37 protein-coding genes and 1 pseudogene are annotated in these 57,671 nt (G+C 65.1%); 17 read left to right on the forward strand and 21 right to left on the reverse strand.

The features are described from left to right. Positions 1–218: 218 nt before the first annotated feature. Together D3260_RS07200 and D3260_RS07205 are read left to right on the forward strand one after the other, a co-directional pair. Positions 219–1,691: a mannitol dehydrogenase family protein gene (locus D3260_RS07200; RefSeq protein WP_120097915.1), complete on the forward strand. Its 1,473-nt coding sequence runs from the start codon at positions 219–221 to the stop codon at positions 1,689–1,691. A 136-nt stretch (positions 1,692–1,827) separates the two neighbouring features. Continuing rightward, positions 1,828–4,113 carry a TonB-dependent siderophore receptor gene (locus tag D3260_RS07205; protein ID WP_233543999.1) on the forward strand — a complete coding sequence of 762 codons (2,286 nt, stop codon included), beginning with the start codon at positions 1,828–1,830 and terminating at the stop codon, positions 4,111–4,113. A 509-nt stretch (positions 4,114–4,622) separates the two neighbouring features. Here the strand turns inward: D3260_RS07205 and D3260_RS07220 are convergent. Both D3260_RS07220 and D3260_RS07225 read right to left on the reverse strand, forming a co-directional pair. After that, entirely contained in the window at positions 4,623–5,669 is a 1,047-nt protein-coding gene (locus D3260_RS07220) for a 3-oxoacyl-ACP synthase III family protein (RefSeq protein ID WP_120097919.1), read from the reverse strand. A 198-nt stretch (positions 5,670–5,867) separates the two neighbouring features. After that, positions 5,868–6,248 carry a rhodanese-like domain-containing protein gene (locus D3260_RS07225; RefSeq protein ID WP_120097920.1) on the reverse strand — a complete coding sequence of 127 codons (381 nt, stop codon included), beginning with the start codon at positions 6,246–6,248 and terminating at the stop codon, positions 5,868–5,870. Between the two features lie 217 nt (positions 6,249–6,465). Between D3260_RS07225 and D3260_RS07230 the strand changes: the two genes are divergently transcribed. Genes D3260_RS07230 through fhuB form a run of 3 tightly spaced genes read left to right on the forward strand, consistent with a single transcriptional unit; the run spans position 6,466 to position 10,174 of the window. Then, entirely contained in the window at positions 6,466–7,233 is a 768-nt protein-coding gene (locus tag D3260_RS07230; protein ID WP_120097921.1) for an ABC transporter ATP-binding protein, read from the forward strand. Then, on the forward strand, positions 7,230–8,198 hold the full coding sequence (locus tag D3260_RS07235; RefSeq protein ID WP_120097922.1) for an iron-siderophore ABC transporter substrate-binding protein: 969 nt from the start codon (positions 7,230–7,232) through the stop codon (positions 8,196–8,198). The genes D3260_RS07230 and D3260_RS07235 overlap by 4 nt, the downstream gene beginning before the upstream one ends. Beyond that, on the forward strand, positions 8,195–10,174 hold the full coding sequence (fhuB, locus tag D3260_RS07240) for a Fe(3+)-hydroxamate ABC transporter permease FhuB (RefSeq protein WP_120098065.1): 1,980 nt from the start codon (positions 8,195–8,197) through the stop codon (positions 10,172–10,174). Before D3260_RS07235 ends, fhuB begins: the two co-directional genes overlap by 4 nt. Here fhuB and D3260_RS18065 read toward each other — a convergent pair. The 5 genes and pseudogenes from D3260_RS18065 to fhuF form a co-directional block, all read right to left on the reverse strand. After that, a pseudogene (locus tag D3260_RS18065) lies at positions 10,149–11,221 on the reverse strand (multicopper oxidase domain-containing protein). The gene fhuB and the pseudogene D3260_RS18065 overlap by 26 nt on opposite strands. Then, positions 11,133–11,393, reverse strand: a complete 261-nt coding sequence (locus tag D3260_RS17235) for a hypothetical protein (RefSeq protein WP_147418125.1) — start codon at positions 11,391–11,393, stop codon at positions 11,133–11,135. The pseudogene D3260_RS18065 and the gene D3260_RS17235 overlap by 89 nt, the downstream one beginning before the upstream one ends. A 948-nt stretch (positions 11,394–12,341) precedes the next feature. Further along, positions 12,342–14,624: a TonB-dependent siderophore receptor gene (locus tag D3260_RS07250; RefSeq protein WP_158583430.1), complete on the reverse strand. Its 2,283-nt coding sequence runs from the start codon at positions 14,622–14,624 to the stop codon at positions 12,342–12,344. Positions 14,625–14,839: 215 nt separating this feature from the next. After that, positions 14,840–16,489: a multidrug ABC transporter permease/ATP-binding protein gene (locus tag D3260_RS07255; RefSeq protein WP_120097924.1), complete on the reverse strand. Its 1,650-nt coding sequence runs from the start codon at positions 16,487–16,489 to the stop codon at positions 14,840–14,842. A 51-nt stretch (positions 16,490–16,540) separates the two neighbouring features. Beyond that, complete coding sequence (gene fhuF, locus D3260_RS07260) at positions 16,541–17,293, reverse strand: siderophore-iron reductase FhuF (RefSeq protein WP_120097925.1); 753 nt, start codon at positions 17,291–17,293, stop codon at positions 16,541–16,543. Positions 17,294–17,473: 180 nt separating this feature from the next. On the opposite strand from fhuF, the gene D3260_RS07265 reads away from it, so the two are divergent. Further along, on the forward strand, positions 17,474–19,033 hold the full coding sequence (locus D3260_RS07265) for an NAD(P)/FAD-dependent oxidoreductase (RefSeq protein ID WP_120098066.1): 1,560 nt from the start codon (positions 17,474–17,476) through the stop codon (positions 19,031–19,033). Between the two features lie 55 nt (positions 19,034–19,088). On the opposite strand, the gene D3260_RS07270 is transcribed toward D3260_RS07265, so the two are convergent. After that, entirely contained in the window at positions 19,089–21,617 is a 2,529-nt protein-coding gene (locus D3260_RS07270; RefSeq protein WP_120097926.1) for an ABC transporter permease, read from the reverse strand. After that, the gene (locus D3260_RS07275) at positions 21,610–22,299 is read right to left on the reverse strand and encodes an ABC transporter ATP-binding protein (RefSeq protein WP_120097927.1); all 690 of its coding nucleotides are present in this window, start codon (positions 22,297–22,299) and stop codon (positions 21,610–21,612) included. Before D3260_RS07275 ends, D3260_RS07270 begins: the two co-directional genes overlap by 8 nt. Before the next feature lie 2 nt (positions 22,300–22,301). Here D3260_RS07275 and D3260_RS07280 point away from each other — a divergent pair, with 2 nt between their 5' ends. Next, complete coding sequence (locus D3260_RS07280; RefSeq protein WP_120097928.1) at positions 22,302–22,985, forward strand: arylesterase; 684 nt, start codon at positions 22,302–22,304, stop codon at positions 22,983–22,985. Here the strand turns inward: D3260_RS07280 and D3260_RS07285 are convergent. Both D3260_RS07285 and D3260_RS07290 read right to left on the reverse strand, forming a co-directional pair. Beyond that, the gene (locus tag D3260_RS07285; protein WP_120097929.1) at positions 22,976–24,445 is read right to left on the reverse strand and encodes an amidase; all 1,470 of its coding nucleotides are present in this window, start codon (positions 24,443–24,445) and stop codon (positions 22,976–22,978) included. The two genes, D3260_RS07280 and D3260_RS07285, sit on opposite strands and share 10 nt — an antisense overlap. A 46-nt stretch (positions 24,446–24,491) precedes the next feature. Further along, positions 24,492–25,547 (reverse strand): alpha/beta fold hydrolase, encoded by a 1,056-nt coding sequence (locus tag D3260_RS07290; protein ID WP_233544000.1) that lies wholly within the window; start codon positions 25,545–25,547, stop codon positions 24,492–24,494. A gap of 189 nt (positions 25,548–25,736) precedes the next feature. On the opposite strand from D3260_RS07290, the gene D3260_RS07295 reads away from it, so the two are divergent. Genes D3260_RS07295 through D3260_RS07305 form a run of 3 tightly spaced genes read left to right on the forward strand, consistent with a single transcriptional unit; the run spans position 25,737 to position 31,218 of the window. After that, the gene (locus D3260_RS07295) at positions 25,737–26,915 is read left to right on the forward strand and encodes an efflux RND transporter periplasmic adaptor subunit (protein WP_158583431.1); all 1,179 of its coding nucleotides are present in this window, start codon (positions 25,737–25,739) and stop codon (positions 26,913–26,915) included. A gap of 2 nt (positions 26,916–26,917) precedes the next feature. Next, positions 26,918–30,076 carry an efflux RND transporter permease subunit gene (locus D3260_RS07300; RefSeq protein WP_120097931.1) on the forward strand — a complete coding sequence of 1,053 codons (3,159 nt, stop codon included), beginning with the start codon at positions 26,918–26,920 and terminating at the stop codon, positions 30,074–30,076. A gap of 56 nt (positions 30,077–30,132) precedes the next feature. Next, entirely contained in the window at positions 30,133–31,218 is a 1,086-nt protein-coding gene (locus tag D3260_RS07305; protein WP_120097932.1) for an NADH:flavin oxidoreductase/NADH oxidase, read from the forward strand. Positions 31,219–31,631: 413 nt separating this feature from the next. Here the strand turns inward: D3260_RS07305 and D3260_RS07310 are convergent, their stop codons facing one another. Genes D3260_RS07310 through D3260_RS07330 form a run of 5 tightly spaced genes read right to left on the reverse strand, consistent with a single transcriptional unit; the run spans position 31,632 to position 38,021 of the window. Then, complete coding sequence (locus tag D3260_RS07310; RefSeq protein WP_120097933.1) at positions 31,632–33,770, reverse strand: beta-galactosidase; 2,139 nt, start codon at positions 33,768–33,770, stop codon at positions 31,632–31,634. Beyond that, on the reverse strand, positions 33,767–34,927 hold the full coding sequence (locus D3260_RS07315) for an ABC transporter ATP-binding protein (protein ID WP_120097934.1): 1,161 nt from the start codon (positions 34,925–34,927) through the stop codon (positions 33,767–33,769). The genes D3260_RS07310 and D3260_RS07315 overlap by 4 nt, the downstream gene beginning before the upstream one ends. A 46-nt stretch (positions 34,928–34,973) precedes the next feature. Further along, positions 34,974–35,825: a carbohydrate ABC transporter permease gene (locus D3260_RS07320; protein WP_120097935.1), complete on the reverse strand. Its 852-nt coding sequence runs from the start codon at positions 35,823–35,825 to the stop codon at positions 34,974–34,976. Continuing rightward, entirely contained in the window at positions 35,825–36,709 is an 885-nt protein-coding gene (locus D3260_RS07325; RefSeq protein ID WP_120097936.1) for a carbohydrate ABC transporter permease, read from the reverse strand. Before D3260_RS07325 ends, D3260_RS07320 begins: the two co-directional genes overlap by 1 nt. A gap of 52 nt (positions 36,710–36,761) precedes the next feature. Then, a complete protein-coding gene (locus D3260_RS07330) occupies positions 36,762–38,021 on the reverse strand; it encodes an ABC transporter substrate-binding protein (protein ID WP_120098068.1) in 1,260 nt (419 codons plus the stop codon). Between the two features lie 107 nt (positions 38,022–38,128). Here D3260_RS07330 and D3260_RS07335 point away from each other — a divergent pair, with 107 nt between their 5' ends. Further along, positions 38,129–39,286 (forward strand): ROK family transcriptional regulator, encoded by a 1,158-nt coding sequence (locus D3260_RS07335; RefSeq protein ID WP_158583432.1) that lies wholly within the window; start codon positions 38,129–38,131, stop codon positions 39,284–39,286. Between the two features lie 153 nt (positions 39,287–39,439). On the opposite strand, the gene D3260_RS07340 is transcribed toward D3260_RS07335, so the two are convergent. From D3260_RS07340 to D3260_RS07350, 3 genes are all read right to left on the reverse strand, one after another. Continuing rightward, complete coding sequence (locus D3260_RS07340) at positions 39,440–41,095, reverse strand: alpha/beta hydrolase fold domain-containing protein (RefSeq protein WP_147418126.1); 1,656 nt, start codon at positions 41,093–41,095, stop codon at positions 39,440–39,442. A 208-nt stretch (positions 41,096–41,303) separates the two neighbouring features. Then, positions 41,304–43,304 (reverse strand): S9 family peptidase, encoded by a 2,001-nt coding sequence (locus D3260_RS07345; protein WP_158583433.1) that lies wholly within the window; start codon positions 43,302–43,304, stop codon positions 41,304–41,306. Between the two features lie 431 nt (positions 43,305–43,735). Beyond that, positions 43,736–45,955 carry a TonB-dependent siderophore receptor gene (locus D3260_RS07350; RefSeq protein ID WP_158583434.1) on the reverse strand — a complete coding sequence of 740 codons (2,220 nt, stop codon included), beginning with the start codon at positions 45,953–45,955 and terminating at the stop codon, positions 43,736–43,738. A 280-nt stretch (positions 45,956–46,235) separates the two neighbouring features. Between D3260_RS07350 and D3260_RS07355 the strand changes: the two genes are divergently transcribed. After that, complete coding sequence (locus tag D3260_RS07355; RefSeq protein WP_199671404.1) at positions 46,236–47,543, forward strand: aminotransferase class I/II-fold pyridoxal phosphate-dependent enzyme; 1,308 nt, start codon at positions 46,236–46,238, stop codon at positions 47,541–47,543. Between the two features lie 228 nt (positions 47,544–47,771). Further along, positions 47,772–48,989 carry an MFS transporter gene (locus D3260_RS07360; RefSeq protein ID WP_120097941.1) on the forward strand — a complete coding sequence of 406 codons (1,218 nt, stop codon included), beginning with the start codon at positions 47,772–47,774 and terminating at the stop codon, positions 48,987–48,989. On the opposite strand, the gene D3260_RS07365 is transcribed toward D3260_RS07360, so the two are convergent. Beyond that, positions 48,986–49,903 (reverse strand): metallophosphoesterase, encoded by a 918-nt coding sequence (locus D3260_RS07365; protein ID WP_158583435.1) that lies wholly within the window; start codon positions 49,901–49,903, stop codon positions 48,986–48,988. The genes D3260_RS07360 and D3260_RS07365 overlap by 4 nt on opposite strands. 144 nt (positions 49,904–50,047) lie before the next feature. Between D3260_RS07365 and D3260_RS07370 the strand changes: the two genes are divergently transcribed. The 4 genes from D3260_RS07370 to D3260_RS07390 all read left to right on the forward strand — a co-directional run bounded on the left by D3260_RS07370 (position 50,048) and on the right by D3260_RS07390 (position 55,871). After that, complete coding sequence (locus D3260_RS07370; RefSeq protein WP_158583436.1) at positions 50,048–52,210, forward strand: TonB-dependent receptor; 2,163 nt, start codon at positions 50,048–50,050, stop codon at positions 52,208–52,210. A 253-nt stretch (positions 52,211–52,463) separates the two neighbouring features. Continuing rightward, on the forward strand, positions 52,464–53,738 hold the full coding sequence (locus tag D3260_RS07375) for an ATP-binding protein (protein WP_120097944.1): 1,275 nt from the start codon (positions 52,464–52,466) through the stop codon (positions 53,736–53,738). Next, the gene (locus tag D3260_RS07380; RefSeq protein WP_120097945.1) at positions 53,735–54,304 is read left to right on the forward strand and encodes a response regulator transcription factor; all 570 of its coding nucleotides are present in this window, start codon (positions 53,735–53,737) and stop codon (positions 54,302–54,304) included. The genes D3260_RS07375 and D3260_RS07380 overlap by 4 nt, the downstream gene beginning before the upstream one ends. Positions 54,305–54,644: 340 nt before the next feature. Next, positions 54,645–55,871, forward strand: a complete 1,227-nt coding sequence (locus tag D3260_RS07390; RefSeq protein WP_120097947.1) for a TraB/GumN family protein — start codon at positions 54,645–54,647, stop codon at positions 55,869–55,871. A 573-nt stretch (positions 55,872–56,444) separates the two neighbouring features. On the opposite strand, the gene D3260_RS07395 is transcribed toward D3260_RS07390, so the two are convergent. After that, a complete protein-coding gene (locus tag D3260_RS07395; RefSeq protein ID WP_120097948.1) occupies positions 56,445–57,437 on the reverse strand; it encodes a sugar-binding transcriptional regulator in 993 nt (330 codons plus the stop codon). Between the last annotated feature and the right edge of the window lie 234 nt (positions 57,438–57,671).

Genomic DNA, 57,671 nt, shown 5'->3' on the forward strand with positions numbered 1-57,671 from the left:
GCCCAGATCGCGCCGCACCAGTCGGTGGCGATGGGTGAGAGCGTCACGCTGGGCTGCGCGGCCGACAAGCTCTATCTGTTCGATACGAACGACGAGAAGGCGCTGGTCGGCATCGATATCGCGGCTGCCGATCGCGGCGCTGCCTGAACCGCTGATGATTTTGCGACGGCGGTGGCGCCCGGCGTGCCGTCGTTGTCTTTCGCACGAGAGAGTCCGCCATGCCTGCACTGAATGACAAGACCCTGCATACCCTCGACGAGCGCGTAGCCACGCCGGACTACGACCGAAGCCAGGTCACGACCGGCATCGTGCATTTCGGTGTCGGAGGATTCCATCGCGCCCATCAGGCCATGTATCTCGATGCGCTGATGAACGACGGCAAGGCTCTGGACTGGGGGATCTGCGGCGTCGGCGTCATGCCGAGCGACAAGCGCATGGCCGATGTCATGGCCGCCCAGGACGGACTGTATACGCTGGTTCTCAAGCATGCCGACGGGACCTACGAGCCGCGTGTGGTCGGCTCGATCGTCGATTACAAGTTCGCGCCGGATGATGTCGAGGACGTGCTCGAGACGATGGCGGCCGAAACCACGCGCATCGTCTCGCTCACGATCACCGAGGGCGGCTATAACTTCCATCACGTCACCGGCGAATTCGATTTCGACAACGCCGACGTGGCCCACGATCTGGCCGATGGCGCGGCGCCGAAGACTACCTTCGGTCTGGTCACGGAGGCGCTGCGGCGGCGACGGGACCGGGGCGTCCCCCCGTTCACGCTGATGTCCTGCGATAACATCCAGGGCAACGGTGATGTCGCCAGGAAGATGTTCACGGCCTTTGCCGAGGCCAAGGACGCCGAGCTCGGGGCCTGGATCGTCGACAACGTCCACTTCCCGAATTCCATGGTTGATCGCATCACCCCGGTGACCACCGATGGGGACCGGGCCGAGGTACGCGAGCGGTTCGCCATCGATGACGCCTGGCCGGTGGTCTGCGAGCCGTTCACCCAGTGGGTACTGGAAGATCACTTCAATCTCGGTCGGCCGCCGTATGAAGAGGTCGGCGTCCAGATCGTCGATGACGTCATGCCCTATGAGCTGATGAAGCTGCGCCTGCTCAACGCGAGTCATCAGGCATTGACCTATTTCGGTTATCTGGCCGGCTATCGCTATGCCCACGAAGTCTGCCAGGACAAGCTGTTCGCCGACTTTTTGATGGCCTACATGACACACGAGGGCCAGCCCACGCTGTCACCGGTGCCGGGCGTGGATCTCGAGGATTACAAGAAGACCCTGATCGCGCGCTTCTCCAACCCGGAGATTCGCGACACCCTGGCACGGTTGTGTGCCGAATCTTCCGATCGCATCCCGAAATGGTTGTTGCCGGTCATCCGCGAACAGCTGGCGGCCGGCGGTGAGATCAAGCGCAGTGCGGCGGTCGTGGCGAGCTGGGCACGCTATGCCGAAGGCACTGATGAAGCCGGCGAGCCGATCGAAATCGTCGACCGCCTCGCCGACGATCTGAAGACGATCGCGGCGCGCAACCGCGAAAACCCGACGGCGTTCATTGAGAACCGTGAGGTGTTCGGCGATCTCGTCGACGAGCCGCGTTTCGTGGCGGCCTACAAGGAAACACTGGCGCGACTGCACGAGCAGGGCGCGCGCGCGGCCATCGAGGTGCTCGTCCGGTAAAGAGCTCAGGGATGCTGCCTGTCGCATGCGCGTATTGCAAATGAGAAGTATTTGCAATAAAGTTCTGTCTCGATTTTGACGCGCTGCAGGTCAGCGCGTGGCGCCTTCCTGCGCCGATACGAGGGGACGAGGCATGATGGGACAGGTAGGGGCGCATACCAGCTTGCGTTGCGGGTCGGTGAGCCTGTCGAAGGTTATCGCGATTGTCTTGTGCTTGCCTGTTACAAGTGCGTGGGCCCAGGACAATACCGCGCCGGTACCGGCACCGGACGTTGCGCGCGCGGACGGGGCGGTCGCTGCGCCCGAATCAAGCGATACGGATACTGATCGCGGCACCGCTGATGCCACCACGCTCGGCACCATTGATGTCGTCGGCGAGGCTGTCGGTGGGAACACCGTTCCGCCCGCGTATGCCGGTGGCCAGGTGGCGACCGGCGGGCGCATTGGTGCGCTTGGCGAGAAAGACGCGGCAAATGTGCCGTTTTCCGTGATCAGCTATACCGATCAGCTGATCAAGAACCAGCAGGCCTCGACGGTTGGCGATGTCCTTCTGAACAACGCTTCTGTGCAGCAGGCGTTCGGCTTCGGCAATTTTGCCCAGATTTTTCTTGTGCGCGGGTTTCGCTTGGCCGGCGACGATCTGTCTTTTGGTGGCCTTTACGGGGTCTTGCCGCGCCAGATCGTGCAAACCAATTTCGTCAATCGTGTCGAACTGTTTCTCGGCGCCAACGCGTTCACCAATGGGGTATCGCCGACGGGTAGTGGTGTCGGTGGCCAGGTCAATCTCGAGCCCAAGCGTGCTGAAGATCAGCCGACGCGGCAGTTCACGCTGGGCTATGCATCCGATGCCCGCTTCATCCAGTCGTTTGATCTGGGCCAGCGGTTCGGTGACGACAAACAATTCGGCGCCCGACTCAACGTACGGCACGAGAAAGGCGATACCGCGATCGATGGCGCAAATCTCGGGGATACATCCGTTGGCCTGGGGCTCGATTATCGAGGCGAGCGAGCTCGTCTGTCGTTCGACTTCGGGTATCAGCGCCAGCACATCAAGCACGGTCGTTCGGTGGTCTACACGAGCGGGTTGACGGGCAATGAAATTCCAGCGCCGCCCGACGCCTCGACGAACTATGCACCGTCGTTCAACTCCTCTGAACTGGAAAACGAATTCGGCATGCTGCGGGGCGAATTCGATATCACGAATCACTGGACCGCGTATGCGGCAGTGGGCGCCAACCACGGCAAGGAAGACGGGCAGTATGGCTCGCCAACCGTCACCAATCTGAATGGAGATGCCACGGTATCCCGCCTTGGCGTACCGTACGAGACCCATGCCTTTACCGGGCAGGCGGGGCTTCGCGGCGCTTTCGATACCGGGGCGATCAGTCATCGGATTGCTCTCGGCTACTCGGGCTATTATCAGCGCTCCGATACGGCCTACACGCTGTCGGACACGGTCGATACCAATATCTACGAGCCGCGGAACATCGGTTATCTGCCGACGCTTTTTGAAGGCGGGGATCTGGATGACCCGAACGTGCGCAATCGGGTGCGTTCGAGCGGTTGGTCGTTCTCCGACACGCTCGGCTTTTTCGGCGATCGTGTATTGGTGACTGCCGGCGCGCGTTATCAGGCGAATCACGTCTTCAATTACACCTATGAGGGCGAGCCGTCGGGCGGGGCCATACGCGGACACGACGTCTCGCCGGCCTACGGTATCGTTTACAAGCCGACCTCGTGGGCCTCCTTGTACGCCAACCACATCGAAGGACTTCAACCAGGTGACGCGGCGCCGTCGGGGGCTGCCAACGTCGGTGAAGTGGTTGGCTTGGTCGACTCCTCCCAGTACGAGGTCGGCGGCAAGCTCGATTTCGGGACCATGGGCGGCAGTCTGTCCCTGTATCAGATCCGCCAGCCTCAGGGGTATATCAACGACAACGGCATCTACGGTTACTTTGGCGACCAACGCAATCGCGGTGTCGAGCTCAACGTTTACGGCAAGCCGACCGAGCTTTTGACCATCAATGCCAGCGCCACGTATATCGACGCCGATCAAGTCGATACCAACAATCCGGCCACCGATGGGCGCACTGCCGTCGGGGTTCCCGATTATCGGCTTGTGCTGGGCGGTGACTACCAGCTACCGGGGGCGCCGCGGTGGCATCTCAACGGCCGTGTCATCCGGTCGGGTAAGCAATATGCCGATGCAACCAACGATCTGAAGGTCGATGGCTGGACCCGGGTGGATCTCGGCGTGCGGTACAGGATGCCCTTGGGGCCGAACGATGCCCGCAATATCGTATGGCGAGCCAACGTCGACAACGTTGCCGATTCGGACTACTGGGCATCGGCGCAGGGCGGGTATCTGTCCCAGGGCGAGCCGCGAACGTTCAAACTCTCCGCCACGGTCAATTTCGACTAGGGCCGGTTAATATGTCCCGCGTGCGCGGCGCCGGCGCTCATTTTTTTGCAAGACAAGACTACGGACGTGTACGGCCGTCACTCTGGCGTCGCGAACGACAACGCCGGATTGCGCAAGAAATGACCGCCGTCCCGTCGGGTCGCGCCCGAAATCGCGCCCTGCGCGCCTTGCCGGATCATGATTTTGGGCAGCAACCCGACCCGCGCGGATCGGGTTGAAAGGGCCTGGGACAGCTTGAGATCTCGCACGCGTGTCCGATGTCCGGCGCGAGCCGTCGGATCGTGGCGTGTCTCGATGAAGGCTCGCCGTGCCGGCATCGATCTGCGATCGATCGGCCCTCGTTGGACCGGTCGCTGCGGGACAGGTCGCCACGGCACCGCCGCCGCGAATCTTCGAGTCGGCGGACAAGCGGCAGCCGGCCCGCGTAATCGACTGCCGGTGTCCTTCGATCGGTATTGGCCTGTCGTTGTTCGACCGCGTATGCGGCCTGTTTTTTTAAGCGATGTGGCTCAGTCCTGCGGACTCATCAGAAAATCGGCGGGCAGGCGCACGAGCGTGGCACCCCAGGACAGCCCGACGCCGAAGCCGACCAGCAGGACCAGTGCGCCCGGCTTGATCTGGCCGGACAGCACGGCGCGCTTGAGCGCGATCGGCACGCTGCAGGAGACGGTGTTGCCGATATCCTCCATGCAGACCACGAATTTTTCTTCGGGCAGTTTGAGTCGCTCGCGAATACCGTCGAGCACCATGGCGCTGGCCTGGTGCGGTACGACGGCATCGACATCGTCGAGCGTGATGCCGGCTTTCTCGCAGGTCTCATGCACGGCGCGGGGCACTTCGCGCAGCGTGAATTCGACCACGGCCCGACCGTTCATGAAGATGTTGTTGTCCGAGCGGACGTTGCCGTGGCGATCGGTGTATTCCTCGGCCTCGGCCCGGGCACTGCGCCTGCGCATGCCCGAGGTCGGCACGATGAGATCTTGCGCGCCCCGGCCGTCGGTGCCGTAGACGAACGGGCCGATCCGCGGCTCGCCGTCGGCTTCGCGATCGGTCAGCAGGGTCGCTGCGGCTGCATCGCCGAACAGGGCGCGCACGCTCTTGTCGCCGGGGTGGACGAACTTCGAGTAGGTATCGGCGGTGATGAGCAATAGACGCTTGGCCTGGCCGGACTCGATCAACGCCTTGGCCACGCCGAGTGCATAGATATAGCCGGAACAGCCCAGGTTGATGTCCAGCGCACCGATATGGGTGGGCAGCCCCAGCCGTTGCTGGACCAGGCAGGCCGTGGTCGGGGCCAGGTAATCCGGCGTCTGGGTGGTGAAGATCAGGTAATCGATCTCCTCGCGGGCCACGCCGGCCTTTTCGATCAGCCGTTCGGCAGCGATGACGCCGAAGTCCGAGGCGCACTCGTCGTCCGAGGCGACATGGCGCGCGCGGATGCCGGTTTTTTCAGCGATGCGCTCAAGTGGCCAGTTCGGAAAGCGCGCGGCGATCTCTTCGATCGATTCGGTGCGCGCCGGCAGCATGTATTCGACGGCGTCAATGACAGCAGGCATCGGACCTCTATCCGGCTGATCGGGTGATGCGATCGGGCATCGCACGTGCCCGGTCGGTTTGTTTCGTCGACGCCCTGAGCTCGACGCCGGCGCGGCGACGCGCACAATATCCGCGTCGTGGTCGATAACGTCAACGCATGCGCACGCCCCGGCGTCTCGACATTACCGAATATGGCGCCGGGGGGCCACAGGCGGGGTCTATTCGACCGGGTAGCCGGCCGCGGCCCAGTCGGCATAGCCGCCGCCCATGGCACGGACGTCTTCATACCCGCAGGCCCGCAGGATCTCGGCCGCGCGCTCGGCCCGTGCGCCGACCTTGCAATAGGTGACGATCGGTTGATCCAGCGGCAGATCGATCTCGGGGTCGCTGGCCAGCAGCGGCAGCGAGATATGACGCGCCGCGGCAATATGGCCGGCCTGCCATTCATCGACCTCGCGCACGTCGATGAGGACGGCGCCGTCAGTCTGTGCGGTACGAGCAGCGTGATGATCGATCATGGGGGTGTCTTCGGACAGGTAGGGGGCACGGGGATCGTCTCGGTCGCTCGCGCCGATGAATTGGCGGATGCGCTCGAACATGACGGGCTCCGTCTGATATAGGTGGAAGGTGCAATGATCGACAGGTTACGCGACCTGACACGCGCTGTCCGCTGTCCGCTGTGCTTTCGCGGTGTCGCCCGTCGGCAACGGGCGACGGTGCGGGGATATCGCGATTCGCTCTCATTGATACTCATTCGTATCTGGCTTATTCTCGGTCCGTCATACACGGTGCGCGGCTAGCGCATCCGGAGCCGTCATGTTCGAAGTCAATGCCTGCCGTTTCGAAGTGCAGGGGCGCTGCCTGCTCGAGGCATCCGACCTGCGCTTCAGTGAAGGCAAGGTCTACGGGCTGATCGGACACAACGGGTCGGGCAAGTCCACGTTGTTGAAGCTGCTGGCGCGTCAGCAGTGCGCCAGCTGCGGCGAAGTCTGTCTCAACGGCCGTGCCGTGGATACGTGGGGGCATCGCGAGTTCGCGCGCAACGTGGCCTATCTGCCCCAGCATCTGCCCAGCGCGGCCAGTCTGACGGTGCGCGAGCTCGTCGCCTTCGGGCGCTATCCCTGGCATGGCCTGCTCGGACGCATGTCCAAGAAGGACAAGGCCGAAGTGGGTCGCGCGCTGGAGCGCACCCAGACCGAGCAGTTCGCCGACCGGATGGTCGATACGCTGTCCGGCGGTGAACGCCAGCGGGTCTGGCTGGCCATGCTGCTGGCCCAGGGCAGCCGGTTCCTGTTGCTCGATGAGCCGCTCTCGGCGCTGGATATCGCGCATCAGGTGGATACGTTGTCCCTCATTCGCCGGCTGTGCAGCGATCTCGGCGTGGGCGTGATCATCGTGCTGCACGACGTGAACATGGTGTCGCGCTACTGCGACGAGCTCGTGGCACTACGCGACGGTCGGCTGCTGGCCCAGGGCACCCCGCGTGAGCTCATGCAGGACGCCACCCTCGAATCCATCTACGGCATCCGCATGAGCGTGATGGCGCATCCGACGGATCAGCATCCTATCGCTGTCGTACAGTGACGTACGCCCCGGTTGCAGGCCTGTGCCGGCGCGGGCCCGGCATCGTCGCGCTCGTCGGTCTGGTACTGGCCCTGTTCGGTCTGGCGGCCCAGGCGTCGGCAGCGTCGCGTGACACGACCGATGACGCGAGTCCCCCGACCCCGAGACTGGCCACGCTGGATTGGGGAATCGCTCAGAATCTGGTCGCCATGGGCGTGTCGCCGATCGCCGTGGGCCAGACGGCCGGCTATGCCACCTGGGTAGCGGATCCGCCGCTGCCGAAGGGCACGTGCAATCTGGGCAATCGGGCACAGCCGAATCTGGAGTTGCTCGATCAGCTCGACCCCGACCGGATTCTGATCACCCGGTTTTATGCGCCGGCGGGCCCGCGGCTGAAGCAGATTGCGCCGGTGACCAGCGTCGATACCTACGGCCAGCCGGGCGATGTCTGGACCAACACCGTCGATGCCGTGAAACGGCTTGGCCAGATCGCCCATCGGTCGGCTGCGGCACAGGCATTGATCGCCCGCGTCGAGTCTGATGTGCGCAAGGCTGCCGATCAGCTGCCGTCGTCGACCAAGCCGTTGCTGGTCCTCCAGTTTTCTGGCCCGCAGCACGTGCGGGTCTACGGCCAGGGCAGCCTGATCCAGGCCACGATGCAACGCATGGGCCTGACCAGTGCCTGGCAGGGCGAAACGACACCCTGGGGATTTTCCTACGTGCCGATCTCGCGACTGGCCGAGATCAAGACCGGCCAGATGGTCGTGGTCGGGCCGATACCGGTCGGGATCGCGGAACAGATCAAGAACAGCCGCGTCTGGCAGAGTCTGCCGATCGTCAAGGATGCACCGGTGCTCTACATACCGCAGGTCTGGAGCTTTGGCGGACTGCCGTCGGCCACGCGCTTTGCGCGTCTGATCAGCCATGCGCTGCGTGAAGCGCCGGCCAGTGGCCCGGGATGGCCTGTGAAGGCGGCCGGGGCATGAATCGCCGACCTCGTATCACGCCCGCCCGCCTGTGCGGGTTTCTGGGGCTGCCGGTCGTGGTGTTGGCGGTCGCGGCGCTGCGGGCGACCACCGAGGGCAACCTGCAGGCGATCTGGGCCGGGCCGGGCGCCGACGACATCACATCGGTTCTGGTCTATTTCAGCTGGTTGCCGCGACTGGTCGTAGCGCTCATCGCCGGCGCCGGGCTGGCGCTGGCCGGTGTTTTGATGCAGCAGACGCTGCGTAATCCGCTGGCCTCGCCGACGACACTCGGCGTGGCGACCGGTGCCCAGGCCCTGCTGCTGGTGGCGACTCTATTCGCCCCCGGCCTGTTGATCTACGGGCGCGGTCTGATCGCCTTCATTGGCGGCGCGCTCGCGGTGGCATTGGTGTTCGCGCTGGCCTGGCGACGGGGATTGGCGCCCACGGTCCTGGTGTTGGCCGGGCTGGTGGTCAATCTTTATCTCGGGGCGGTATCGCTGGCGCTGATCCTGTTCAATCAGGAAAGCCTGCATGGCCTGATGATCTGGGGCGCCGGCTCCCTGGCACAGCAGAACTGGTCGGACGTGGTGCATCTGGCCCCGTGTCTCGTCATCGTCGCGCTCGGCGCCGGTATTCTGTCGCGATCGCTGGCCTTGCTGGATCTGGACGAGGTCAACGCCCGCAATCTGGGCGTGTCGATGCTCTGGCTGCGGACGGTCAGCCTGGGGCTGGCCGTGTTCGTCACGGCCAGTATCGTCTCGCGGCTCGGATTGATCGGCTTCATCGGCCTGGCCTCGCCGGCGATCGTGCGTCTGGCCGGTGCGCGTACGCTCAAGGCCCGGCTGATCTGGTCGCCGCTGTTCGGGGCGTTGCTGCTGACCCTGACCGATCTCGCGCTGCAGCTCATCGCCGGGCGCAATGCGGCCCTGATTCCCACGGGGGCGACCACGGCAGCGCTCGGCGCGCCGTTGTTGCTCTGGCTGGTGCCGCGGCTGTCGATGAACGCGCGCTCGCCGAACACGAATGCGCCGCCGCCCATACCGCGTCGCAACGCCCCGTGGCGGCTCATCGGCTTCGCCGTGGTCGCCACACTGGTGATGATCATCATTGCGCTGTTCGCCGGGCGCGATGCGCACGGCTGGAATGCCCCGTTCGCGCTGCCCTGGGCAGAGACCGGTCACTGGCGGGCGCCCCGCGTGCTCGCGGCCGGCATGGCCGGAATGCTGCTGGCGCTGGCCGGAACGCTCATCCAGCGGGTCTCGGGCAATCCGATGGCCAGCCCGGAAGTCCTGGGCGTGAGCGCCGGCACCGGCATGGGGTTGCTGGCCCTGATCTGGTTCGTGCCGGGCGCGGGGACACTGGCGCTGCTCGGCGCCGGGACCGGTGGCGCGCTGACCACGCTCGTGGTGCTGATCGCCATCAACGCCCGCTCGGGCTTCGAGCCGGAGCAGCTGCTGTTGACCGGTATCGCCGTCATGTTCGCCTTCGATGCCATTCAGCGAATCGTGTTGGCCGGCAACGATCCGCGGACCCAGTCGATGCTCGCCTGGGTTTCGGGATCGACCTATTTCGTCGACATGCACACGGCGATCGTGATTTCTAGCGTCGGCCTGGTGCTGGTGGCGTTGGCATGGCCGCTGGGTCGCTGGCTCGACGTTCTGCCACTCGGTGAGCTGGTCTCGCGTGCGCTGGGTCTGCATGTGACGGTCAGCCGGGTGGTGTTGCTTGGCCTGGTGGCCGTGCTCACGGCGGCGGCCACGCTGATCGTCGGGCCGCTGTCGTTCGTCGGCCTGCTGGCGCCTCATCTGGCGCGCCTGTCCGGATTGGCCCGTGCCCGGCCACACATGGCCGGCGCCATGGTGTTTGGCGCCTTGTTGATGATCGCGGCCGACTGGGTGGGTCGACAGGTCATCTTCCCGAACGAGATACCGGCCGGCCTGGTCGCCACCCTGATTGGCGGCAGCTATTTCATGTGGCGTCTGCGACGACTCTGACGGCCGCGCGCCGAATACGATCAAAATCGGCTGGCCGGTAGTCCCGGCGTGCCAGCTGAAACGCCATGACGTGGTCCGAAGCGCCCGATGTGAAACGCAGCCGGCGGCGGGGCGGCTCGGTGTCATCGTTGTGCGTTGCCGGACGTGGGTCACAGCCTGGGTCTGTGTTGGCTGAAACGCGTGAATCGGCGATGTCGATCAAGCATGGGCGGTGCCGAAAGGAGCATTGTCGTGTCTGCTCGGGGCAGGCGCTCTGCCCGGAGAGCGGTTCACATGCCCCGGCAGTCTGACTCGGTGCGCGTGTGTTGCACGGCGACAGACGCTGCCCGACATCTTTATCTGGGAAGAACATAGTGGCCAGACCGATCTCCCCGAAGCTCCAGTCGTTCAGCACGAGCACATACTCGCGTTCGGCTGGATGGCGTTCGCCGCCTGCCGGGTGAACGACCAGTGGGCCGGTCTGGCCGATCTGCTCCTGAAAACCGGAATGGCTGTGATACCAGTAAGTACCGGCTTGACGCAGCGGAAAGGCCGCCTCGAAGGTTTCACCGGCCGGGATGCCGGGAAACGCCACACCGAGTACCCATCCTTCTGGAACGGCAACAGGAGACCGTGCCAGTGGATAGAACTCGTCTCATCGAGATGATTGTGGACGCGTAGGCGCGCCGTCTGGCCTTCCCAGAGCTCGATCAAGGGGCCAGGCGTGCTGCCGTTGAGGGTGATGGCCGAGGCTTTTGCGCCGGCAATGTGAATCCGCTGGCGCCGGATATGCAGGTCGAAGACCACTCGCGCGGCTGCCCGGCGCCGACCGTCGCAGCGGCAGGTGACAGATGGGGCATACGCGGGGCGCGGGCGGTGCGCGCATAAGCGGGCAGCAGACTCGCGAGGCCGGTCAGAGCGACAGAAGCACCGAGACCGCGCAGCAGCCGCCGGCGCCCTGTGTCGAGCGTATCGTTTGTCATGCGGGGGCTTCCTCACGACGGCAGTCATAGGGCACGCGCGCTCGGCGATGAGCGTGAAAAAGGGGCGTCTCGCCACGTCCGACATTACTGGCGTCCGGAGAGATGGCGCGGTGTGATTGATTGAAAGCGCGGGCAATCGACTCGCAGGCATCGGCAGCTCCGAGATGGCTGCTCGAATAGTCCGCCTCGGTCTCGCCAGGCGCGGCCAGGCCTGCGCCGGCCCTGATCGTGGCCGACGCGGTCTTGGAAATGGTCATGGAGATGTCTCGTGCGCGTGTGCCGGCACGTGCCGCAGCACATGCCGGCGCGATCAAGAGAACGGCGGCGCGTTCAGCGCCGGCCGGGCGGTCGGTTCAGACCGGCCGGCGAGACGGCGGACGATACGGTGTCGTGTGGAAACCGGTTTGCAATGGCGCCGTCATTGATCGTGGCCCCGGGACCGCGGCACGTAGGGACGTGCCGGTAGACGCCATGCTCGGCAGGCCGGGCGGCGAACAATGACTGGCCGGATTGCAGCAGGGTAGGCCGGATGTATCGCTGGCCGCGGGGGCTGCATGATCGATGCTCGTAGCGGCCCTTGCAGACAGCGTTGCATTCGAAACCTCGTGCTGGTCGAAAGGCATGGTGGCCATGGCCGTCGGGGCCAAGGCGGCCTGCCAGGTCAGAATCAGCACGATGAGGATTCGGGCACCCATGTCGGCAGATTATTAATCCGGCACCAAAACAGCTGACGACGTCAGCTGTTTTCAACGCCATCGAAAGATAAACGCCGGCACTTGTCCGTCTTTTTATTTTCAATGGCTTCACGGCCGTTGGCCGTGGCGCGCGTGCTTTCGCACACGCGCGTTATCAACCCGAAGAATCATCTATTTTTATGCCGGGTTAATAGCGAGCCCGCCGCCGGGCGGCAACCGGTAAAACAAGCGCGCTACGGACACGATAGCGGTACCGCGCTTGGGCTGGCGCCGCGTGCGAATGCACGAGTTTCCGGACGAAGGCAGGCCCGAGAGCCCGGCGTTCATTCGGATTGGGCCCAAGACCGGCGACGGCGCCAGTCGCACGGACAAGAGCCCGTCTGTCATGCAGCCGCGTTTCGCCCGCGACCGATCGGCTTGCGCGACAAGTTGGCGCAATATCGGCAGTTGGCGCGGTCAAGTACCGCAAGGGGCGGCCCGGTGTGGCGGGCCGCTCTGGAGTGCGCCGGTTTATTGCCAGCGGTAACTCACGCTCGCGGTGGTCCGGCGTTCGGCGCCGTAGTAGCAGAAGGTCTCGGCAGACAGGCAAGAGGCGACGTAGCGCTTGTCGAACATGTTCTGCATGTTGACCGCGACGCGCCAGCCTTTCAGGCGTTGCGACAGGGCGCCGAGCGTGTAATGCACCGTGCCGTCGAAGACGGTGTAGTCCGGCACTTCCGCCGTGTTGGCGTTGCCGATCGGCTGGGTGCCGACATAGCGCACGCCGAAACCGCCGCCCAGGCCCTGGAGCCGACCGGTCGGTTGGGTGTAGTCGAGCCAGACCGAGCCGGTGTAGGTCGGCGTTTGGTTGAGTTCGTTGCCGCGATTGCCTTCGTCCGAGCGCGTGATCTCGGAATCCAGATAGGTGCCGGCCAGTGACAGATCGAGGCCGGCGGCAAGGCTGGCCTTGGCTTCGATCTCGGCGCCCTTGACCTCGACTTCGCCGGTCTGGGTCACCGTGCCGTCGGGCAGCGTGTCGCCGGTGACATTCTTCTGGCGAATCTTGAACAGGGACGCGGTGATCAGGGCATCGATGCCGTTCGGCTGGTATTTCACGCCGATTTCGTACTGGTTGCCCTGCGTCGGTTCGCGCACGTTGGGCGAGACACCGTCGGTGCTCGGCGGTTGGAACGACTCGGTATAGCTGAAATACGGCGACAGGCCGAAGTCGAAAGCATAAAGCGCGCCGGCCCGCACGGTGGCCGAATAGTCGACCCGGTCTTGATGGTCGTTGGTGTCGTAGATCGTCTGCGCGGTCTGGATCCGGTCGTAGCGGCCGCCGCCGATGAGTACGAGGTTGCCGAGCGCGATCTGGTCCTGGAGATAGTAGCCGAGCTGGTCCTGGTCGAAACCGTAGTGCTGGGTCGACGGATAGACGATGCGCTGGTGGTAATCCGGATCGTCGAGCGAGAGCGTCGGCGGGAGCGACGACGGGGTCGTGGCCGTCGCGGCGCTGCCGTAACCGTATTGTCGATTGGCGTTGAGGTTCTGGTAGTCCATGCCGGCAAGCACGGTATGGCCGAGCGGGCCGGTATCGAAGGTCAGCAGCAGTTGGTTGTCGACCGCGATGCTGTCCAGCGACTCGTCCGAGACGACCGACCCGCGGGTCAGCGCGCGCTGGGTGGCCGGATCGGCATAGCCGCGGGCGTAGACGCTGTGATACTGCACCTCGCTCTGCAGATAACGCAGATTCTGTCGGAACTCGACATGCTCGTTGAAGCGATGGGAGAACTCGGTGCCGATCTGTTTCTGTCGGCGGTAGAAGCTGTCGAACCCGCGGTCGCCGACGAAGAACCCGCGTGGGATACGCGAGCCGTCATCCCTTGGGTTGACCGTGCCGGCGTAGGGCAGGCCGCCGGGGGAGCCGACCTCCGGGTCGTTGCGATACTCGGCCATGACCGTCAGTTCGGTGGCATCGGAGATATCAAAGGTCACCGACGGCGCGATGGAAAACGTCGAGGTGTCCGGTGTCGCTCGCAGACCGTCCTGGCGTCCGCCCACGCCCACGACGCGATAACGCACGTTGCCGTCGGCGTCGGCCTGGCCGTTCAGATCGAAACCGCCGCGCACGCGCCCGTCGTCACCGCCCTGGACAAAGACCTGATTGACGGCATCTTTCGACGGTCGCTTGGATACGAGATTGACCACGCCGCCCGGCGGCGTCTGGCCGTAGAGTACCGAGGCGGGGCCTTTGAGGATATCGACCCGCTCGAGCAGAAATGGATCAACGCGGGGGATGGTGTAGAAATAACCGCCCAGACGCAGGCCGTTGAGATAGAGATCCGGGCTGAAACCGCGCAGGTTGAACAGATCATAGCGATTCTGGCCCGCCCCGCGTAGCTCGGGCACGCCGCCGCTGCTGTAGCGTAGGACCTGGCTCAGGCTGGTCGCGTTCTGAGCCTCGATCTGATCGGCCGTGATCGTGGTCACCGCCTGGGGGACACGAATCAACGGGGTATCGGTCTTGGTGGCCGAGCGGTTGCGCTTGGCAACATAGCCATCGACCGGGGCGGTGGCGCTTTCAAGCAGTTGCCCGACCACATCGATGCTCTCCAGTCGCGTGTTGGGCGTGGTGGCGGCATCGCCAGCCGAGGCGGTCATGTTGTCACGGGTCGCCGCTGGCCGGGGTGGCGTATCAGGGGCAGCAACGGCGTTCGGCACCGAACTCAGGCTCAACCCGCAGACCGTGCCGATCAGCAGCGGGAAACGCAGGTCGAACCGCGATCGGCCGGCAAGAAACCATTGATGCCCCATGATATCCATCCCCCTAAATGCGAATTATTCTTAGTATCATTCAGCAGGCATGATCGGTCAACAACGACCGTTGGCGCGCCTCACGACGCCAACCGATGTGGCTTGGGATGAGGCGATCATTTCCGGGTGGGCCTGTCGCATGCGCCGCGATTCGATGCCGGTATCGGGCATGCAGGCCTGGGCAGCCGACGCGGTGACGGCTGGGCATAAACCGGTCAGCTGATTCGCGCCACGGCGTCCTGGCTGGCGGCATGACGGGCGTCGCCCGTCAGCTCGACGAGGCAGCCGGCGCGCATTTCCAGCAGACGGTCGGCCGCGGCGAAATAGGTATCGTCGTGGCTGATCGCGACCACGGTATGCCCCATGTCGCGAAACGCCGGCAGCAGCTCGTGATAGAACACGCGGCGGAAGATCGGGTCCTGGTCGGCGGCCCATTCGTCGAGCAAGAGAATATCGCGACGCTCGGCCAGCGCCGTGAGCATGGCCACGCGCTTGCGCTGGCCCTGCGACAGACGGGTATCGAGCAGAGTCGCGCCTTCGCGTGAGAGCTTGCCGTCGAGCTGCAAACGCTGACACCAATGATCGATGAAGGCGTCATCGGCCCGATCGCCGTCGGCGCCGAGCAGGCGGTCGAACAGATGAAAATCGGTGAACACGGCCGAGAAGAGACGACGTATACGGGCTCGATCGGCGGTGACGTCGGTGTCGTCGAGCATGAGCCGACCGCCGCCCGGCGCAGAGAGACCTGCCAGCAATCGCGCGAAGGTGGTCTTGCCGGACCCGTTGCCGCCGATGATGAAGACCAGTTCACCGCGCTCGAGCGTGAAATCGATCGGGCCGATGGCAAAGCCGTTATCGTCATCGGCGTCGTAGACGAACGTCGCCTCTGCCAGGGCGATACGTTGCCAGTCGACTGTCTCGGGTGTCGTGTCGAAATCGGCACGATAGGGGGCAAGTTCGAGTGCTGCCAGTTTGTTGAAGGCCACCTGGGCGTTGAGCAGTGTCGGCAATGCGCCGACGGCCGAAATCATCGGCGTACGCAGGAACAACAGCGTCAGCGCGAAGGTGGCCGCGGTGGCATTGGAGGCCCATGCCAGCCCGTTGGCCAGAAAGAAGACCAGGCCGATCGCCCCCAGCATCATGATGTTCGTCCAGTTGCTGGCCGACAGATGATAGGTGTCCGCGCGGATGATGTGATGCCGATAGGCCAGGGCATCGCCTCGGAAGCGGCGTTCGTAGATATCCGCCGCGCGCTGACGGTTGAGCGCCAGTTCCTTGCGCCCGTGAATGATCGTCTCGTAGTCGTCGTAGAGCGCGTCCTCGGATTCGCGAACCTCGTGCAGATGGGCATACACCCGGCGTACGAGCCAGGCGCCCACGGCCATCGTGGCCGCAATCCAGATCGCGGCCAGCAGCAGAATCGGCATCGACAGCCAGCCGAGATAGACCACGCTGGCCAGCGTGAGCACGACGCCCTGTACCAGCTCGGGCAGGCGTACGAACGCGATGGTCACGTTGCGCACGTCGGCGGACAGGCTGGCCAACAGCGCTGCGGAGCCGATCGTCTCCAGACGCGCGATGTCGGTTTCCATGATCCGGCGGACCAGCCGCGCGCGCAGATGGTAGACGAAGTAATGGCCCAGCGTGGTCAGGCCGAGCTGGGCGCCCAGGGCGACCACGAGCAGCAGCAGGATCAATCCAAAGAATTCGGGCAGGGCGGCCAGCGTGGCGTCGCCGCGCTCGATCAGGCGCTGGTTGATGAAGGCGATGACACCGATGCCCAGAGCCGCGTTGGCCAGGCTGGCGAGCATCACGGCAGAAAAGGCGAGTCGATACTCGCGCATCACCAGGCGCAGTAGATCCATGGGCTTCGGTCGGGGCTGTGGGCGGCGCGGCCGGGACGGGCGCGCCAAGCGTCATGCCTGATCGGCGAGTGCGCAAGCCGGCTCGCGTTTGACCGCACGCGGACAATTCGAGCAAAGCCCCCAGCAGGCATCCAGATCGCGCACGCAGCACAGGCGTCGACACTCGCTCGCCGGTTCGCCGTTGCCGTCGCAGCAGCCCTGCGGGAGCGTCTTGAACGGGGCATGAAACGGGTTGAAGCCACCGTCCGGGCGCGCAGCGCTCTCGACCAGGTCCCGGGCCGCGGCAAGCGCATGTCGCTGGCCGCGTCGCTGGCCTTCAAGCTGTTCGAGTGCCCAGGCGAAGTACATCGAGGCATTCGATGCATAGACACGCCTGGCCAGGCCGGCGCCGGCACAGAGCGCGCCGATGACCGGCGAGATTGCATCGTCGATGAGCGACGAATAATCATGCCCCGTGCCCACCGGTCCCAGCGGATCGGCGGCGAAGACGAAACCGGCTGGCGTGCCGTCCTCGCCCCGCGTGAACGCCCAGGGCGCGGTTCGGAAATCGATCGCCCGATCGAGACAGCACTGCAGCACGAGCGAGGGGATGACCAGCCGCGCGAACACGAACTTGGACCACTGCGATGCCACGGCACGCGGTTCACAGGCCCCGCAGGAGCGGCTGTAGCAGGACAGCATCGGCGTGATCGCGGTGGCATCGGCAAGTGCTGCGGACGGCGAGGCCCCGGCCGGTTCGTCGGGCTGGATGACGAACAGCGTGCGGGCAAAGCTCAGGTTGTCGTGAAAGCACTCGGGATGCATCGCGGATCGACCATGTCCTGGATGCGAATAATTATCGATACGTTAACCTGATTGTGGAGCCAGGACAAAACATCGGCATACTGATCGATCTGACAAGTGTTATTGTCAGATAATCCGAAGATTGCTATTTTCAGAAATGCGGCCGATATGCCGCCCGCTCTTTATGCGACGGAGTTCGTCATGGCTGCCATCAGCACGCTTTCCAGGCTCAATCCACTGGCGCGCCAGCGCATCGATACCGACATGGATATCGTCATCGTCGGCGCCGGTTTTTCCGGGCTCGGCATGGCCATCCAGCTCAAGGAAGCGGGCATCGACGATGTCACCATTATCGAGCGTGCCGCCGAGGTCGGCGGTACCTGGCGGGACAATCACTATCCCGGAGCGGCCTGCGATGTGGCCTCGCACCTGTATTCGTTCTCGTTCGAGCAGAACCCGAACTGGTCGCGCGCGTTCGGTCAGCAGCCGGAGATTTTCGACTACATCAAGCGCACGGCGGCCAAGTACGATCTCTATCGTCATATCCGCTTCAACACGACGATCACACGGGCCTGGTTCGATGAGACCGAGGGCCGCTGGCATGCGATGACCGATACCGGCGAAGCGCTGACCGCGCGCGTGGTGATCTCGGCGGTCGGGGCGTTGTCGGATCCGGCCTATCCGCGTATCGAGGGGCTGGAGACGTTTCAGGGCAAACTCATGCATACCGCCGCGTGGGACGACAATTACGATCTGGCCGGCAAGCGCGTCGCGGTGATCGGTTCCGGCGCCTCGGCGATCCAGGTGGTCCCCGAGATTCAGAAAGCCGCGGCGCGGATGACGGTCTTCCAGCGCACGCCCAGCTGGATCATGCCCAAGCCCGATCGGCCGATTCCGGACAAGGAACAGGCTGAATATGCCGAGCACCCGTTCCAGCTGCACAAGCGGCGTTTTCGGATCTACTGGATGAGCGAGCTGTTCGCGCCGTTCATCATTTCCGATCGTCCGTTCTTCAAGAAGCGCGCGACGAGGATCGCCAAGAGCCACATGCGCAAGCAGGTGCCGGACCCGACGATGCGCCAGACCGTGACACCCGGCTACGCGATCGGCTGCAAGCGGATTCTCATCTCCAACGACTGGTATCCGGCGATCCAGGCTGACAACGCCGAGCTGATCGCCGACGGGCCGGCACGAATCACCGCCAACGGCATCGTGACCCGGGACGGGCGCGAGATCGAGGTCGATGCGATCGTCTGTGCGACCGGTTTCAAGGTGCCTACCAAAGCCGCGCCGTTTCCGGTCCAGGGGCTGGGCGGGCGCGATCTCAACACCCAATGGGAGGACGGCGCCGAGGCCTACAAGGGCGTGGCGGTGGCCGGTTTCCCGAACCTGTTCTTCCTGATGGGCCCGAACACCGGGCCGAGCCATACCTCGGTCCTGGCGTTCACCGAAATGCAGATGGAATACATCGCCAAGGCCATCGGCCACATGGCACGCCACAGGCTCAAGTGGCTGGCGGTAAAGAAGACAGTTCAGGATCGCTTCAATCGCGGTATCCAGAAACGCATGAAGCACACATCGTGGACGTCGGGTTGCACCAGCTGGTATCTGACGGATTCCGGCAAGAACACGACGCTTTATCCCGGCTTCAACTGGGAATATCGGATGCGGCTCTGGCTTTTCCGGTCCGGCGAGTACGACGCCAAGCCGATGGGCCGCGGCGCCGGCGCAAAGACCGCGGCGTCACGCCGGGCCGCCTGAGGGGCGGCAACGCGGTCACGTGCGAAGTGTTAACACGCCCTGGCGCGGCGGCCGTTCAGCTGCCGCCGCGCAAGGCCTGCCAGGCCGGCTGGCGTCGGACATCGCCGAGGGCGGCGACGCCCGCGGCTGCGATCAGCCCCACGGCGATGACGACGGCCAGCAGCCAGACGCCGAGTCGAGAAGCGTAATCGACGTGCAACGCATAATGGGCGATCAGCCCGGCGGCGAGCCGGGCCGCCAGCGCTGCCGAGCCGGCGGTGATCGCGCCGATGACCAGACATTCGCTCCAGGCCGCGCGGCGCAACCGGGCCGATGTCGCCCCGAGCGCCCGCAGGACCGCGGCTTCGCGACGGCGTGTCTCGCGATGCACGCCCATGGCTGCTGCCAGCACCACCAGCCCAGCCGCCAACGTGAAGCCGAAGACGAGTTCCACGGCCAACGTCACGCGATCGACCAGGGTCTGCACCCGGGCGAGCAGCGCCGTGATATCGATGACGTTGAGGTTGGGATAGGCACGAACCAGCGCGGCCAGAGCGGCTTCCTTGCCGGGCGGCAGATAGAAGCTGGTGATCCAGCGCACCGGGTAGCCGTCGAGCCCGCCGGGCGGGACCAGCACGAAGAAATTCGGTTGCAGGCTGGACCAGTCGATCGAGCGGATACTCGTGATCTCTAGCGTCAAGGCCTGGCCGGCGACATCGAAGGCCAGCCGATCCCCCACGCCGATATCGAGCCGGCGCGCCACCGACTCGGCAATCGAGGTCTTGATCGGGCCGTGGTCGGCCGCGGTCTGGTGTTCTGCCCACCAATGGCCGGCCACGATCCGGTTGTCGGCCTTCAGTTGGTTGGTCCAGGACAGATTCAAGGCGCGCTCGGCCAGCCGGCCAGCCTGTTTTCTGAGGGCGGCGTCCCGGTCCAGTGTCTGGCCGTTCACGGCCGTCAGCCGCGCCCGCACGATCGGGTAGAACGTGGGCGTATTGATGCCGTGTTCGTGCAAAAGATCGGCAATGCCGCCGCGCTGGTCGGTATTGACGTTGATCACGAAACGGTTCGGTGCATCCTGGGCGATCCGGGTCTGCCAGCCGGCCAGCAGGTCGCCCCGGACGACGACGAGCACGAACAGCACCGTCAGCCCGAGGGCCACGGCCACACACTGGACCATCACCGTCGCCCGGCGACGCAGCACGCCGTCGAGCCCGAGTCGCAGTGCGCCCGGCAGACGCACGTCCAGGCGTTGACGCAGTCGGGCCAGTATCGCCAGCAGGGCCCAGGCGATGAGTGCGAAGGCCGCGGCCGCGCCAGCGAGGCCGGCGAGCACCCAGCCGGTGAGCGCGATGTCGCCGGTCGCCGCCGCCGCCATGACGGCGACGCTCGCAATCGCGGCGCCATGGATAGGCCAGCGACGGGTCGTGCCCGGGTCGTTGCTGCGTGCCAGGACACGCGCCGGCGGCGTGGCCAGCGCCGTGCGCTGGGCCGGCCAGGCAAAGCCTGCGATCAGCACCACGGCCGTGCCGATCGCCGGCCAGCTCGCCCACCAATGCCCGGCCGGCAGGGCGATCGTGAACAATGTGTCGATCACGCGAATCAGCCCGTAGGCGACGGTCTCGCCCAGCAGCCAGCCGGCGACGAGCCCGACCGCACCGAGCAGGGCGAGCTGGGTGGCCAACAGGCGACGAAGCACGCCGCGTGCGGCACCGAGCGTCTTGTAGAGCGCGATGGCATCACGCTGGGCTGCGGCGTGCCGGGTTGCGCACAGGGCAATCGCCACACCGGCCAAGACCACCGCAGCCAGGGCGGCCAGGTTGAGAAAGACCGCGGCCTTGTCCATCGCCGCCGCCAACCCGCGATTGGCCGATCGAGGATCGACGAGACGCTCGCCGGGCGCAAGCGTCGGTGCCAGCTGCGCGCGTACCGCGGCGATCGCTGTCGGTGGGCCGCCGATGAGGGTGTCGTGATCGAGCCGGGCGCCCGGGCCGGTCAGGCCGGTGGGGGCCAGATCGGCCGTGGCCATGAGCACGCTCGGGGCTGTGTCGAACAGGGCCGAGCCGCCGCCGGGGCTTGCGGTGACGAGGGCGGCGACGGTCAACGTGGTATCGCCCACGGCCAACCGGTCGCCGAGGCCGACGTTCAGCCGTGCTGCCGCCGCCGGGGCGATCCAGACCGTGCCGCGCGCCGGTCCGTGGTCGACGTCGATCGTTCGGCCATCGCGTTCGAGCGTGATCGCCCCGGCCAGCGGATAGTGCGGCGATACCGCGGACAGGGAAACCCGCAACAGGCGATCGCCCGCGGCCAGCGCAGTGTTCATCTGTACGCGTGTCGCGGTGTCGAGGTTCGATCCAGCCAGCAGGCGGGTCTGTGCCGATGAGGGCGGGGCGTCCGAGGCCAGCACCAGGTCGGCGCCGAGCGTGGTGGCGGCCTGGGCCACCACGGCGGCGTCCACGCGATCGGTCAGCCGGGTCACGGCCGTGACGGCGGCAACGGCGACGATCAGGGCCGCCACCAACAGGCGAGCCGCGCCGGGACCGGTCAGGGCGCGCCGGGCATCGCGGGCGGCCAGCCGCAGGCCCGGTCGGGCGGGGTTAGGCATGATCGGCGACCAGGCGTCCGTCGACGAGCCGCAGACATCGATCGCAGCGCGCGGCCAGCGTGTCGTCGTGGGTCACCAGCACCAGCGTTGTGCCATGGGCAGTGTTCATCGCGAACAGTCGCTCGATGACCTGTTCGCCGGTCGCCCGGTCGAGGTTGCCGGTCGGTTCGTCGGCGAACAACAGATCCGGCTGACAGGCAAAGGCCCGGGCCAGGGCCACGCGCTGTTGCTCCCCGCCGGAGAGCTGGCGCGGGGTATGTCCGGCGCGGGCGGTCAGGCCGACGTCGGCGAGCAGGGTAGCGGCTCTTTCGCGTGCGGCCGGGCGGGCCGTGCCGGCCAGCTCCAGGGCCAGCATCACGTTCTCTTGTGCCGACAGGCCGTCGAGCAACTGGAAGGACTGGAAGACGAAGCCGACACGCCCGGCTCGCCAGGCCGCGCGCGCGTCCTCGTCCAGGCCGGCGAGATCGCGGCCGAGCAGGGTGATGGTGCCGGCACTCGGCACATCCAGGCCGGCCAACAGCGCCAGCAGGCTCGATTTGCCCGAGCCGGAGGTCCCCACGATGGCCAGTCTTTCGCCGACGGCCACTGCGAGATCCAGCGCCTCAAGAATCGTCAGTGTCTGGTGGCCGCTGGTGACGGTCTTGGCTATGTTGTTCGCTTGAATCGCGTACGGAATCGACATCGATGACGACTATCCTGCTACAGGGCCGGGGGCGGTTGATCCACGCACGGTGCATCGCGGCGTGGGTTTTGCTGCTCTGTGCCTGGAGTGTGGCCGGCACGGCGGCGGCAGCGCCCACGGTGCTGGTGTTCGGAGACAGCCTGAGTGCCGCGCATGGGATGGCGCAGTCGCAAGGCTGGGTCGCACTCATGCGCAAGCGCCTGGCACAGTCGTATCCGGGCACGCGGGTGGTCAATGCCAGTGTCTCCGGCGAAACCACGGCCGGCGGGCGCGAACGGTTCGATGCGGCACTGCGTCGGGCCGAGCCGGATATCGTCGTGCTCGAACTCGGCGGCAACGACGGCCTGCAGGTCCTCGATACCCGGGCCATGCACGACAATCTGGCGGCCATGATCGAGGCCGCCCAGCACGCCGGCGCGCGCGTGCTGCTGCTCGGCATGCGGATTCCGCCGAACTTCGGCCCGGTCTATACGACACGGTTTCATGCGGTCTTCGAGAGCCTTGCGCAACAGTACGACGTGGCTTACGACCCGTTCTTCCTGGCGCCGATCGCCGACGATCGCAGCCATTTCCAGTCTGATGGCATCCACCCGACGGCGGCCGTACAGCCCGTGCTCGCCAAGCGTGTCATCGCCGACCTGCAGCCGTTGCTCTCGTCCGCCCACCGCCAAGGCGATCAGTCGTAGCCCGGCGGCCGGTCGGCCGTCAGACCGAGCTCGCGCAGGGCGTCGGCGAACGCAATCGTGGTGTGATCGTGGCCGTAATCGCCGACGATCTGTACGGCGATCGGCAGGCCTTCGGCCGTACGCCCGATCGGGGCGACGGTCGCCGGCAGGCCAGCCAGTGTCGCCGGCGCGATCCAGCGGAAGAGCTGACTATAAGGCTTGTCGCGGCCGTCGATATCGATGGTGCGGTCGAACAGGTTGCCGGCCTGCTGATGCCGGATCGCCGGTACCCCGACCGCCGGCATGAGCAGCACGTCGTGCGCGGCGAACAGCGCGTGCCAGTCCGCGCGCAACCGGGCCCGGGCCTCGTGATCGGCGACCCAGGCGCGATGGCTGCCGGTGGCCCGCGAAACGAAGCCGCCGAGTGTGCCGCGTTCGGTACGGCGCAGTACGGATAACAGGGCCGCACCGCGTCGGGCCTTGTTGTACAGCTTGTCCGGCAGCCCGCCGCCAACCAGGGCATTGAGCAGCCGATCGTACAGATCGTAGCCCGGCTCGAACCCGCCCGGCAGATCGCCCAGGGCGCTCAGTTCGGCCCCGGCCGTGCCGAGTCGGGTGACAAGCTGCGCGAGTGGGCCACGCACGGCCTCGGCGACCGGTGCGGTCTCGTCTTCGAGATAGGTGGCGATCCGAAAATCCGCGACCCGCCGCATGCGCGGCCGCGGCAGGCGGACCTGCCAGGCCGCGGCGTCGATCGCGCGTGGCCCGGCGATCACATCCAGCAGCAAGGACAGGTCGCGCGGGTGACGTGCCAGCGGGCCGGCCACGCACAGATCCGGTTCGGCCATCGTGCCGGGTGGACCGGGCACATGGCCGCGCATCGGCACCAGGCCATAGCTGGGCTTGTGTCCGTAGATGCCACACCAGGCCGCCGGCGTGCGGATCGAGCCGGCCAGGTCCGAGCCGAGCTCGACCGGGGTGATACCGGCCGCGACCGCCGCGGCCGCGCCGCCGGATGACCCGCCGGGCGTCCGGGCCGGGTCCCAGGGATTGTTCGTCGTGCCGTAGATGCGGTTGTAGGTCTGCACGTCCTGGGCCAGTCGTGGCGTGTTGGTCTTGCCGAAGACGATCGCGCCGGCAGCCTTGAGGCGCGCGACGGCATCCGCATCGGTGTGGCTGACGTGATCGGTCAGCCGCGGTTCGCCGACCACGGTCGCCAGGCCGGCGACCTCGAACGTGTCCTTGATCGTCATCGGCACGCCGTGCAGCGCGCCTCGGGATTCGCCCGTGGCGAGCGCGGCATCGGCGGCATCGGCTGCCGCCCGCGCGCCTTCGATATCGGTGACGACGACGGCGTTGAGCGGCCCGTTGCAGCGCGTGTAACGCGTCAGATAATGCTCGAGCGCGGCACGACTCGTCGTCTCGCCGGCCGCGATGGAAGCGGCCAGCTCGCCGGCCGACAACGCGTGAATCTCAGGCATGGGCGCTCTCCGTCCTGGTTGATGTCGTTAGTCGAATCGTCGCTGTTCAACGGCCGGTCGGGGCCGGACCCTCGTCGAGGGTGTCGGCGAGTGCGGCCCGAAAGCGTTCCGGCGCCTCGATGAACGGCAGATGCCCGAGGCCGTCGAGCAGGATGCGCTGCCCGTGGGGCATGGCCGCGACCGCGTTCTTCGACAGGGCCGGGTAGTCGCCGAGGGTGGCGGCCTTGTCGTTCGAGACGAGATCCTTGCCAAGGGCCGTGCGATCCAGCGCCCCGACGATCAGCGTGGTCGGCATCGTCAGATCCCTGAATTCGTAGACCACCGGCTCGTTGTAGATCATGTCGTAGGTTGCGGCACTCACCCAGGCCAGCCGATCCTTGTCCGGGCTGGCATACATGCCCGCCAGCATCTTTGCCCAGGGGGCGTAGGCCGGCTTCCAGGTGCCGTGGTAATAGCTCTGCTTCTGATAGGCCTGGATGCCGGCATAGTCTTTTTTCATATCGCGGGCATACCAGGCGTTCATGCCACGATAGGGCACGCCCTTGGCTTTCCAGTCTTCCAGCCCGATCGGATCGACGAGGATCAACCGACGGGTCGTGTCCGGATACATCAGCGCGAAGCGGGTCGCCAGCATGCCGCCCATCGAATGGCCGAGGATGACGGCATGGTCGATCCCGAGATGGTCCAGCAGGGTCTGCGTGTTCGCGGCCAGGTGGGCGAAGGTATAGCTATAGGTCGCCGGCTTGTCCGACTTGCCGAAACCGACCTGGTCGGGGATGACCACGCGATAGCCGCGCTCGGCAAGCCAGTGCGCGGTCTCGCCCCAGTAGGCGCCGGAGAAGTTCTTGCCGTGCAGCAGCACGATCGTCGGCGCCGTGCGCTTGTCGCGATCACCGCCGGGCGCGATATCCATGTAGGCCATCGACACCGGACCGCGAGGGGTGTCCAGCGTCAGTCGCGATACCGGGGCCGGGTAATCGTAATTGCCGAGATTGATGCCAAGCGGTTCGACCGCCGCGGCCAGGCTGATCCCGGGAATCCCCAGGGCGAACATGAACAGCGCGGCAACGAGGTGTCGGGTGCGACGAGTGGACTGGGCCATGACGAATATCGGAATGGGCTCTCATGGCCAGCATAACCCGGTCGGTTGTCGCGTTTGTCCCGTTCGGAGGCATCGCCCGTATATTCGATCCCGTGGACCAGCTCGCCTTGGGCGGGGTAGCAGGGTGCGGACATGACGTGGGGGACGAGAGTGCGAGCGAAGACGGCACGCGTGAGCGCGGCCGGGGCGATGAGACACACCGCCGTGCGGTTGTCCGGATTACTCGTGGTCGCGCTGTTCTGGCTGAGCGGCGCCGAAGCCGCGGCCCCGGTCGGCGTCACCGAAGCCGAAAAACGGCCCTGGACGCAGCGGCTGTCGTTGCATGGCACGCTGACCTCGCCCCGCGATGCCGAGATCACGCCGCGCGTAGCCGGGCTGGTCGCCGCGGTCGATATCGAGGCCGGTGATCGCGTGGCCGCCGGCGATACGCTGGTCACGCTCGATCAACGGTTGGATACGCTGACGCTCGAGACCCGGCTCGCCGAGCGCCGGGCGGCCCGTGCGCGGCTGGCCGAGGTACGACGGCTGGCTGCGGAAGCTCGTCAGCTCGCCCGCGAGAACGCGATCGCCGACACGGAACTGGCCGCGCGACAGGCCGAGGTGGAAGCCCGGGCCGCCGAGGTTGCGCGTCTGTCGGCTGCGATCGCGCGCCAGCGTGAAACAGTGGATCGGCATCGCGTGATCGCGCCGTTTGCCGGTGTCGTGCGCGAGCGCCGCGTCGAACCCGGCGAGTATGCCGCGACGAGCACCGTGATCGCCGGGCTCGTCGCCACCGATCGCCTGCGTGCCGATATAGCGGCTCCGCAGGCTTATTTCGGACTGATCACACCCGGCATGCCGGTCACGATCGAGTTGGCCGCGGCGGCCGGCGGCCAACGCCGCACGACGGTTGACGTAGTGGTGCCGGCCGCCGGTGCCACCGCGCGCAGTTTTCTGGTACGCAGCTTTATCGACAACGCCGACGGGCGATTGACGCCCGGCATGTCGATCCGCGGGGTCTTTTCGCTGGCTACGCCCGAGCCGGTGGTCCAGGTCCCGCGTGATGCGCTCGTGCGTGTGCCGGGCGGCGGGGTACGGGTCTGGACGGCCACGGTCGGTGACGACGGCACACAACGGGCGATCCAGCGCCAGGTGACGATCGGCCGCTCGGCGGATGGTCGCGTCGAGGTGGCCCGCGGACTGGCCGCCGGCGACATCGTGATCGTGCGCGGTAACGAAACCCTGTCTCAAGGTCAGGCCGTCGAGATCGTCGAGCGGCTGCCGATGACCGCCGCACCGCAGGCGAACGATGCGGCCGCGATGTTGCCGCCAGCTCGGGCCGGGCCCCGACTGGCGGTGAGCGGTGCCCACGGCCTGTCGGCACGCTGATCATGTTCGACGCCATCGTCAAACGCGGCACGCTGACCGCGATCATCGTTCTGCTGATCTGTCTGTTCGGCGTTCTCGCTGCTTTCAAGCTACCGGTTCAGATGATTCCCGATCTGGCCGTGCGCACCGTCACCGTGACCACGAGCTGGCCCGGCGCCACCCCGCAGGACATCGAGAACGAGATCCTCATCGAGCAGGAGGAATACCTCGCCAACATCATCGGCCTGTCGCGCATGGAGGCCACGGCCCGCACCGGGCGGGCGCGCATCGAGCTGGAGTTTCCGTTCTCCACCGATGTCAACGATGCGCTGATCCGGGTTACCAACGCCCTGATGCAGGTGCCGGGCTATCCCGAGGATGTAGACGAGCCGGAAGTGGTCGCGGCCTCGTTCTCCCAGAACTCGTTCATGTATTTCAACGTGGCGCCGGTTGCCGGCAATCCCGCCGGGCTGGACATGGATTTCATGCGCGATTTCGTCGACGACGAGGTCCGACGGCGGATGGAGCAGGTCGACGGCGTGGCCGATGTGGCGGTTTCCGGCGGTGCCGATCGCCAGATCCAGGTCCACGTCGACACCGCCCAACTGGCCGCGCGTGAAATCCCGCTGGCCGCGGTGCGCGATGCGATCCGCGCGCGTAACAACGATATCTCCGGCGGCGACATGAACGCCGGCAAGCGGCGGTATCTGGTGCGCACGGTCGGGCGCTTCGCGGATGTGGGTGGCCTCGCCGACGTGGTCGTCGATCGCACCGGCGATACGGTGACCCGGCTGGGCGATGTGGCCGACGTGCGCCTGGATCACGCCGAAGTCCGCGAGATCGCCTATTTCAACGATCAGCCCATCGTCCGGTTGATGGTCCGGCGCCAGCCGGGCTCGAATGTGCTGGCGATCAAGTCGGCGATGCGCGATCTGGTGCCCGAGATCAATGACACGGTACTGGCGCCGGCCGGGATGCGCCTGACGCTGTCGGCCGACGACACGGTCTACGTCTCGCAGTCGATCGTTTCGGTCTGGCGCAATCTGGCGATCGGGGCCGTGCTGGCCGCGATCGTGATGTTTCTGTTCCTGCGCTCGGTGGCGGCCACCGCCATCGTGGTGCTGGCGGTCCCGATCTGTGCGATCTCGGCGTTCATCGGGCTGGCCGTGTTCGGGCGCACGATCAATGTCATCTCGCTGGCCGGCATCGCGTTTGCCATCGGCATGACGCTGGACAACGCCATCGTCGTGCTCGAGAACATCATGCGGCTGCGGGCCGCCGGGCGCGATCGCATCGCGGCTGCGGTGGCAGGCGTGGCCGAGGTGTGGCCGGCCGTGGCGGCCTCCACGCTGACCACCATCATGGTCTTCGCGCCGGTATTGTTCATCACCCAGAAGGCCGGCCAGCTGTATTCGGATATCTCGATCGCGATTTCAGCGGCCATCCTGACGTCGATGGCGGTGGCGATCCTGGTCGTGCCCACGGCCGCCGCGAAGCTGCTGCCGAGGCCCGCGCGGCGACGCGACGACGAGCACCGTCCGGGCGAGAGCGATGACGCGTCCGGTGTGCACCCCGTGATCGCCGCGATCGGCTGGCTGATCGCGCGTCGACGCCGGCGCTACGGCGCGATGGCCACGATCGGCGGCGCGCTGGCGCTGGGGCTCGTGCTGCTCACCCCGCCGGCCGAGTATCTGCCCGAGGGCGAGGAGGCCAAGACCTTTTCCTACATGGTGCCGCCCCCTGGCTACAACCTCGACACGATGGACGCCATCTCGACCGAGATTCGCGATGCACTGATGGCCTACGTGCCGGACGACACGGGCGAGATCCGGGCCACCGACGGCGCCGTGCCGCCGATCGCCTATCTCAACATGAACGTCACGCCCGATGAGATGCGCATCATCGCCGAACCGGTCGATGCGGCGCGTATCGACGAACTGATGCGCACGTTGAACGAACGCTTCGCGCGTTATCCCGGCATGCGCGCGTTCTCGACCAAGGGTTCGATCATCTCGTCCAACGACGGCGGCACGCGGGCGATCAACGTCGATATCGCCGGCAACGATCTGGCTCGCGTCTACGCCGCGGCCTCGGCGATCTACGATCGGGCGAGCGCGGTGTTCGACGGCCCGCAGCTACGCGCCGAGCCGGCATCGTTATCGCTCGGCCAGCCGCTGCTGCGGGTCGAGCCCGATTTTGCCCGCGTGACCGAGCTGGGACTTGCGCCGGCGGATGTCGGCTTTGCCGTGGCCGTGCTCACCGACGGCGGTTACGTCGACGAATACTACTTCGCCGACGACAAGGCCGATATCTATCTCTACGACGCGACCGGCAAGCTCGACGACGTCGATGCGCTGTCGCGGATACCGATCACGACACCGTCCGGCATTCTGCCGTTGATCGACATGGCCACGGTGGTACCGACCGTCGATGCCGACGTCATCCGTCGGCTCAACAGCCGGCGTACGGTCACTCTGCGCATCATCCCGCCGGGCGATGTCGCACTGGAGGCCGGCGTGGCCCGGGTCCACGACGACATCATCGCACCGCTGCGCGATAACGGCGCGATCGATGCAGCACTGTCGCTGGATATCTCCGGTGCGGCCGACGAACTGGCCGTCACCCGCGATGCGTTGTTCTCCAACTATGTCGTCGCACTGCTCATCTGTTATCTGCTGCTGGTCGCGATCTTCACGCACTGGGGCTATCCGCTGTTGATTCTGACCACCGTGCCGCTCGGCATCGCCGGCGGCGTGATCGGATTGTCGATGCTCAACGCGGTTGGCGGCCTGTTGCCCCTGGTTGGCCTGCAGGCCGTGTCCTCGCCGTTCGATCTGATCACCATGCTCGGCTTTCTGATCCTCGTGGGTACCGTGGTCAACAACCCGATCCTCATCGTCGAAAAGGCACGGGCGAACGTCGCGGCCGGGGCTGTGGCCGTGGATGCGGTGAGCGATGCCGTCGCCTCGCGCCTGCGCCCGATCCTGATGACGACGATCACCACGACCTTTGGGCTGGCGCCGCTGGTGTTTTTGCCCGGTGCCGGGACTGAGCTCTACCGCGGGCTCGGCGCGATCGTGCTGTTCGGACTGTTGTTCACCATGTTCACCACGCTGACGTTCCTGCCTGCCATGCTGACCGGCGTGCTGGCATTCGATGAGCGGCGGGGGGCTCGCCCTTGAACTCGGTGACAACGGCCCGATTTATTGTGTCCAATACATCAAATTGAGCGGTCGTCATGGCCAAGCCCGATCTGTTTCAACCCTGGACCCTGCGAGACGTCACGTTTCCCAACCGGATATTCGTCTCGCCGATGTGTCAGTACTCGGCCGAAGACGGCTATCCGAACGACTGGCATTTCGTCCATCTCGGTTCGCGTGCCGTGGGCGGTGCCGGCCTGGTGATGCTCGAGGCGACCGCCGTGACACCCGAAGGGCGTATTTCACCCGGCGATCTGGGCATCTGGTCGGATGATCACATCAGCGAATTCAAGCGCAACGTGGATTTCATCCATGCCCAGGGCACGGCAGCCGGCGTGCAGCTGGGCCACGCCGGTCGCAAGGCCTCCTGTGCGGCGCCGTGGGTCGACGGCGGGCGCGCACTCACGGCCGACGAGGGCGCCTGGCAGACCGTGGGCCCGAGCGCGGTGGCCTTTTCCGAAGATTCGCCAACGCCGCATGCCCTGAGCGTCGACGAGATCGGCGAGATTATCGAGGCGTTCGTGGCTGCGGCCCGGCGTGCCGAAGCAGCCGGCATGGACATGATCGAGATCCACGGGGCGCACGGTTATCTGTTGCACGAGTTCCTGTCGCCGCTGGCGAATCGGCGTGACGATGAATACGGCGGTTCGCTGGAAAACCGTTGCCGCCTGGCGCTGGAAATCACGCAGGCCGTGCGTGCGGTCTGGCCGGCGAACAAGCCGCTTTTCTTCCGTATTTCGGCCTCGGATTTCGCCGAAGGCGGCTGGACGATCGAGGACACCGTTCAGCTCGCCGCCTGGCTCAAGGACGCTGGCGTCGACGTGCTGGACTGCTCCGGCGGCGGCAACGTCCCGAACCCGGATATTCCCGTCGGGCCCGGTTATCAGACCGAATTCGCGGCCCGCGTGAAGCGCGAGACCGGCCTGGCCACGGGCGCGGTCGGCATGATCACCGACCCGGTACAGGCCGAGCACATCGTGCACTCCGGCCAGGCCGACTGTGTACTGCTCGCCCGCGAGCTGTTGCGCGATCCGTATTTTGCGCTGCGGGCCGCGGCCGAACTGCACGGCGACGTACACGACAACATCGACGTGCCCAAGCAGTATCGGCGGGCGTTCCGCTGATCGGGCCGTCATCGTACGACTGATGGGCTGCGATCGGCCGTACCCATCGGTTCATGGCTGATAGCCAGGTATGCGGTTACAGCCCGGCGACTCCAGCCGACAGAACAGCATCTCGTGTCGGCTGGCCCCGGTTTGGTTGTCCTAGGGCCTGTTGATGTTTCGTTCGAGCCCCTTTTCGTCGAGAGACCGCAGTGTGTCCGGCAAGGCGCGAGTCGCCGTATCGTTGCGTGCCACGGTCAAGGCACGCAACGCGGCGTGGCGCGGCCGACGGGGCCACCCCTAAGGGCCAGCGGCCAGGTGATGACAATCCAGCGTTATCGCGCGCTCACGTGGCTGGCCACGCCAGGCGCACGATGCCTTGTCTTGTCGCCGCTTGGCCGCTGGTGCGGCGGTCTATCCCGTGACGACGCGCCCTAGTCGCGCAGCCGGATTACGGCACAGCCGTAACCGTTGAGCGCCAGCGTATCTTCGACGGTCGCGCCAGTCAGCAGATCGGTACCGGTCGGTGGGTTGGTGATGCGTGTCGGCGTATGTTCGGTGTTCAGCAGGAACAACAGGCGGCGCCCCTCGGCTTCACGCAGCGTGGCATCGATGCCGGTCGGAAGGCCCTCGACCAGCGGCGCGATATCGGCTTCCGCGGCGAGCCAGTCGACGAGGGCCTCGGCCAGATCGTCGGTCAGATAGGTGCCGAGATAGATCACCTGGCCGCTCCCCACACGTCGACGAGTGATCGCGGCGCGACCGGCCAGAAACCGATTCGACCAGGTGCCGATGACCTCAGCATCGACGGCAGGCTCCAGGATTTCGTAGCCGTGGCCGGCGGTCAGTTCCCGACCGGCAAAGGTGAAGTGATAACGACGCCGCCCGGATTCGGTGTCTCGTGCGGTCTCGACGTAGTGCCCTGCGCCGGGCCGGTCGCGATCCATCATCTCGCCTTGGTCGGGGGCGGCGAGCCGGCCGAACTCTTCGACCGTTACGCCGGTCAGCGCGCTGAGGGCCGGGCCCGGGGCAGACGTACGGATGACATGGTTGTGGCGATCGCGCGAGCCGGTGCGCGCGCCGATGATGACGGTGCCGCCGTTTTCGGCAAAGCGCGCCAGCCGAGCGACCCAGTCGTCGTCGAACATCAGCCAGTGCGGCACGTAGAAGATCTTGAGCCGTTCGAGCGTGTCTTCGGGATGGGCAAAGCCGGTGGCGATGCCGCGCATGAAACAGGCCCGATGCAGCAGCGTGCCGTCGTCCTGCGGCGAGGGAAAGCCGATCGGATAGGTCTCGTGGGCGATCTCGTTATCGAAATCGGCCCCGGCGATACCGACATCGATACGCACGGCCGTACCGAGCAGCGCCGGAGCGAGCGCTTGAATCTCCTGGCCGATCTGTTTGGCTTCGTCGAAACGCCGGCGCGGGATGTCGTCATGATCCAGAATGCCCATCCAGTAGATTTCGGCGCCGAAATGGGCCGGTCGCCAGCGGAAGAACATCAGACCGTCGGCGCCGTGGGCGAGCGAGGAAAACGCCATGCGCCGCATCTCGCCCGGCTCCGGAACGAGGGTCGAAAACACGACCTGGCTGCCGAAACCGGACTGTTGCTCGGGCACGATGAAGTTGCCGGCAAAGCCGCGACACTTGTCGAGGAAGCTGGCCTGTTGATGGGCATGGCCGCCGGTACGCCATTTCTCTTCGTGGAGCAGCGGGTAGACATCGTAGCCGACGAAGTCGAGATCGTCGGCGAAACCGCCGCGAAAATCGACGTCGGCCAGTCGCCCCATGTTGTGGAACACGAACCAGTCGGGATTCATGCGCCGCAGAATTTCGACCTGATCGCGCTGGAAGCGCATGGTCGCGAAGGCCAGGAAGCGGTGATAGTCCTGGACATGGCCGGGGCTGCAATGCACCGGGGCGTTGGGTCGCGGTAAAACGACCTGATCGAAACTGCGATAGGCCGTGGCCCAGAAGTTACCGCCCCAGGCAGCGTTCAAGGCCTCGATCGTGCCGTACTTGTGCTCGCAGAAGATCTGGAATTCGGCCTCGCTGGCCGCCGAATACGACACCGACATGCTGGTGTTGAGTTCGTTGTCGGTCTGCCAGCCGATGACGTGCGGATTGTCGCGATAGTGGGTGGCCATCGCTTCGGTGATCTGGCACGAGTAGGCCCGGAACAGCGGATGGGCGGTGTCGGCGTGCTGGCGCGAGCCGTGATGCATGCGCCGGCCCTGGCCGTCGACGCGCAGGATCTCGGGGTATTTGGCGGTCAGCCAGCGCGGCGGCGTGGCGGTCGGCGTACACAGGATGGTCTGGATACCGTGGGCGGCAAGTCCTTCGATGGCGCGGTCGAACAGACCGAAGTCGTAGCGGCCCTCGATCGGTTCGAACAGATGCCAGGCGAATTCGCCGAGGCGCACGGTATTGAAGCCACATTCGGCCATGCGTGCAGCATCTCGGTCCCAGTAGCTCTCATCGACATGTTCGGGATAGTGCGGTACGCCGTAGACAAAAGTGTCGGTGGTGATCGGCCGCCAGGCGGACAGCGGCTTGTTCGCGGTGTTTTTCATGCGTCGACCATTTCGGGTTCAGAGCGGATATCGGCCGTTCGGGCAGACGTGAGCGTCTTGCCCTCGGCATCGAACAGATACACATCGGCGGCATCGAAACCGATGGACACCGCGTCATCGCGCCGCAAGGTGATGCGGCCGTCGGTCTGGGCCGTCAGATGTCCGAGGCCGTTCTCCGATTCGATCGCGCGGACCGGGGCGGCATCGAGATAGGCGATGGCTTCGCGTCCGAGCTGCTCGATCAGGCCGATTCGGGCGGATAGCTGATGGTCGCCTTGGCCGTCGAGACGGATCGACTCGGGCCGCAGGCCGATGACAACCTCATCGCCCACGGCAACACGAGCCTCGTTGTGTATGTCAAGACGGATACGTGCCAGGCCTTCGCTGTCCACGACGGCGGACCCATCGGCGACCTCGACCGCGCGCGTCGAGATGAAATTCATCCGCGGCGAGCCGAGAAAGCCGGCGACGAAACGGTTGCGCGGATTGGTATAGAGTTCGACCGGGGTGCCGATCTGCTCGACGACCCCGTGGTTCATCAACACGATCCGGGTGGCCATGGTCATGGCCTCGACCTGATCGTGCGTGACATAGACCATGGTGGCCTCGAGCCGTCGATAGAGCAGGCCGATTTCCACGCGCATCTGTGTACGCAGCGCGGCATCGAGATTCGACAGCGGCTCGTCGAACAGGAATACCGACGGCGACCGGGTGATGGCCCGGCCGATCGCTACCCGCTGACGCTGACCGCCGGACAGCTGGCGCGGGCGCATCGCCAGATAATCGTTGATCTGCAGGATCTCGGCAGCCCGTTTCACCGCTTTCTGGATTTCGGCCTTGGGCCGGCCCGCCATGCGCAGGCCGAAACCCATGTTCTCGGCGACCGTCATATGCGGATAGAGCGCATAGGACTGAAAGACCATGGCGATATCGCGATCGCCCGGTTCTTCGCGGGTTACGTCTCGCCCACCGATGAGAATCTGCCCCGAATCGATCGACTCCAGCCCGGCGATGCTCTTGAGCAGGGTGGATTTGCCGCAGCCCGACGGGCCAACCACGACGATGAACTCCTTATCCTTGGCGGTCAGGTTGATATCGGCCAGTACAGTCGTGTCGCCGTAGCGCTTGGTGATGCCATTGAGTTCGAGATCGTTCATGAGTTGACTCGTCCGTCGTTTGTCCGTGGTACCGGCGGTGCCGTGTTCAGCCCTTGACGGCGCCCATCGTCAGCCCGCGCACGAAATGGCGTTGCATGAAGAAGAACAGCATCACCGGCGGGATGGCGATCACGATCGTTGCCGCCGAAATGAGGTTCCAGTTCGCGACGTACTGGCCCTTGAGATTGGCCAGCCCCGCAGTGACCGGTTTCACCGCATCGCTCGGCGAAAGCACCACGGCCCAGAAGTAGTCGTTCCAGATGAAGGTGAAGGCCAGGATCGACAGGGCCGCCAGCGCTGGTCGCACGAGCGGCACGACGACATGGATGAGCGTCTGCAGCGGCGACGCGCCTTCGGCGCGCGCGGCCTCGAACAGCTCGCCGGGCAGCGCCGCGATGAAATTACGCATGAACAGCGTGGCGAAGCCGGTCTGGAAGGCCGTATGGAAGATGATCAACGCCAGATACGTGTTGTAGATGCCGAGGTCGAGCGTGAGATTGCGCACCGGGATCATCATGATCTGGAAAGGCAGGAAATTGCCGCCGATGAAGATCGCGAACAGCAGTGTGTTGCCGCGAAAGCGATAGCGCGAGAGCACGAAGCCCGTCAGCGTCGACAGACACAGCACTCCGATCACCGATGGGATGGTGATGATCAGACTGTTGAGGAAGTAGCGTCCCATCGGCGTTTGTGTGAACACGCCGGTGTAGTTGGCGATCAGGTCGAAACCGGACGGCCAGCCCCAATAGTCGCCGGCCGCGATATCGGCCGCCGGGCGGATAGACGTGAGGATGATTGCAAGCAATGGCAGCAGCCACAGAAACAACACGAGCGTGACACTGCCGAGGTATAGGCTTTTCCTGGCCGGCTCACCGGCCTTAATCTGTCGTGGATACATCACGCGCCCTCGCGTTCCATGCGCAGCATGCGGTGGAGATACCAGGCGATGAACACCGCCATGACCACGAACAGCACGGCCGCGATGGCCGCGCCGTAGCCGAAGCGATAAGCCTCGATGGACTGTTCGTACATCTGATAGGCCAGCACGTTCGACGAGCCGAACGGCCCGCCGGAAGTCATCACGGAAATCATGTCGAACGAGCGCAGCGCGCCGATTACGGTGACCGCGATCGCGATGAAATTCACCTGGCGCAGTTGGGGCAGCACCACATGGCGCAGCATGTGCCAGCCTTTCGCGCCGTCGACACGGGCCGCGGCGATCTGGCTCTCGTCCAGATTGTTCAGCCCGGCCATGAACAGAATCATGCAGAACGAGACCTGCGGCCAGAGGGCGGCGATCACCACGGCGACCGTCACCCATTCCGGATTAGACAACAGCGCCGGCGCGGTCGCGCCTATTGCCTTGAAGATAAGCGCCAGCAGGCCGTTGGTCGGGTCATAGAACCAGGCGAAGACCACGCCCACAGCCACCTGCGACATCACCAGCGGCATGAAGAACAGCGACTTCACCAGCCGCATGCCGCGGATTTGCTGGTTCACCAGTAGCGCGATCGCCAGCCCCAGCGGCGGGGCTGCCATGAACATCACCAGCCAGATGATGTTGTTCTTGAGTGAGGTATAGAACTGTGGGTCGTGGAGCAGTTCGACGTAGTTGGACAAACCGGCCCAGGTCATGGGGCCGAAACCGTCCCAGCGGAAGAAGCTGATCGCCAGGCTCTGGGCCGAGGACGCGACGATCACCCCCCAGAACAGAATCACGCCCGGCGCGAGGAAAATGACCGGCCAGAGCCAGCATCGATGACGTCGCCACAGGGTCTTCACGATCGGCCTCCCGGGTGGTTGTCGACGGTAGCCGGACACATCGGTACCCTCCTCATGCCGGCGCGTAGACGCGCTTGCGCACGCGATCGAGCTCGGCTCGGATCGCCTTCTCGCGCTCTGGATACACCCTGAACTCCTGGAAACCATTCAGCCCGGCCCGGGCCATCGCCGGCTCGGTGTCCCGGTCGTAGTACTGCGACGTGCCCTGGCTGGCCCGCAATAGTTCGGTGGCCGTGCGCATGAGCGGATTGTCTCCCGGCGACATGTCGCTGCGCGGCGGCACGCTGCCGATGGGCGCGATGAACTTGGCGAGCACCTCCGGTTGATAGAAATACCCCAGGAACTCCTGTGCCAGTGCCTGATGTCTGGCGCGTGCCGGGATATGGATCGAGTTCGAGGCGAAATCCTCGAATGGGCCGATCGAGGCGTTGTACATGGGAAACCGGATCAGTCGAAGCTGGTCGACCGCATCGGCCGGCATCGCCCCCTGGATGAAATTGGATAGATCCATCATCGCCGCCTTGCCCTGGGCGAGAAACGCGGCCGCCTGCTGCCAGGCATAGGAGGTGCCGTGCTTGAGGAAAAAGCCGTCGTGGATCATCTCCGCCCAGTGTGCGAAGACCGGGTCGAGCGATGTATCGGAATAGGCCATCTCACCCCGCATGAGGGCCATGTGCTTTTCCAGGCCGTTAATACGCAGATTCAGGTGATCGAACCAGCCCGCGGCCGGCCATTGTTCCTTGGTTCCCATGGAGACCGGGATCAATCCCGCCTGTCGAGCTGCTGCGCAGGTGCGATGGAAGTCCTCGAACGTTGCAGGCGGTGACAGGTCGTGACGCGCGAAGACATCGGCGCGGTAATAAAGCCCCCAGAACAACCCACCCAGCGGCAAGCCGTACTGTCGGCCATTGACCGAGACGGTCTTGAGCAGGGGCCCGAGGGGTTTAGCGAAATTCTGGCGGGCGACCAGCTCGGAGATGTCGGCAAACAGACCCAGCTGCACGAACTGACGCATCCGGGCGCCGGAGAACCAGAAGCAGATATCCGGCGGGTCGGCGACCAGATAGTTGCGAATCGCGGTCTTGTTGGCCTCGTGGGCGATGTTGTTCAACGTTACCCGGACGCCGACGCGACGGCCGAAATCGGCGACGATCTCCCGAAACACGGCATACTGGCCGGTATTCAGGTCGCTGGTGATGACCAGCTCGCGTTGTGTGGCGATCGCCGGCGCGCCGAACCCGGACAGGGCAAGCCCACAACCGAGGCCCTGAATCACCCGGCGACGCGTCATGCCACGATGACATTCCGTCATGACTGCGTTCTCCTCCATGTCCGATCTGATGTTTCTTATGTCGGACATGAGTAAGCTAGCGAGCTTTGAATGGCGGCGTCAAAATTATTTCAACAGATGAATTAATTGTGGAAATTTCCGAAATCACCGGCCGGAAAAGCGATAAGGAAGAGAAGAAACGTTTCATTGTCAATTGCTTGCGTAAGAGCGGTCAGCTCAGCCGTCGCGAAATCGCGACCCGCTCCGGCCTGAGCCCGGCGACGGTTTCGGCACTGGTTACCGAGCTGCTTGACGAGGCGTTGGTCGTCGAGGAAGACGCCGTGAAAAGCCCGGGCGGCCGACGTCCGACGCCGATTCGCATCAATTACGAAGATGGCCTGGCGATCGGCATCAAACTCAACTTTAGTCGCATCGAAGGCGTGCTCACCGATATGTCCACCGGAATTGCCGATCGGTGTGAGTGCCAACTCATTGATCGTGAAGTCGAAACCGTTCTCGACGCCGTCGAATGGGTGGTCCGGGCGCTGATGCGTACATCGGCAGCCGCCGCGCGGCCAGTCCACGGTATCGGTGTCGCGATTCCCGGTGCGATCGACACGATCAACGGAATCTGCCGAGTGAGTCATCGGCTCGGCTGGCGAGACGTGGCCTTCGCCGAGCGACTTCGCGCGCGACTCGACGTGCCCGTCCACATCGATGACGACAGCCATGCGTTCGCGCTGGCGCAGTCGCTGTTTGGCCTGGGATTGACACGGCGCTCGTTCGCGACCCTGGCGATCGGCGACGGCATCAGTGTCGGCATGGTGCTCGCGGGGAAGGTGCATCGCGGCGAGACCGGGGCCGCCGGCAAGCTCGGCCACGTGCGCCACGCCGTCGATGGGCGGCGCTGCGAATGCGGACGTGTCGGTTGTCTGCAGGCGATGCATGCGGTCGGCGGGATGCTGGCGCAGTGGCGCGGCACTGCCGATCGCCGCACTTTCGCCTCCGACTTCGCTGGCCTGGTCTCGGCGGCCCAGGCCGGCCATGCCAGCGCGCTCGCGATCGCCCGTTCAGCCGGTGAAGCGATCGGGCAACATCTCGCCACCTTCGTCAACGTTGCCGATCTGCGGGCTATCGTGCTCGGCGGCGAAGCGGTCGCGCTGGGCGATGCGTTGATCGAGCCGCTCGGCGACCAGCTCGGCGCCCTGGTGTTCGGTGCGCCCGTCGTGCTGACGATCGACGAACACAGCGATTTTTGGAGCCGCGGCGCTGCCGCGTTGGTCACACAGATACAGTTTGATTTCTAGGGCCTGCCCCTGGCGGTATACGTCGTCGGTCCGGCATCAGGGCAGACGAATTCGTCTGCTGCTTTCAGCGCCATTGAAAAATAGAAGTCGACCCGGTCTATCTTTTATTTTTCAATGGCGTAGAAAGATTTCGCCGTAGCCCGCAGGCGCGTGTCAGTTCGCAAAATCACTATCTTCGCGCTCGGTGCATAGGTTGCCCGTCAGCCAGGTACAGGTGTCTGTGATCGCTTGACGTGCCAGTCTCGAAATCGCCATGGCTTCAAGAAAACTGTGCATGGCGCCGGGGTAGATATGGCAGGTTGTGTTGACGCCGGCCGATTTCAATCGCTGGCGCATCTCAAGATTCTCCGGTGCCAGCAGATCACGCTCGGCGACGATGAACAGGGTGGGCGGCAGATCGGCGACATCGGCATGGATCGGCGCCAGCAGCGGATCGGTGTTGTCCGTCGCATCACCTCGATAAAGAGCTGAGAATTCATCCATTTCGGCGGCGGTAAGCATGTCCTTTTCGCGGCCGACGGCGTCACGTGTTTCCGCGTCCACGGGGGCGCCGAAGGCGCCGTAGTTGAGTACGAGAGCTGCGATGTGGCGCTTGCCGCCCCGGTCACGCTCGTGCAGGGCGGCTGCCAACGATAGATTGCCGCCGGCTGAATCGCCGCCGAGGGCGATGCGCGTGGCATCCACGCCAAGGCTTTCGGCGTGCGCGGCGATCCATTCGACGGCTGCACACACCTGCTCGAGTGCGGCGGGATACGGGTGCTCGGGGGCCAGCGCATAGTCCACACCGATCACGGTGATGCCGGCACCGGCGGCGTACTCGCGCATCAGCCGGTCATGCGTGTCCAGGCTGAACAAGGCCCAGCCGCCGCCGTGGAGATAGACCAGCGCCGGTTTGATCGTGCCCGGCTCCGGGTCGTAAATGCGGAGGCGAATATCGCCCCAGGGATGCACGATTGTGCGCTCGAGACGCTGGGCGATGGTTGGCCCACCGAGCGTCCAGCGTCGCCGTACCTGCTCGGCGACGATGCGCCGGCCTGGCCAGTCGAGTTCGCGCCCGGCCGACAGACGATGGCTATCGGCCTTGATTGCCTGCACGAAATAATCGAGCGCCGGCTCCAGTTCCGAATCGACGACTTCATGGGCCGCGGCGCTCGAGGCGCCCGGCCCGGTCGATTCCGGTTGTCGGCCGGTATGGGCACCGAAACGCAGGATCCAGTCTCGTACGGCTTTTCGATAGGGCCGGTCCAGGGCAGCAAGAATATCGGCGAATTCTGTATCGCTTTCGTCCTGGCTGACCTTGAATGTGCTACGAATATCTTCGATCGGCGCTCGAAAAGCGACGACACCCCGGGCCAGGCCTTCGTAGCGCCCGCCCATTTCCTCGATGGCCCAGCGGTTCGGACGATCACTTTCCATATCGTCGATCAGATCCTTGAGCCGTTTGCCGATGGTCTCGGCATCATGCTCGAGCTCGACCCGAACGGTGAACATGGCGCAGGTGAAATTCCAGGTCGGGGCCTGCGTACGATCACGAAACCAGGAGGGGGAGATATAGCTCTGGGGGCCCATCACCAGAATATGTGCCTGTGGGGCGTCCGCCAGTTGCGTGACCTGTGGGTTGGCACGCGCGAAATGGCCGACTACGGCGATAGGTCGCCCGGCGTTGTCGCACTCGATCTGTATTGGGAGCGGCGTGGCGTACGTCGCATCCGCTGCGCTCACGATCCAGGCCAACGGCGTCTGGGCGACGAGCTGGCGTATATCTGCATCCGTATGGGCACGGAAGATATTCTTTCTACCGATAGTCATGACAGCCTTGAAATACACGCCGGGCGGCGTCGCCGGCCCGGCACGAAAGAGGACAAACAGGGGGTGTGATGAAACGACGGCGCCCGTGCGCGTTCGCTGCTGCGTCTGTCTGTGAAAGCTTTAGATCCGGTGCCACGATGTCCGAATTGGCATCGGTTGGGCGTTGGACAAGCGGCAAACCGTTGTCCACGCGCCGCCTGTGGCCGGATCAATGACCTGTCGCATCGTCGTCGTCGAGATAACGATTCAACCAGTCCAGAACACGTTGCTGGATATCGGCGCGATATGACGCGCCGACGCTGTGCCCGAACCAGTGCGGGGCCTTGGGATAGCCGATGAGTGCGCTGGGCTGGTCGGTATCGTGGGCGAGGGCACGATGCAACATCCGGCCCTGAAAGAAGGGCACGCGGGTATCGGCTTCGCCGTGCAGGATCAGCACTGGCATGTGCACATCATTGACGAAGTTGATCGGCGAACGGGCCGCGTACTCGGCGTGATGGCGGCTCGGATCGCCGAAGTACGGCCCCATGAAGGACAGGCCCACGTCGGAGGAAAGCGCCATGGATTGCAGATCCGAAATGCCGGCGCCGACGATCGCGGCCTTGAACGGGTCGTCCTGCGTGGCCGCCCACGCAGACATGAAGCCGCCATAGCTCCAGCCACCGATCGCGACACGGTCGATATCGATGACGCCGCGCTCGGCGAGCGCATGAACGCCGGTCAGGATGTCCTGAAAATCCGCGCCGCCCCAGTCGTGCCGGTTGGCCAGTGCAAAAGCGGGACTGCGCCCGGCCGAGCCCCGCGGGTTGGGCAGGAGCACGGCATAGCCGTGCGAGGCGAGCACCTGGCCCCAGTTCACCCAGGAACCCTGCCAACCGTCGTACCACGACTCATACGGCCCGCCGTGTATCTCGACCAGTGTCTTGTAGGGCCCCGAGGTGCCGTCGGCGGGCGTCACGAGCATCCCGTGGATCGTGTATTGCCCGTCGCGGCTCTGCCAGTGCACGCGTCGTACGTTGGCCGTGCGCCAGTTCGCGACTTCGGAATTGACGTGTGTCAGCCGATGCGGGCTGTCCTCCCGGGGTTTGAACCAGACCTGCGCCGGCTCGACGCGCGTCGAGGCGACATAGGCCAGCCCGCCGTTGTCGGTCCGGCTGAAATCGAAAGGATCTCCCTTGAAGGCCAGGCCTTCGCGTACGCGCCCGGTGCTGGCATCAACCTGGGCAAACTGCGGCGTCATGTTCGAAAACGCGAGCGCGGTCAATGTCTGGCCGTCCTGGTTCCAGCGCACGCTACGGAGATTGCCCGGCCAGTTCGCGCCGAGCACGGTGTTATTGTTCTTGTCGAGATCATGGACGGCAACGACCGCGGTAATCCCGTCGGCCTGGAAATAGCCATAGACCACTTGGCGCCCGTCCGGGGAGAATGACGGATGCACGGCGGTGGCATGATGCGGTAGCGGGGTCCATGGTCCGCTATCGAGCGCAAGCACGGCGACATGCGATGTGTACCAGTACGCCTGCGGTGTGTTGGTGTCGGCGTATCGGACCAGCAGGCGCTTGCCTTCCGGCCCCCAGGCGACATCGAAGACAAAGCGACCGTCGTCGCCGGCCACGCGATGTGCTTTGCCGTCATGGGCATCAACCATATAGAGCACATCGTGGCCGTCCGGCGCATCCGCCGGAGCGGGCTTGTCGGTCGCGTCGGGATTGTCCGCGGCGAGATGCACGATGGCCGCGATCCGGTTGCCGTCGGGTGACCAGCGAAAATCGGTGACACTGCCGGCGAGAGCGGTCAGCCGTTGCGGCGGCGCCGATAACGGCGCTGCGATCCAGATTTGTTGATCACCCGATTTCGCCGATGTCTTGTCGTCATCCGAACGGCTGCCGGCGCGCAGAAAGGCCAGTCGGTCGCTGCCTGGCGACCAGCGAGGGTTGTTGTCGCCGTCACGTGAATGTGCGAGCGGCCGCGGCTGTGGGTTGGGTCCTGTGACGGTCTGCCAGAGACGGGCCGGGCCGGGTTTGGCGCTACCGGCCACAGGTCGGCGTAGCGTATAGACGACGGTCTGCCCATCGGGGGCGATCCGCGGTGTGTCGACATGGTCGAGGGTGGCAATGTCCTCCGGCGTGATCGGATGTTTTTCGGCCGCCGAGGCCAGGAGCGGGTGAACGCTCCATAGAAGAAGAAACAGCGATAGACAAAGACGCATGAGCCGGCATCTCCTGCAGACCGTCTGACCCGCGCATCGAGTCGCGAGCCACGGTCTGAATGATCGTTTGATCCGGATCCCGGACCGCCGCATCTGCAGCGATCCGGTCACCGGTCGTCCACGGGGCACCAAGACAGCCGAATACGGGCGCGGCCTACAGCGCCCGCAAGGCAAAGACGGACCCGCTCCGGCCTCGTCCCGGGTGGATTGTCGAAAGCGCCTCATATCGACGGGGCTGGGCGTGGCAGGGCACCACATCGCAAGGCGCGATTTGCGGCCCAACCCAAAGGGACAAGTGCCCCAAAATCAAAAACACGATGGCAATCCAGCGTTCCAGCCCGCTGGCGCAGAATGACTGCGCGGCGCGTGTGACGCCTCGTCTTACCGCAAGACAGCACTTGACGCGGACTCGAACGAATCATCAACAGGCCCTAGAAATCCACCGTAGCGGACAGTTTGAATGTGCGCGGGTCGCCCTGGGTCAGGTAGCCGCTCTGGGCCGATGCCCAGTAGTCGGAATTGGCCACATTCGTCACGTTCGCCCGCCAGGTGATGTGACGCTCGTTATCGCCCCAGGGCATCTTGTAGCGCAGCCCGAGATCGATTCGCGTCCAGGGGGCGAGCTTGAGCGTATTCGCTGCGTCTGCATATTGCGTGCCGCTGCGAATCACACGGGCGTTGGCCGACCAGTTCGGCAGGCTCGGCAATTGCCAGTCGCCCTGGAAGACAAACCGGTAATCGGCCACCCCGACTGCATTATTGCCGTCGTTGGCGCCGTTCGCGGTATCCGAAAGCTCGGGGTCGATCCAGCTCGCGCTGGCCATCAGCCGCAGTCGCTTCGTGGGTTTGCCGAAAACGCTGACCTCGAGGCCACGGTTACGCTGTTTGCCGTAGTAACCGTAGATGTTGGTGACCGGGTCGGTGTACGCGCTCGGCTGCTCGATCTCGTAGAGAGCCAGACTGCCGCCGATCGTTCCGAAATCGACCTTGCCGCCAACTTCGTTCTGCTTGGATTCGGCGATACCGACCACCTGGCCGAAATTGGCGGACTGCGTCGGCGCAGAGTCGCCGGCCTGGAGTGCTTCGATATGGTTGGCGTACAGCGACAGCCAGTCCAGCGGTTTGACCACCACGCCATAGGCCGGGGAGACCGCGTGATTGACGATGGCCGGCTCGTTGAACACGCCCTCCGCGCTGTAGTTCTCGATCCGCAGCGATTGATAGCGCGCCCCCACCGTGAGCAGCAGTTTGTCGTTGAACAGGCCGGCGGTATCGGAAATCGCCCAGCCGTCGGCGCGGTGCCGATTGCGAATCGGCGGGTTGTCGAAATCGCCGCCGGAAACGACGGTCGGCGGGCTCGGCAGCGCCGCGGGATCGTAGATGTTGGTCGACTGCAGAGCCGCTAGGCTCGACTGCCGATAGGCCGTGTTCATTCGACGGTAATAGCCCGAGTAGCCGACATTGATCTTGTGGCTGATGGGGCCTGTATCGAAGTTGCCCCGAAACCCGGCTTGACCGGTGAACAGATTCGCTTCGTAGGGCACGCTGATCCGATAAGCCCCGGCATTGCCCTGATCGTCCTGCAACAACAAGCCGGCGTAGTCGCTATCCTCGCGTGAGTGATTGGCGCCGATCGCGGCATAGCCGGTCCAGTGATCGGTGAAATCGAACGAGCCGCGCAGCAGGCCGAATTCCGTCTTGAGCTCGGTCTGAGCATAGGACGGCGCGTAGTTGGTATCGGCATCGGGCGGCTCGGGAACTTCTGTTGCGTTGCTGGTATAGATGACCGAGCGGAAATGCTTGAGGTGCTGGCGCTGGTAGCCGAAATAGGCCGACGCCCGGGCCCGCTCGCCGCGATAGTCCAGGCCGAGCCCGACCGATGTGTCGGCCGCGTTTTCATCGTTGAGTGCGGTATCGCCTTTTTCGTGCTGGGCATCCAGACGGACCCCGAAACGCTGGTTCTTGCCAAAGCGACGGCCCACGTCGACTTCCTGCTCGAACTGCGAATCCGAGGCATAGCCGAGTTTCAGACGGCTGATCGGATCGTCGGTCGCCCATTTGGGCTCGAGATTGACCGCGCCGCCAACGCCCGAACCGCCTGGCGATACGCCGTTGGCGAACGCGTTCGCGCCCTTGAAGAGCTCGACCCGGTTCACGAAATTGGTCTGCACGATCTGGCGTGGCAGCACGCCATAGAGGCCGCCGAAGGAAATATCCTGGCCGTAGAGCGGGAAACCGCGAATCTGAAATATTTCGCCAGCGGTACCCGAGCCGTAGGCCTTCTGGACCCCAGCATCGTTTTCCAGTACCGAGCCGACTGTATCGTCTTGCTGGTTATCGATGATCTGCGATGTATAGCTGATGACGCTGAACGGTGTATTGAAGGCATCCTGCTCGCCCAGGACACCGATGCGCCCGCCTGAGGCGACCTGGCCGCCGGCATACGCGGGGGGCGGGTTGGTACCCCCGGTCAGTTGTCCGGTCACGAGCATATCGCCGAGCGTGGTCGTGCCGGCGGCCGGCGTCGTGCTTGGCGCGGCCGGTGCGACGTCTCCCGCCGGGGCAGGTGCTGCGATGTCACGACCCTGATCGTCGGGCTCGGCGCCATAGGCATTGAGACTGCCGACCAGCGTGATGGACAGCAGACCCATCGATCGATGACAGGCAATGACCCTTCGAAGATATGTAGCAAACATTGGTTGCCCCCATGGTTTGTCTCCCCGAAAGCCGAATTTCCGTTCGGATTCAAAATAAAAAGATGAAATATCAATCGCGTGATCGCGCCGTTTTCGGCGCTTGTTTATTACTCTGTCTTGATTCGATGTCAGTGGCGCTCGATTGGACTCGGTCGTGAGCGGGCCGGACGTCTGACCGGCCGGTGGTGGTTATAATTGTGGCAATCGCTCTTTAATGTCCTAGGACAATATAATAATGACCTATGACGAAATGCAAATCCAGGGTCGGACAGCGGACGAGATCGTCGCCAGTGTGCGTTCGCTCGTCGCCGCCGGGCGGCTTCGCAGCGGCGATCCGCTGCCGGCGGTCCGACAGCTGGCCCTGACGCTTGGGATCAATCGCAATACGGCGGCGGCGGCTTATCGCCGTCTGAATGAAGTCGGCCTGGCCCGTAGTGCCGGCCGCCGGGGAACCCGTATTTCGCCGCCGCCGTCGCTCGGTGAGCAGGAAGGGGCGAGTGTCGACACCGCGCTCGTGGACTTGGCCGACGGCAATCCCGATCGGGATTGCCTGCCGGATATCAATCGGGTGATCCACGCCTGCGACTTCAAACACTCGCTCTACGGTGAGAGCACGTTCAATTCGGCGCTGCGGCGCTACGCCGCGGCCTGGTTTGACGAGGATTGCCCAGGCGATGCCGATATTCTGGTCACCCACGGTTGTGTCGATGCGATCGAGCGTCTGGCGCAGGCGCGACTGGTGCCGGGCGATCGTGTCGCCGTGGAGGATCCCTGTTTCCTGGGTACCATCAATGCCTTGCGCCTATCGGCGATGCACGCGGTCGGCGTTGCCGTCGATGCTGAAGGCATACAGCCCGAGGCACTTCGCCAGACGCTGCGCGGCGGGGCACGGGCGGTGTTGCTGACCGCGCGTGCCCAGAATCCGACCGGATTCTCGATGAGCCGCGAGCGGGCGGCGGCAATCGCGGCGGTACTAGGCGAGCATCCGGACGTAATGGTGATCGTCGACGATCACTTTGCGCTGCTGGCGAACACGGATTATCACGCCCCTATTCCGTCCACGACGGGCTCGTGGGCGGTTATTCGTTCACTGGCCAAGCCGGTCGGCCCGGATATTCGCGTGGCCTTGCTGGCCTGCGATCGGACGACCGGCGAGCGCCTGCGCACTCGCCTGGCGCCGGGGATGACATGGGTGAGCCATTTTCTGCAGACGCTGGCGATTTCCTGTCTCGAAGACCCGCAAGTCAAGACCCTGCTGGCCGAGTCGAAGATCCAGTACGCCACACGACGAGAAGCGATGCAGGCCGCGCTGCAACACGTCGGTTTTGCATCGCCGTTGACCACCGATGGCCTCAATGTCTGGATCCCGCTGTCTTGCGACCCTAGCGCGGTGGTCAACGCGATGGCCCGTCGCGGCTGGCTCGTGCGGGCCAGTACCGCATTCGAGGTTTCGCAGCAGAGCCGGGCGATCCGGGTCACGACATCGCGTTTGTCGCCCCCCGAAGCCGAGCGTTTTGCCGCCGCGCTCGCTGAGGCGATTTAATGACGGGGCTGCGGTGGCGTACGGCATCGCAACAGCCCGGCAACCGCTGCTGTTGTCCCCGACTTTTGCCGGTTCGGCAGGCTGCCACGTTGTGCCCGAGTGATTGCCCGATATCGGCATGTTGGCTCGACGACGACCAGCAGATTTCGATCGGCGGCTCGGCCCCGCGTCGTTTGGTGCGACCTTCTATAATCGGGTGATGAAACCAGCTCTGACAATGGACCGGCCATGGCCTTGAGCCGTGAGGCGAGGGTCTGGGCGATCGCCGGCGTGGCGTTCGTGGGCGGCGTTGGCGGGGGCGTGGTATTTCCGATCCTGCCGGTGGTGGGGGCCGCGCTCGGCATCAGCGGTGTGATGATCGGGCTGATTCTGTCGATGAACCGCATCACGCGGTTGGCGATGAATCCGGCGACGGGCACGCTCATCGATCGCTTCGGCGCGCGTATGCCGGTGGCGGTCGGGCTGGCGTTGGAAACCGTGGGCACGCTCGCTTATGTGGTCGCGCTCGACTCGCATCTGCCGACGGTCTGGTTCCTGCTCGGTCGGGCGATCTGGGGGATCGGCTCCTCCGGTGTGCTGGTGGGGGCGCTGGCCGCGGCGTTGGCATTGTCCGACGATCGATCGCGCGGCAGGACGACCGCGCGTGTGCGCACCGCCATCAGTATCGGTTTTCCCGCGGGGCTGGTGATCGGCGGTCTGGTGGCCGATCTGGTCTCCGATGCGGCTGCGTTCTGGGTGGCCACGGGGCTGACGTTCGGCGTCGGGCTCTTGGCCCTGGTCGTGATGCCGGATCACGGTGAGCGCCGAGCCGACCGCCCGCCGCCCCCACGCGGCCGCGAGGCCTGGACGACGGTGCTTGCCCTGCCGACCTTACGGATCATCTTCGCGGCCAATGCGCTGTTGTTCTTTTCGTTATCGGGTGTGTTGCTGGCGACCATCGCGCTGATGGTGGACAGCCGGGGGCTATCGGTATTCGGCATGGGCGTACAGGGCAGCGCAGGGCTGTTGATGGCGGTGCTGACCGCGGCCCGGGCGAGCGCGTCGTTGTTGATCGGCCGCCATCTGGACCGCCGTCGCGGGCGCACGGGACTCTTGTTGCCGGCGATGGCGGCGGTCGCGGCCGGTTTCATGATTCTGGGCCTGGCGGCTCACACGCCGGTGGCCGTCGTCGGTCTGGTACTGGCCGGCGCCGGGGCGGGGGGACTGACCATCCCCATGCTCACATTGCTTGGCGACGTGGCACCGGCCGATCTGCACGGTCGAGCCCTGTCGGTCTATCAGTGGTCATCGGATATCGGAGGGGCACTCGGGCCCATGCTGGGTCTGTCGGTCGGCCGTTGGCTGGGCTTCGGGCCGACCTACGCGCTCGTCGGGCTGGCGGTGTTGATGATGGCGTTGCCGCTGCGACGGCTGGTTGCCAGCGAGCAGGCCGGGGGGCGGCGCTAAAGCGCGTCAACCGGCGCCGGGCTGGCCCCGTCGTCCGTTACGGGCAGTGCCTCGCGCGCGACGATATTGCCGTCGGCATCGACCCAGCGGGTTTCTGCTGTGGTCTCGTTTTCGGTGACGTCGAGAGCGATGTGATGACGACGCGCCCCGCCGTTTTCGATGCGTGGAACCCGAGCCGCGTTGATGTACAGCGTGTCGTGGGCAACGGCTGCAGTCCGACGCCAGACGCGGCCATCCTTGCTCAAGTGATGCATGTGCCCGGCGACCACGGCTCGCACGCGATGCCCGGTCGCGCGGGCATGGGTAATCGCCTCGGCCAGATCCACGTCGCCGAAATCGCCGCGTGCGGGGTCGAAATCACAGCCGAAGGGCGCGTCCGGTGTCTCGCCGAGTCCGGCCGGGCCGTTGTGGGCCAGAATCACGATATCGCGGGCGGCCTCATCGATGACACGGCATAACGCCGCGCGGCTGCCGTCCAGATCGGTCACGCCGTGCACACGCGATAGATAATCGCGGAAATACAGTCGGTCGCCGCCCATGGCGTGCGGACGGGCGACGACGAGATCCAGGTTCTCGGCCAGCGGGTGCCGGCTGTAGGCGCCAAGCGTGATCGGGGACAGTGTTTCGGCCAGCCGGGCGACGCGTTCGGGCATGCCGAGTGCTGTCACGCGTTTGAGCCGGGGATGATCGGCCATCTCGGCATAGAGCTGGACGAGGCCGGTGGCGTCGTGATTGCCGGCGATCATGTAGGCCGGCGGCGTGAGCGCGGACAGGGCGCGCGCGATTGGCAGGCTGCCGACAAACCGCGGCAGATCACCGGTCAACAGCAGGGCATCGTAGCCGGCCGTATTGAAAAAACGCGTGTCCTGTTCGTCCCACGCGCCGTGGATATCACCGACGAGTCCGATCTGCATGCCTGTGTTTATACGAGTGCCGGTCGAATGCGTCAAAGCGCGCCCGGCCCGCGCCGCCGAAGGCGCGACATTGTGTCGCATGGGCAGGGTGGGCGCCCGCGGCTAGCCTGTCGCCGCGCACGCAATGCATCGGGGGCGACAGGCATGAAGACAGGCTGGGGTGGATTTCTGTTCGGCGCGGCGGCCGGATTGTGCGGGCCGGGCGCGGCCATGGCACAGGCGCCGGCGGCCGCAGCGCCGAGTTCCGGGGCGACACAGCAACTCGCACCGGTCACGGTGACCGGTCAGCGCGATACGGCGAGCCAGGTCACGCTGCCGCTGGCACCTGAGACGGTCGATACCGCCGCCGCCATGAAAGACGTGCCCGGCGGCGCGGTGAGCAATAACGGCGGGGTGTCCGGGCAGACCCAGTTCCGCGGGCTGTCCGGTTATCGAAACCAGGTGAACATCGACGGCATGGGCATCGCCTCCGGCGGGCCGAACTGGATGGACCCGCCACTGCACTATGCGCCGGCCGCGCTGGTCGACACACTCTCGGTGACGCGCGGTATTCCCTCGGTCGCCGACAGCATCGATGCGATCGGCACGACCATCGATGCCACGACGAAGGGCAGCCGGTTCACCGAGGGCGACAACTATGTATTACACGGCTTTGGCGAATCGACGGTTCGTAGCGTCGACGATGGTTATAGCCTGACCGGGCAGGCCAATCTGTCGAACGACCACAATCGGCTCGGCGTGACGGTGTCCACCGATCAGGCCGGCGGCGAGCGCACCCCCTACGGCGTGCTGCGCGCCAGTGCCTACGACCGCAAGCAGTACGGCCTGAATTTCGGGCATCGCGGGCGGCTCGGTGAGACCTCCGGGTTCGTGCGGGCCCAGCGCACCGGTGATTCCGGCAATCCGGATCTGCCGCTGGATATCGACTTCTTTCATACCTGGCTCGGTGAACTCAAGCAGGATTTCTCGCTCGGTGACTGGCGCATGACCGCCCAGCTCGACGGCAATCACGTCGAGCACCGTATGGACAACTATCTCATGCGCCCGACGCCGGATTTCTCGCCCTTGAACGGGGCGGCGCCGGATCCGCGCTATATCCGCGCGCGAAGCCAGCGTTATGCCACGAAGCTGCACGCGGCACACGACCTGGCGGGCGGCACGTTCAAGGCCGGTTTCGACGGCAGTTGGGCCCAGCACGATGCGTTCGTCGGCAACCCCGACAACCCGATGTTCCGCGTCGATGCCTTCAGCGATATCCGACGGGATACCTACAGCGGCTTTGCCCAGTGGGCCGGCAGGCTGGATACGCCGAGCCAGGGCCTGCTCTCGGATCGCTGGCATGGGGAACTCGGTGTGCGCTATACGCGAGTGCAGACCGCGGCCGGGCCGGGCGGCGTGGCGCCGTCCCTGCCGATGCCGGCACAGCGTCTGGCATCGCGTTTCGCCGATGCCGATCGCGATCAGACCGATAACAACGTGGATGTGGTTGCCAAGCTGGCACGGGACATCGGCCAGCGCTGGCAGGCGAAACTCGCGCTGGCACGCAAGACCCGCTCGCCATACTACCTTGAGCGTTATGCCTATATTCCGCTGGAAGCCTCGGCCGGGGCGGCCGATGGCAACAACGTGATCGGGCGCACCACACTGAATCCCGAGACCGCCTACATGGTGGATCTGGGGCTGGATTTCACCGGCAGCCGGCTGAGCGTGTCGCCAGCGGCTTATTATCACCGCATCAACGACTATATCGATCCGACGCCCTACACCGGTGGCGATGCCGATGTCGCACGGGTTTCCAACGTCAACGGCGACTCGACGCCGCTCCAGTACAGCAACATCGAAGCCGAGATCTATGGTGCGGATATCGACGCGCGCTACGCGCTCACCGACCACTGGCATCTCGACGGTGGCGGCGGTTATACCCGCGGCCGACGAACGGACACTCACGACAGTCTCTATCGCATCGCCCCGGGCAATCTACGGGGCGCCGTATCCTGGCAGTCGGCGCAATGGACGCTGCGGCTGGCCGAGCGCTATGTCTTTGCCCAGCATCACACCGCCGATTATCGACGCGATGCGCGCGTCGATGATCCCGCCACGGGCGGCTATGCCCTGACCGACGTCTCGGCTCGTTATCGGGCCACCGGTAACGCCTGGGTCGAGGTTGGCGTCGAGAATCTGCTGAACCGGGGCTACCGGGATTACATGTCGGGCTTCAATCGGGCCGGTGACAGCGCCGTGCCGGTCGGTGCGCGTCTGCCCGGTGCCGGGCGCAACGCTTATGCCACGCTGCATGTCTCGTTCTAATCATTCACCGGCTCGGGCGGCATCGCCGCCAACAGTGCGACACTAGGGCCTGTTGATGTTCCCTTCGGGTTGGGCCGCCCATGAAAAATCGACGATGGGCGCCCGGCGGCGTTGCGAGCCTTGATCGTGGCACGCCACGATACCGCGACTCGTGCCTTGCCGGACACACGGCGGTCTCTTGACGAAAAGGCGCTCGAACGAAACCTCAACACGCCCTAGTCTCGAACCAGCGGACCGACAGGACATCACGACCGTGCGATACAGCCACGACGGCGCCGGCCATGAAGCCGGGTTTTCGCTACAGCCGGCTTCGGTGATCCGGCTGCTGGCGCGGCTGCGCACGCTGGCCGCGGTATTGCTCGTCGTCGCGATTGCGGCGATGTGGGTTGCCGGCTTTGCGACCGGCGTGGCCGTCTGGTCGTTGCCGGTTGCACTGCTCGTGTTCAATCGCTGGCTGAAGAGTGTCCGCGGGCGGCGCCCGGCCGGCCGTGCTCTGGTCTGGCATCTGCTCTTCGATACGCTCGTGCTGTTCGCCTTCTTCTGGCTGATCGGCGGGGCGACCAACCCGTTCGTCTCGTTGTTCCTGTTGCCGGTGGCCTTTGCCGGTGCCGCGCTTGACCTGCGCCGCGCCGCCGCGGTCACGCTGTGGTCGATCATCTGTTACACGGTCCTGTTGTGGCGTTATCTGGCCCGCGTCGCCGATTCAACGGCTGTGATGGGCTTCGAGCGGCATGTGATCGGCATGTGGGCAATGTTCGTACTCGCCGCCTTGTTGCTGTGCGGGTTTCTGCTGGCGCTGGCCATGCAGGTGCGTGAGCGCGAGCGGGAACTGGCCGAGACGCGCGAGCGCGCCCTGCGCGATGACACGCTCGTCTCGGTGGCGACCGTGGCCGCAGGGGCGGCGCATGCGTTGAATACTCCTCTGTCCACGATTGTCGTGGCCGCCGAGTCGGTCATGGAGCATCCGCGCCTACCGGCCGACGTGCGCGAAGATGTGGTCGCGATCCGCGAGCAGGCCGATGTCGCGGCCGGGGAGCTTCGGGCGCTGGTCGCCGCGCGCGACCCGGCTGCCCAGACCACCACCGATATCGCGCGCTTTCTGGATGGCGTACTGGCGCGCTGGCACACGCGTCGCCCCGAGATCGAGCTCGACACACAGGCCTGGTCGCCGCTGGCCGCCTCGGCTGTCCGTCATGATCCAGCGCTGGCGCAGGCTCTGCACAACCTGCTCGATAACGCCGCCGACGCGGCCCGGGCGGCGGCCCGGCCGCGGCTGCAGCTGGGCCGTCGTGAACAGCATCGTCACATCGAGCTGACGATCGATGATCCCGGGCCGGCGGCAGCCGAGCGCCTGAGCCGGGCCGAACAGCCCTCGACCAAGCCGGATGGGCTGGGACTCGGCCTGCCGCTGGCTCGGGCGAGTCTGGCCCGTCTCGGGGCCTCGCTGGTCTTCGAGGCGACCCCGGACGGGGGCACGCGCACCCGTATCGTGGTGCCGCTCGCGGCGCTGGCGAGCAAGACACGATGAGCGCCTTGCATATTCTGTTGGTCGACGATGACCCGGTCTTCACGCGAACCCTGTCGCGCGCGCTGGCGCGTCTCGGCCACGAGGTCACGGTCGCCGCGAGCCCGGACGCCGCGTTGGCCGAGGTCGTTGCCGTGGACGCGGTCTTCGATGCCGCGATCATCGATCTGCGGCTCGGCGACCGGAGCGGGCTCGCCCTCATTGCGCCGCTGCTGGCCGAGATGCCGGCGCTGCGGATTCTCATGCTGACCGGTTATGCCAGCATCGCCACGGCCATCGAGGCGATCAAGCGCGGGGCGTTCAATTATCTGCCCAAGCCGGCGGGCGCGCGCCAGATCCTGGCCGCACTGGCGCATGACGGGGTCGCTGACGCCGCGCTGGCCACCCATGAAACGCCGACATCGCTGCGACGTCTGGAATGGGAGCATATCCAGCATGTGCTGGCCGAGCATTCTGGCAATGTCTCGGCCACGGCCCGGGCGCTGGGCATGCACCGACGCACGCTGCAGCGCAAACTGGCCAAACGGCCGACGCGGGAAAGCGGCGCGCGTCCGGCCGATGATCCTTGAAACCACCGCGTTGGCATCGAGTCGACGGCGCAGCCCGTCGCGAAGGAGAACGCACATGACAGGCATCATCATTTTCGCGCTGGCCATGGTGCCGTTCATCGGCCTGCTGGCCTGGTTGGGTTACCGGATTCTCGGCAGCGATCGCGATTGATCCGGGTCGCGCTTTTCGGGCGGCCGATCATCGGCATGCTCGAAACGCCGTGGCGCATCGAGCCGGCCCGACGCGCGGTGCGACGGGGCACGTGTTCGCTTGCCGGCGTGGACGCTGATCGTCGCAGGGGCGACAATCGGCGCTCGCTGCGGCTCGGGGCCGCAACGCTTCATTGCCGGTGAATCAGTTATGTCCGAGTCTTCGCACCAGAGCCCGTCGACCGATACGAGTGCGGTTGAAGCCGGCCCGCGTCGCGTGGTCGAGCGCGGTGAGCGACGCTTCGTCCTGCTCGGCACCGCGCATGTTTCGCGAGCGAGTGCCGACGAAGTGCGTACCGAGATCGAGACCGGCGACTACGACCGGGTCGCGATCGAGCTTTGCGACGCCCGACACACCGCCCTGACGCGCCAGGCCGAAATGGCCGATATGGACCTGTTCGCCGTGATCCGGAATGGACAGGCCGGCATGGTCGCGGCCAGCCTCGCGCTTGGCGCCTATCAGCAACGCCTGGCCGACCAGTTCGGCATCGAGCCCGGCGCCGAGATGCGGGCGGCCATCGAGGCCTGCGAGGCACGTCAGACCCCGCTCGTGCTCGTCGATCGCAATATCGGCATCACGCTCAAGCGCGTCTATCGCAAGATTCCCTGGTGGCAACGGGCCACGGTGCTCACCGGCCTGGCCACGAGCCTGGTGTCGTCCGACAAGATCAGCGAGGACGATATCGAGAAGCTCAAGGAAGGGGACATGCTCGAGTCCACTTTCAACGATTTCGCTGCCGAATCCGCGCATATGCATGCCGCCCTGATCGACGAGCGCGATCAGTACATGGCTGCGAAGCTGCTCAGCGACGCTGAAACGCCCGGCACGACGCTGGTCGTGGTCGGGGCCGGCCACCTCAAGGGGCTAGCCGGTTATCTCGAGGCCGGCATGGCCGATCCGGCCGATCGGGTGGCAGCCCTGGATGCCGTGCCGCCGGGCGCGCGCTGGGTGAAATGGATCCCCTGGATCGTGGTCGCGCTGGTAGTGGCCGGCTTCGCGCTCGGTTTCTCGCGCAGCACGGGCCTCGGTCAACAGATGGTCGTGGAATGGATCGTGATCAACGGCGCCCTGTCCGCGCTGGGGACGGCGATCGCGCTCGGGCATCCGTTGTCCATCGTGGCCGCGTTCATCGGCGCCCCGATCACCTCGCTCAACCCCACCATCGGCGCCGGCATGGTCGTGGCCGCGGTGGAGCTGATGATGCGAAAGCCGCGGGTTGGTGATTTCGCCACGCTCAAATCCGATGTGACTCGCATCCGTGGCTGGTGGCGCAATCGGGTCTCCCGCACGCTGCTCGTCTTTCTCGGCGCTACGCTGGGTTCGGCGCTCGGCACGTATATCGCCGGCTTCCGCATCATCGGGCAACTGGTCGGCTAGGAGCTGTTATTGATCCGGCACCCAAACAGCTGACGACGTCAGCTGTTTTCAACGCCATCGAAAGAAACGCCGGGACTTGTCCATCTTTTTATTTTCAATGGCTTCGCGGCCGTTGGCCGTGGCGCGCGTGCTGTCGCACACGCGCGTTATTAACCCGAAAATCATCTATTTTTATGCCGGATTAATAACACTTCGCACGTGACCGCATTACCGGTTTTGGGCACAACCCGACGGGACGGCGATCATTTTTGCGCAATCGGCGTTGTCGTTCGCCACGGTAGAATGATGGCCGTACGCGCCCGATGCCTTGTCTTGCAAAAAAATGAGCGCCGGCGCGGCGCACGCGACAAGTGTGAACAGGCCCTGGCGCGTCCGTATCTCGGTCTGGGGCCGGGATGAGTACCGAGACGACCCCGCTGGCCGCCGGATGCTCGCGACAGTGGGCGTCCGGGCCGGGCAGGCGCGTCATCGACCGGTCGTGCTTTGCCGATGATTGAACCTTGTCATCGAATCGCCCACCGAGCGACGCGGCACGATCCAGACGCGCCCCCTGGCTTACCTGATGGCGCTGCTCTAATCGGTTGGCAAGCGGTCGCCGGCGTTCTGACGCATGCTGTCCGAGGCCTGGGCCAGACCGAGCACGGTCTGGGCGATTGACTGGGTCGTGGCCAGCGTGTCGATGGCGCCCGTGCGCAGGGCGCCGAGGATGCCGTTGACCTTGGTCGGCTCGCTGGCCGTGGCGATCACGTCCGGGATCTGGCGCAGATGATCGATGGTCAGGCCGATCACGCGGCCAACCATGGGCGTGTGGGCGAGATTGCCGTCTATATCGATGAAATCGTAGCCCATGATGTCGCCGACCACGCCAAGCTGACGCACGGCGTTGATCTCTTCGTTCGTGAACCAGCCGGTGCGCACCATGTTGCTGTCTTCGAGGATATCGCCGACGCCGACCACGGCGACATCGGCTTGCTGGGCCTGTGCCAGGGAATGGCGCACCGTGTCGTTGGCCACCAGGGCATTGCGCGTGGCCTGATCGGCGACGATGGCCGGGGCATAGAGGGTGACGCTTTCGCCGCCGAAACGTTGGGCCAGACGACGACAGATCTGGTCCGCATTCATCGCGTCACCGCCGCGATAGGAGCCGCCGATGGCACAGACGAATGTGCACTGGCGTTGCTGGTCCGAGACCACCTGGGCGGGCACGGTGGCGACGTTGCGCCCCATGCCGACCGCGACCACGCTCGTGTCATGCAGCGCTCGATCAAGATAGCGCGCCACAAGTCCGGCGAGCAGTTCGCGCTGACGGTCCGGATCGCGATGATCGACTGAAATGATCGCCCGCTTGATGCCAAAGCGCTGGATCAGGGCCTGTTCCAGTGCCGCGGTCTTGTCCGGTGGATGGGACAGGCGGACGCAGATCTCGACAATGCCCTCCGAGACGGCGCGCTTGAGCAGGCGCCCGACCTTCACGCGCGAGATGTCGAAACGCTGGGCCAGCTCTTCCTGAGTCAGGCCATCGATATGGTAGAGCTTGGCAAGCTGTGTCAGTTCGTCGGAAGACATGATGAATCGTCGCTCCGGTTAGGCCTTTTCAGGGGGCGCGCCGGTGTTCATCGCAGTACGAGCACCGAATGAACGTTCGGACAGAAGGCGTGCACGTGATCATCGCCGTGGATGTTACGTCGGTTGGCCTTTTTGTCTAGTACAGCGTCCGGTAATTGTATTAGACGATCGGATAATCCCCTTAATGGCGGGCATTTATGGCTCATACGAAAGTCTAGGTCTGAAAAGCCCCTC

The sequence above is a fragment of the Salinisphaera sp. Q1T1-3 genome, from assembly GCF_003602005.1.
In the GTDB taxonomy this organism is placed as follows: Bacteria; Pseudomonadota; Gammaproteobacteria; order Nevskiales; family Salinisphaeraceae; genus Salinisphaera.

Coding starts and splice junctions, on each gene's coding strand:
- D3260_RS07200 (WP_120097915.1), top strand. CDS start 219: ATGCCTGCACTGAATGACAAGACCCTGCATACCCTCGACGAGCGCGTA.
- D3260_RS07205 (WP_233543999.1), top strand. CDS start 1,828: ATGGGACAGGTAGGGGCGCATACCAGCTTGCGTTGCGGGTCGGTGAGC.
- D3260_RS07220 (WP_120097919.1), bottom strand. CDS start 5,669: ATGCCTGCTGTCATTGACGCCGTCGAATACATGCTGCCGGCGCGCACC.
- D3260_RS07225 (WP_120097920.1), bottom strand. CDS start 6,248: ATGTTCGAGCGCATCCGCCAATTCATCGGCGCGAGCGACCGAGACGAT.
- D3260_RS07230 (WP_120097921.1), top strand. CDS start 6,466: ATGTTCGAAGTCAATGCCTGCCGTTTCGAAGTGCAGGGGCGCTGCCTG.
- fhuB (WP_120098065.1), top strand. CDS start 8,195: ATGAATCGCCGACCTCGTATCACGCCCGCCCGCCTGTGCGGGTTTCTG.
- D3260_RS17235 (WP_147418125.1), bottom strand. CDS start 11,393: ATGACCATTTCCAAGACCGCGTCGGCCACGATCAGGGCCGGCGCAGGC.
- D3260_RS07250 (WP_158583430.1), bottom strand. CDS start 14,624: ATGGGGCATCAATGGTTTCTTGCCGGCCGATCGCGGTTCGACCTGCGT.
- D3260_RS07255 (WP_120097924.1), bottom strand. CDS start 16,489: ATGGATCTACTGCGCCTGGTGATGCGCGAGTATCGACTCGCCTTTTCT.
- fhuF (WP_120097925.1), bottom strand. CDS start 17,293: ATGCATCCCGAGTGCTTTCACGACAACCTGAGCTTTGCCCGCACGCTG.
- D3260_RS07265 (WP_120098066.1), top strand. CDS start 17,474: ATGGCTGCCATCAGCACGCTTTCCAGGCTCAATCCACTGGCGCGCCAG.
- D3260_RS07270 (WP_120097926.1), bottom strand. CDS start 21,617: ATGCCTAACCCCGCCCGACCGGGCCTGCGGCTGGCCGCCCGCGATGCC.
- D3260_RS07275 (WP_120097927.1), bottom strand. CDS start 22,299: ATGTCGATTCCGTACGCGATTCAAGCGAACAACATAGCCAAGACCGTC.
- D3260_RS07280 (WP_120097928.1), top strand. CDS start 22,302: ATGACGACTATCCTGCTACAGGGCCGGGGGCGGTTGATCCACGCACGG.
- D3260_RS07285 (WP_120097929.1), bottom strand. CDS start 24,445: ATGCCTGAGATTCACGCGTTGTCGGCCGGCGAGCTGGCCGCTTCCATC.
- D3260_RS07290 (WP_233544000.1), bottom strand. CDS start 25,547: ATGGCCCAGTCCACTCGTCGCACCCGACACCTCGTTGCCGCGCTGTTC.
- D3260_RS07295 (WP_158583431.1), top strand. CDS start 25,737: ATGAGACACACCGCCGTGCGGTTGTCCGGATTACTCGTGGTCGCGCTG.
- D3260_RS07300 (WP_120097931.1), top strand. CDS start 26,918: ATGTTCGACGCCATCGTCAAACGCGGCACGCTGACCGCGATCATCGTT.
- D3260_RS07305 (WP_120097932.1), top strand. CDS start 30,133: ATGGCCAAGCCCGATCTGTTTCAACCCTGGACCCTGCGAGACGTCACG.
- D3260_RS07310 (WP_120097933.1), bottom strand. CDS start 33,770: ATGAAAAACACCGCGAACAAGCCGCTGTCCGCCTGGCGGCCGATCACC.
- D3260_RS07315 (WP_120097934.1), bottom strand. CDS start 34,927: ATGAACGATCTCGAACTCAATGGCATCACCAAGCGCTACGGCGACACG.
- D3260_RS07320 (WP_120097935.1), bottom strand. CDS start 35,825: ATGTATCCACGACAGATTAAGGCCGGTGAGCCGGCCAGGAAAAGCCTA.
- D3260_RS07330 (WP_120098068.1), bottom strand. CDS start 38,021: ATGACGGAATGTCATCGTGGCATGACGCGTCGCCGGGTGATTCAGGGC.
- D3260_RS07340 (WP_147418126.1), bottom strand. CDS start 41,095: ATGACTATCGGTAGAAAGAATATCTTCCGTGCCCATACGGATGCAGAT.
- D3260_RS07345 (WP_158583433.1), bottom strand. CDS start 43,304: ATGCGTCTTTGTCTATCGCTGTTTCTTCTTCTATGGAGCGTTCACCCG.
- D3260_RS07350 (WP_158583434.1), bottom strand. CDS start 45,955: ATGGGTCTGCTGTCCATCACGCTGGTCGGCAGTCTCAATGCCTATGGC.
- D3260_RS07355 (WP_199671404.1), top strand. CDS start 46,236: ATGACCTATGACGAAATGCAAATCCAGGGTCGGACAGCGGACGAGATC.
- D3260_RS07360 (WP_120097941.1), top strand. CDS start 47,772: ATGGCCTTGAGCCGTGAGGCGAGGGTCTGGGCGATCGCCGGCGTGGCG.
- D3260_RS07365 (WP_158583435.1), bottom strand. CDS start 49,903: ATGCAGATCGGACTCGTCGGTGATATCCACGGCGCGTGGGACGAACAG.
- D3260_RS07370 (WP_158583436.1), top strand. CDS start 50,048: ATGAAGACAGGCTGGGGTGGATTTCTGTTCGGCGCGGCGGCCGGATTG.
- D3260_RS07380 (WP_120097945.1), top strand. CDS start 53,735: ATGAGCGCCTTGCATATTCTGTTGGTCGACGATGACCCGGTCTTCACG.
- D3260_RS07390 (WP_120097947.1), top strand. CDS start 54,645: ATGTCCGAGTCTTCGCACCAGAGCCCGTCGACCGATACGAGTGCGGTT.
- D3260_RS07395 (WP_120097948.1), bottom strand. CDS start 57,437: ATGTCTTCCGACGAACTGACACAGCTTGCCAAGCTCTACCATATCGAT.